Source organism: Streptacidiphilus sp. MAP12-33, assembly GCF_041261265.1.
In the GTDB taxonomy this organism is placed as follows: domain Bacteria; phylum Actinomycetota; class Actinomycetes; order Streptomycetales; family Streptomycetaceae; genus Streptacidiphilus.
This window is the reverse complement of the sequence record NZ_JBGCCA010000030.1, coordinates 1-56772: the sequence shown is the minus strand read 5'-3', so window position 1 is coordinate 56772 and position 56772 is coordinate 1. Positions and strand designations below refer to the sequence as shown.

The 56772-nt window shown below is 71.7% G+C and carries 50 protein-coding genes and 2 pseudogenes (1 of these 52 only partly in view); 36 read left to right on the top strand and 16 right to left on the bottom strand.

Translation table 11 applies throughout. The annotated features are described in order from the left end of the window. Positions 1-960, bottom strand: the 5' portion of a protein-coding gene (locus ABH931_RS26940; RefSeq protein ID WP_370118375.1) for a low temperature requirement protein A. 231 nt of this gene lie to the left of the window's left edge; the window shows 960 of its 1191 coding nt (coding positions 1-960); the start codon lies at positions 958-960; its stop codon lies off the left edge, out of view. 180 nt (positions 961-1140) lie between these two features. On the opposite strand from ABH931_RS26940, the gene nadA reads away from it, so the two are divergent. Further along, positions 1141-2334, top strand: a complete 1194-nt coding sequence (nadA, locus tag ABH931_RS26935; protein ID WP_370118372.1) for a quinolinate synthase NadA — start codon at positions 1141-1143, stop codon at positions 2332-2334. A gap of 57 nt (positions 2335-2391) precedes the next feature. Here the strand turns inward: nadA and ABH931_RS26930 are convergent, their stop codons facing one another. Together ABH931_RS26930 and ABH931_RS26925 are read right to left on the bottom strand one after the other, a co-directional pair. Continuing rightward, positions 2392-2670 (bottom strand): hypothetical protein, encoded by a 279-nt coding sequence (locus tag ABH931_RS26930; RefSeq protein ID WP_370118369.1) that lies wholly within the window; start codon positions 2668-2670, stop codon positions 2392-2394. Positions 2671-2681: 11 nt separating this feature from the next. After that, positions 2682-3485 carry a PspA/IM30 family protein gene (locus tag ABH931_RS26925; protein WP_370118531.1) on the bottom strand — a complete coding sequence of 268 codons (804 nt, stop codon included), beginning with the start codon at positions 3483-3485 and terminating at the stop codon, positions 2682-2684. Between the two features lie 264 nt (positions 3486-3749). Between ABH931_RS26925 and ABH931_RS26920 the strand changes: the two genes are divergently transcribed. From ABH931_RS26920 to ABH931_RS26910, 3 genes are all read left to right on the top strand, one after another. Continuing rightward, on the top strand, positions 3750-4358 hold the full coding sequence (locus ABH931_RS26920; RefSeq protein WP_370118367.1) for a DUF3043 domain-containing protein: 609 nt from the start codon (positions 3750-3752) through the stop codon (positions 4356-4358). 80 nt (positions 4359-4438) lie between these two features. Beyond that, positions 4439-5281: a class I SAM-dependent methyltransferase gene (locus tag ABH931_RS26915; RefSeq protein WP_370118364.1), complete on the top strand. Its 843-nt coding sequence runs from the start codon at positions 4439-4441 to the stop codon at positions 5279-5281. A gap of 20 nt (positions 5282-5301) precedes the next feature. Further along, complete coding sequence (locus ABH931_RS26910) at positions 5302-6309, top strand: aldo/keto reductase family protein (RefSeq protein WP_370118362.1); 1008 nt, start codon at positions 5302-5304, stop codon at positions 6307-6309. Between the two features lie 68 nt (positions 6310-6377). On the opposite strand, the gene ABH931_RS26905 is transcribed toward ABH931_RS26910, so the two are convergent. After that, entirely contained in the window at positions 6378-6578 is a 201-nt protein-coding gene (locus tag ABH931_RS26905; RefSeq protein WP_370118359.1) for a hypothetical protein, read from the bottom strand. 98 nt (positions 6579-6676) lie between these two features. Between ABH931_RS26905 and ABH931_RS26900 the strand changes: the two are divergent. From ABH931_RS26900 to ABH931_RS26870, 7 genes and pseudogenes are all read left to right on the top strand, one after another. Beyond that, positions 6677-7219: pseudogene (locus tag ABH931_RS26900) on the top strand (bifunctional adenosylcobinamide kinase/adenosylcobinamide-phosphate guanylyltransferase); the annotation flags it as partial. Between the two features lie 16 nt (positions 7220-7235). Next, complete coding sequence (cobT, locus tag ABH931_RS26895; protein ID WP_370118356.1) at positions 7236-8435, top strand: nicotinate-nucleotide--dimethylbenzimidazole phosphoribosyltransferase; 1200 nt, start codon at positions 7236-7238, stop codon at positions 8433-8435. Continuing rightward, on the top strand, positions 8436-9263 hold the full coding sequence (locus ABH931_RS26890; RefSeq protein WP_370118353.1) for an adenosylcobinamide-GDP ribazoletransferase: 828 nt from the start codon (positions 8436-8438) through the stop codon (positions 9261-9263). Positions 9264-9451: 188 nt separating this feature from the next. Continuing rightward, a complete protein-coding gene (locus tag ABH931_RS26885) occupies positions 9452-10960 on the top strand; it encodes a leucyl aminopeptidase (RefSeq protein WP_370118350.1) in 1509 nt (502 codons plus the stop codon). Between the two features lie 336 nt (positions 10961-11296). Continuing rightward, complete coding sequence (lpdA, locus tag ABH931_RS26880; RefSeq protein ID WP_370118347.1) at positions 11297-12685, top strand: dihydrolipoyl dehydrogenase; 1389 nt, start codon at positions 11297-11299, stop codon at positions 12683-12685. Positions 12686-12740: 55 nt separating this feature from the next. Continuing rightward, positions 12741-14501 carry a 2-oxoglutarate dehydrogenase, E2 component, dihydrolipoamide succinyltransferase gene (sucB, locus tag ABH931_RS26875; protein WP_370118344.1) on the top strand — a complete coding sequence of 587 codons (1761 nt, stop codon included), beginning with the start codon at positions 12741-12743 and terminating at the stop codon, positions 14499-14501. A 159-nt stretch (positions 14502-14660) separates the two neighbouring features. Continuing rightward, positions 14661-15173 carry a DUF4240 domain-containing protein gene (locus ABH931_RS26870; protein WP_370118528.1) on the top strand — a complete coding sequence of 171 codons (513 nt, stop codon included), beginning with the start codon at positions 14661-14663 and terminating at the stop codon, positions 15171-15173. Here ABH931_RS26870 and ABH931_RS26865 read toward each other — a convergent pair. Continuing rightward, complete coding sequence (locus ABH931_RS26865; protein ID WP_370118341.1) at positions 15161-15775, bottom strand: N-acetyltransferase family protein; 615 nt, start codon at positions 15773-15775, stop codon at positions 15161-15163. The genes ABH931_RS26870 and ABH931_RS26865 overlap by 13 nt on opposite strands. Before the next feature lie 40 nt (positions 15776-15815). Between ABH931_RS26865 and ABH931_RS26860 the strand changes: the two genes are divergently transcribed. Further along, positions 15816-16724, top strand: coding sequence for a TIGR01777 family oxidoreductase (locus tag ABH931_RS26860; protein ID WP_370118338.1), 909 nt, complete (start codon positions 15816-15818; stop codon positions 16722-16724). A 24-nt stretch (positions 16725-16748) separates the two neighbouring features. On the opposite strand, the gene ABH931_RS26855 is transcribed toward ABH931_RS26860, so the two are convergent. From ABH931_RS26855 to ABH931_RS26835, 5 genes are read right to left on the bottom strand one after another with little or no spacing between them, the layout of a single operon-like run. Continuing rightward, positions 16749-18095, bottom strand: coding sequence for a nitrate/nitrite transporter (locus ABH931_RS26855; RefSeq protein WP_370118335.1), 1347 nt, complete (start codon positions 18093-18095; stop codon positions 16749-16751). Then, positions 18092-18499, bottom strand: a complete 408-nt coding sequence (nirD, locus tag ABH931_RS26850) for a nitrite reductase small subunit NirD (RefSeq protein WP_370118332.1) — start codon at positions 18497-18499, stop codon at positions 18092-18094. The genes ABH931_RS26855 and nirD overlap by 4 nt, the downstream gene beginning before the upstream one ends. Beyond that, entirely contained in the window at positions 18496-21093 is a 2598-nt protein-coding gene (nirB, locus tag ABH931_RS26845; protein ID WP_370118329.1) for a nitrite reductase large subunit NirB, read from the bottom strand. The genes nirD and nirB overlap by 4 nt, the downstream gene beginning before the upstream one ends. Further along, complete coding sequence (locus ABH931_RS26840; RefSeq protein WP_370118326.1) at positions 21090-22652, bottom strand: NAD(P)/FAD-dependent oxidoreductase; 1563 nt, start codon at positions 22650-22652, stop codon at positions 21090-21092. Before ABH931_RS26840 ends, nirB begins: the two co-directional genes overlap by 4 nt. Further along, positions 22649-24952 (bottom strand): molybdopterin oxidoreductase family protein, encoded by a 2304-nt coding sequence (locus ABH931_RS26835; protein ID WP_370118323.1) that lies wholly within the window; start codon positions 24950-24952, stop codon positions 22649-22651. The genes ABH931_RS26840 and ABH931_RS26835 overlap by 4 nt, the downstream gene beginning before the upstream one ends. Before the next feature lie 191 nt (positions 24953-25143). Here ABH931_RS26835 and ABH931_RS26830 point away from each other — a divergent pair, with 191 nt between their 5' ends. The 3 genes from ABH931_RS26830 (at position 25144) to ABH931_RS26820 (ending at position 28745) form a co-directional block, all read left to right on the top strand. Beyond that, the gene (locus tag ABH931_RS26830) at positions 25144-26286 is read left to right on the top strand and encodes a uroporphyrinogen-III synthase (protein ID WP_370118321.1); all 1143 of its coding nucleotides are present in this window, start codon (positions 25144-25146) and stop codon (positions 26284-26286) included. A gap of 32 nt (positions 26287-26318) precedes the next feature. Further along, positions 26319-27314 carry a sirohydrochlorin chelatase gene (locus ABH931_RS26825; RefSeq protein ID WP_370118318.1) on the top strand — a complete coding sequence of 332 codons (996 nt, stop codon included), beginning with the start codon at positions 26319-26321 and terminating at the stop codon, positions 27312-27314. 153 nt (positions 27315-27467) lie between these two features. Then, positions 27468-28745 (top strand): NAD(P)/FAD-dependent oxidoreductase, encoded by a 1278-nt coding sequence (locus tag ABH931_RS26820; protein ID WP_370118314.1) that lies wholly within the window; start codon positions 27468-27470, stop codon positions 28743-28745. Positions 28746-28898: 153 nt separating this feature from the next. On the opposite strand, the gene ABH931_RS26815 is transcribed toward ABH931_RS26820, so the two are convergent. Beyond that, entirely contained in the window at positions 28899-30536 is a 1638-nt protein-coding gene (locus ABH931_RS26815; protein WP_370118311.1) for a regulator, read from the bottom strand. 223 nt (positions 30537-30759) lie between these two features. On the opposite strand from ABH931_RS26815, the gene ABH931_RS26810 reads away from it, so the two are divergent. From ABH931_RS26810 to ABH931_RS26795, 4 genes are all read left to right on the top strand, one after another. Further along, positions 30760-30900: a hypothetical protein gene (locus ABH931_RS26810; RefSeq protein ID WP_370118309.1), complete on the top strand. Its 141-nt coding sequence runs from the start codon at positions 30760-30762 to the stop codon at positions 30898-30900. Between the two features lie 52 nt (positions 30901-30952). Next, a complete protein-coding gene (locus ABH931_RS26805; protein WP_370118306.1) occupies positions 30953-31714 on the top strand; it encodes a 3-hydroxybutyrate dehydrogenase in 762 nt (253 codons plus the stop codon). 126 nt (positions 31715-31840) lie between these two features. After that, on the top strand, positions 31841-33235 hold the full coding sequence (locus ABH931_RS26800; RefSeq protein ID WP_370118303.1) for an MFS transporter: 1395 nt from the start codon (positions 31841-31843) through the stop codon (positions 33233-33235). 111 nt (positions 33236-33346) lie between these two features. Continuing rightward, positions 33347-35404 carry a helix-turn-helix domain-containing protein gene (locus ABH931_RS26795; protein ID WP_370118300.1) on the top strand — a complete coding sequence of 686 codons (2058 nt, stop codon included), beginning with the start codon at positions 33347-33349 and terminating at the stop codon, positions 35402-35404. Positions 35405-35529: 125 nt separating this feature from the next. Here the strand turns inward: ABH931_RS26795 and ABH931_RS26790 are convergent, their stop codons facing one another. Together ABH931_RS26790 and ABH931_RS26785 are read right to left on the bottom strand one after the other, a co-directional pair. Beyond that, positions 35530-36111, bottom strand: a complete 582-nt coding sequence (locus ABH931_RS26790) for a TetR family transcriptional regulator (protein ID WP_370118297.1) — start codon at positions 36109-36111, stop codon at positions 35530-35532. 18 nt (positions 36112-36129) lie between these two features. Further along, a complete protein-coding gene (locus tag ABH931_RS26785; protein ID WP_370118294.1) occupies positions 36130-37143 on the bottom strand; it encodes an aldo/keto reductase in 1014 nt (337 codons plus the stop codon). A gap of 137 nt (positions 37144-37280) precedes the next feature. Between ABH931_RS26785 and lipB the strand changes: the two genes are divergently transcribed. The 4 genes from lipB (at position 37281) to ABH931_RS26765 (ending at position 40356) form a co-directional block, all read left to right on the top strand. Continuing rightward, positions 37281-38114, top strand: coding sequence for a lipoyl(octanoyl) transferase LipB (lipB, locus tag ABH931_RS26780; RefSeq protein ID WP_370118291.1), 834 nt, complete (start codon positions 37281-37283; stop codon positions 38112-38114). A gap of 128 nt (positions 38115-38242) precedes the next feature. Further along, a complete protein-coding gene (lipA, locus tag ABH931_RS26775; RefSeq protein ID WP_370118289.1) occupies positions 38243-39196 on the top strand; it encodes a lipoyl synthase in 954 nt (317 codons plus the stop codon). A gap of 161 nt (positions 39197-39357) precedes the next feature. Beyond that, positions 39358-39528, top strand: a complete 171-nt coding sequence (locus ABH931_RS26770) for a hypothetical protein (RefSeq protein ID WP_370118286.1) — start codon at positions 39358-39360, stop codon at positions 39526-39528. A 135-nt stretch (positions 39529-39663) separates the two neighbouring features. After that, complete coding sequence (locus tag ABH931_RS26765; protein WP_370118283.1) at positions 39664-40356, top strand: DUF4191 domain-containing protein; 693 nt, start codon at positions 39664-39666, stop codon at positions 40354-40356. A gap of 238 nt (positions 40357-40594) precedes the next feature. Here the strand turns inward: ABH931_RS26765 and ABH931_RS26760 are convergent, their stop codons facing one another. Continuing rightward, positions 40595-41002, bottom strand: coding sequence for an RDD family protein (locus ABH931_RS26760; RefSeq protein ID WP_370118280.1), 408 nt, complete (start codon positions 41000-41002; stop codon positions 40595-40597). A 379-nt stretch (positions 41003-41381) separates the two neighbouring features. Between ABH931_RS26760 and glnA the strand changes: the two genes are divergently transcribed. Together glnA and ABH931_RS26750 are read left to right on the top strand one after the other, a co-directional pair. Then, a complete protein-coding gene (gene glnA, locus ABH931_RS26755) occupies positions 41382-42797 on the top strand; it encodes a type I glutamate--ammonia ligase (protein WP_370118277.1) in 1416 nt (471 codons plus the stop codon). A gap of 173 nt (positions 42798-42970) precedes the next feature. Next, positions 42971-43852 carry an Fpg/Nei family DNA glycosylase gene (locus tag ABH931_RS26750; protein WP_370118273.1) on the top strand — a complete coding sequence of 294 codons (882 nt, stop codon included), beginning with the start codon at positions 42971-42973 and terminating at the stop codon, positions 43850-43852. A gap of 46 nt (positions 43853-43898) precedes the next feature. Here the strand turns inward: ABH931_RS26750 and ABH931_RS26745 are convergent, their stop codons facing one another. Further along, complete coding sequence (locus tag ABH931_RS26745) at positions 43899-44186, bottom strand: hypothetical protein (RefSeq protein ID WP_370118271.1); 288 nt, start codon at positions 44184-44186, stop codon at positions 43899-43901. 318 nt (positions 44187-44504) lie between these two features. On the opposite strand from ABH931_RS26745, the gene ABH931_RS26740 reads away from it, so the two are divergent. From ABH931_RS26740 to ABH931_RS26725, 4 genes are all read left to right on the top strand, one after another. Further along, on the top strand, positions 44505-44861 hold the full coding sequence (locus ABH931_RS26740) for a hypothetical protein (RefSeq protein WP_370118268.1): 357 nt from the start codon (positions 44505-44507) through the stop codon (positions 44859-44861). 53 nt (positions 44862-44914) lie between these two features. Next, positions 44915-46171 (top strand): WXG100 family type VII secretion target, encoded by a 1257-nt coding sequence (locus tag ABH931_RS26735; RefSeq protein WP_370118265.1) that lies wholly within the window; start codon positions 44915-44917, stop codon positions 46169-46171. Positions 46172-46184: 13 nt separating this feature from the next. Continuing rightward, complete coding sequence (locus tag ABH931_RS26730; RefSeq protein ID WP_370118262.1) at positions 46185-47351, top strand: S8 family serine peptidase; 1167 nt, start codon at positions 46185-46187, stop codon at positions 47349-47351. An 83-nt stretch (positions 47352-47434) separates the two neighbouring features. Then, positions 47435-48556 carry a PP2C family protein-serine/threonine phosphatase gene (locus ABH931_RS26725; protein ID WP_370118259.1) on the top strand — a complete coding sequence of 374 codons (1122 nt, stop codon included), beginning with the start codon at positions 47435-47437 and terminating at the stop codon, positions 48554-48556. Positions 48557-48651: 95 nt separating this feature from the next. Here ABH931_RS26725 and ABH931_RS26720 read toward each other — a convergent pair whose 3' ends face one another. After that, the gene (locus tag ABH931_RS26720; protein ID WP_370118256.1) at positions 48652-49182 is read right to left on the bottom strand and encodes a hypothetical protein; all 531 of its coding nucleotides are present in this window, start codon (positions 49180-49182) and stop codon (positions 48652-48654) included. A gap of 163 nt (positions 49183-49345) precedes the next feature. On the opposite strand from ABH931_RS26720, the gene ABH931_RS26715 reads away from it, so the two are divergent. The 7 genes and pseudogenes from ABH931_RS26715 to ABH931_RS26685 all read left to right on the top strand — a co-directional run bounded on the left by ABH931_RS26715 (position 49346) and on the right by ABH931_RS26685 (position 56597). Further along, complete coding sequence (locus tag ABH931_RS26715) at positions 49346-49681, top strand: hypothetical protein (RefSeq protein ID WP_370118254.1); 336 nt, start codon at positions 49346-49348, stop codon at positions 49679-49681. Between the two features lie 395 nt (positions 49682-50076). Beyond that, positions 50077-50646, top strand: a complete 570-nt coding sequence (locus tag ABH931_RS26710; protein WP_370118251.1) for a TnsA-like heteromeric transposase endonuclease subunit — start codon at positions 50077-50079, stop codon at positions 50644-50646. Then, positions 50619-52673, top strand: coding sequence for a transposase (locus ABH931_RS26705; protein WP_370118248.1), 2055 nt, complete (start codon positions 50619-50621; stop codon positions 52671-52673). Before ABH931_RS26710 ends, ABH931_RS26705 begins: the two co-directional genes overlap by 28 nt. Before the next feature lie 215 nt (positions 52674-52888). Further along, positions 52889-53314, top strand: a pseudogene (locus ABH931_RS26700) (TniB family NTP-binding protein); the annotation flags it as partial. An 82-nt stretch (positions 53315-53396) separates the two neighbouring features. Further along, complete coding sequence (locus ABH931_RS26695; RefSeq protein ID WP_370118545.1) at positions 53397-53921, top strand: hypothetical protein; 525 nt, start codon at positions 53397-53399, stop codon at positions 53919-53921. Continuing rightward, on the top strand, positions 53918-55855 hold the full coding sequence (locus ABH931_RS26690) for a TniQ family protein (RefSeq protein ID WP_370118525.1): 1938 nt from the start codon (positions 53918-53920) through the stop codon (positions 55853-55855). The genes ABH931_RS26695 and ABH931_RS26690 overlap by 4 nt, the downstream gene beginning before the upstream one ends. 91 nt (positions 55856-55946) lie before the next feature. Continuing rightward, positions 55947-56597: an alpha-ketoglutarate-dependent dioxygenase AlkB gene (locus tag ABH931_RS26685; protein WP_370118245.1), complete on the top strand. Its 651-nt coding sequence runs from the start codon at positions 55947-55949 to the stop codon at positions 56595-56597. The last annotated feature ends 175 nt before the right edge of the window (positions 56598-56772 follow it).

Below are 56772 nucleotides of genomic sequence, written 5' to 3'. Positions count from 1 at the left end.
GGTGACCGCGAGCGTGGCCGTGTGCGCGGCGACGTGGGCCTTGCCCACCGCGTGCTCGACCGCCACCTCCAGCCCGGCGCCGATCGCGGCGGCGGAGAGGAAGACCAGGTAGTGGCCGTAGCCCCAGACGAAGGCCACCCGGTTGCCGCTCAGGTGCTCCTCGACCGAGCGGGCGAAGTAGATCCACCACGCGGAGAAGCAGATCAGCAGCCCTCCCGCGGCGATCGGCAGCAGCTGCCCCACCGCCTCGTGCTCGTCCACCGCCGACTGGACCGCGATGGTCGCCGCCGAGACCGACTCCCCCAGCACGATCAGCGTGAAGCAGCCGTACCGCTCCGCGATGTGCCCGGGATGCCAGGCCGTCGCCGCCGGCCGCTCCGCGAAGAGCGGGACCGCCAGCTCCGCGACCATGCCGACCAGGAAGGTCGGGAGCTTGGCCTGCCCCGGGACGTCGAGCATCCAGAGCACCCAGTACACCTGCACCAGCGAGACCCCGGCCGCGTAGCGCAGCGCCACCGTCCGGTGCGCGCCCTCGTTGGAGGCGGCGGCGCGCAGCCACTGCGCCACCAGGGCGACCCGCATCACCACGTAGCCGGTGACCGTGATCCGGTAGTCGCCGTCCGCGAAGGCCCTGGGCACCCCGGCGGCCAGGATCAGCGCCCCCGCGATCTGCACGAAGGTGGCGATCCGGTACGGCACGTCGTCGGTGTCGTAGGCGGAGGCGAACCAGGTGAAGTTCATCCAGGCCCACCAGATCCCGAAGAACACCACGAGGTAGCCGAGGATCCCGTGCCGGATCTCCCCACCGGCCAGCGCGTGCGCCAGCTGGGAGCCCGCCTGGGCCACCGCGACGACGTAACAGAGGTCGAAGAAGAGCTCCAGCGGCGTCGCCGCCCGGTGCCGCTCCCCCCGCCCACGCGGCCGCATGCGCGGGCCGTCCACTACCCTCTCTGTGGCCATGCCTCCAGACGATAGGGCAGGTCCGCGCCCCCGACCGGTAGCGCCGATGTGTCGAGAGCGGGGTAGGTCACATTGCCCCGGCGCCCATGGCCGGTGTGATCGGGGCGGGCTATCATAGATAGCGTCAGGTAGACGATAAGGCGGGGTTCCGTATCTCGCCGAGCAGGAGGGCAACCGCCCGTGACCACCACCACCACGCCCGGGACGGGCGACACCTTCGCCGAGCCGGGTGCCACTCCGCTGGCGCTGCTGCTGCTCGGCCGCGAGGCCGACACCGCGAGCGAGCGCGGCGTCGACTGCCCCGGAGACCTCCCCGTCGCCTCCGACCCGGACCTGGTCGCGCGCGCCGCCGCGGCCAAGTCCAGGCTGGGCGACAAGGTCTTCATCCTGGGCCACCACTACCAGCGTGACGAGGTCATCCAGTTCGCCGACGTCACCGGTGACTCCTTCAAGCTGGCCCGCGACGCGGCCGCCCGCCCCGAGGCCGAGTACATCGTCTTCTGCGGCGTGCACTTCATGGCCGAGTCCGCGGACATCCTCACCACCGAGCGCCAGCAGGTGGTCCTGCCGGACCTGGCCGCCGGCTGCTCGATGGCCGACATGGCCACCGCCGAGCAGGTCGCCGAGTGCTGGGACCAGCTGGTCGACGCGGGCGTCGCCGACACCGTGGTGCCGGTCGCCTACATGAACTCCTCCGCCGACATCAAGGCCTTCACCGGCCGCCACGGCGGTACGATCTGCACCTCCTCCAACGCCAAGCGCGCCCTGGAGTGGGCCTTCGAGCAGGGCGAGAAGGTCCTCTTCCTGCCCGACCAGCACCTCGGCCGGAACACCGCCGTGCGGGACATGGGCCTCTCGCTGGACGACTGCGTCGTCTACAACCCGCACAAGCCGAACGGCGGCCTGACGGCCGAGGAGCTGCGCGCGGCCAAGATGATCCTGTGGCGCGGCCACTGCTCCGTGCACGGGCGCTTCAGCCTGGACTCGGTGAACGAGGTCCGCGAGCGCGTCCCCGGCGTCACCGTGCTGGTGCACCCCGAGTGCAAGCACGAGGTCGTCGAGGCCGCCGACATGGTGGGCTCGACGGAGTACATCATCAAGGCCCTGGACGCGGCCGAGCCCGGCTCCAAGTGGGCCATCGGCACGGAGCTCAACCTGGTCCGCCGGCTCGCGAACGCGCACCCGGACAAGGAGATCGTCTTCCTGGACCGCACGGTGTGCTTCTGCAGCACGATGAACCGCATCGACCTGCCGCACCTGGTCTGGGCCCTGGAGTCGCTGGCGGACGGCCGCGTGCCGAACGTCATCACGGTGGACCCGGAGACGGAGAAGTACGCCAAGCTCGCCCTGGACCAGATGCTCGCCCTGCCGTAACGCGCAACGCAGAGGACCGGTGGCCCCCATGGGCGCCACCGGTCCTCTGCGTTCGTCTCAGCCCGGGATCAGCCCGTCGTGCTGCAACAGCTCGCGGACCTCGTCCACGGTCGCGTCCTCGAACGGCAGCGTCGCGTCGGAGGCACCGAGGTAGTCGTGCGCCACCGGCGTGCCGCCGGCCCGAACCGCGCCGAGCAGCGCGGCCAGGCTGACCTTGAACTCCGCCTCGTCACCGCTGTCCAGCGCGGCCAGGACCGCGTTGTCCAGCTCGTTGAGGTGGTCGACCAGTGTGTCGGGGACCTCGAACTGCCCCTCCGTCAGGATCCTGACGATCACCGCGCTCCCCCTCAGCCCTCGTGCGGGCGCTGGTCCTGCGGCGCCTGGTAGGGGTTCTGCTGCGGAGCCTGCGGGGCTGCCTGGCCGTGGTTGCCCTGCTCGATCGCCGGGGTCGGCGCGCTGCCGCCGCCCAGCTCGGCCTTCATCCGGGCCAGCTCCAGCTCGACGTCGGAACCGGCGGACATGCGGTCCAGCTCCGCCGAGATGTCGTCCTTGCGCATGCCGGACGGGTCGTCCAGCGCGCCGCTGGCCAGCAGCTCGTCGATCGCGCCCGCGCGCGCCTGCAGCTGCGCGGTCTTGTCCTCCGCACGCTGGATGGCGAGGCCGACGTCGCCCATCTCCTCCGAGATGCCGGAGAAGGACTCGGCGATCTGGGTCTGCGCCTGGGCGGCGCTGTACTGGGCCTTGATGGTCTCCTTCTTGGTGCGGAAGGCATCCACCTTGGCCTGCAGGCGCTGGGAGGCGAGCGTGAGCTTCTCCTCCTCGCCCTGCAACTGCTGGTACTGGACCTCCAGGTCCTGCACCTGCGTCTGGACCCCGGCGCGGCGCGTCAGCGCCTCGCGGGCCAGGTCCTCGCGGCCGAGGGACAGCGCCTTGCGGCCCTGCTCCTCCAGCTTCGCGGACTGCTGCTGCAACTGCGTGAGCTGCAGTTCGAGACGCTTGCGGCTGGTCGCCACATCCGCGACGCCGCGTCGCACCTTCTGCAGCAGCTCCAGCTGCTTCTGGTACGAATAATCCAGCGTCTCGCGCGGATCCTCCGCGCGATCCAAGGCCTTGTTGGCCTTGGCGCGGAAGATCATCCCCATCCGCTTCATGATTCCGTCGCTCATGGGCTTCGCGCGCCCCCTTCTGTGACCTGCCGGTTTCGCCGTCTTCTCGCACCCAGCCTACGGGTCGCGCGGCTCTCGCCGCAGCGATCCGCGCTGCAACAAGACTGCTACAGCTGTGGCCGTCCGGGCCTCATCCGTGCGGCGGATCACGAACGCGCCCTTCTACGCCGCTCGGCGGAGTGCAGCCCTGACGAGAGCCAGTACCCGGGGGGCTGGGGAATACACCCCCCGACCACGTACTCTTGCTGTGTGTTCCGACGTAGCTCCCAGGATGCCCCCGCCGACGCCGCCACCCTCACCGAGGACGAGGCAGCGAACAAGGCCGTGCCCGCCGCGGAGGCCCCCAAGGGCCGCCCGACCCCGAAGCGCAGCGAGGCGGTGACCAACCAGCGCGGCCGCGCCTACGTGGCGCCGGACCGCAAGGCTGTCGCCAAGCAGTCCCGCGACGCAGGCAAGGACGACCGCGCCCGCCAGTACGCCGCCATGCGCGGCCAGGGCGACGAGCGCGACCTGCCGCCGCGCGACGCCGGCCCGGTGCGCAAGTTCGTGCGCGACTACGTCGACTCGCGCTGGACCGCGCTCGAGTTCGCCATGCCGGTGGTCATCCTGATCTTCCTGATCGCCACCCTCCTGCGCAGCGCCTCCATCGTGGTCCTGTCCACGCTGGTGCTCTACGCGGTGATCCTGGCGATCGTCGTGGCGACCTTCTTCTTCGCCCGCGGCCTGAAGAAGGAACTGGCCCGCCGGTTCCCGAACCAGAACACCCGCGGGGCGGTCGCCTACGGCCTGCTGCGCTCCTCCAACATCCGCAAGATGCGCCTGCCCAAGCCGGCCGTGAAGCGCGGGCAGAAGCCCTGAGCAACCCGCCGGCCCACCAGGGCTATCCCGGATACTCGTACTCGCCCCTGGGCCCCTGTCCGGGGGCGGACGACTCCACCATGGTGCTGCCCGCCCAGCGGGCCGCCACCGAGCCCGTCCACGTGCCCGCGCCGATCGGCTTCACGCCCGGCGCCGAGGCGTGGCTGGCGGGGCTCGGCGGACTGCGCAACGTGGTGCGCCAGGAACTCGTCGCCCGGCAGCTGGACGAACAGCTCGCCGGATCGCACCTCGCCGACCGTCCCGCGGGCCTGCGCGTCCTCGACGTCGGCTGCGGCCAGGGCACCCAGGCGCTGCGCCTGGCCCGGCGCGGCCACCAGGTCACCGGCATCGACTCCGACCCGGCCACGCTGGCCGTCGCCCGGCAGGCGCTCGCCGGCGAGCACCCCGGGACGCAGGCGCGGGTGCGCCTGCTGCAGGGTTCCGGCGAGGACTGCGGCCGCTGGTTCGGCCCCGCCGCGTTCGACCTGGTGCTCTGCCACGGCGTGCTGATGTACCTGCCCGAGCCCGGCCCGCTGCTGGCGGCCCTGGCCCGGATACTGGCCCCCGGCGGCCTGCTCTCCGTGCTGGTCCGCAACGGCGACGCGCTCGCGCTGCGCCCGGGCCTGGCCGGCGACTGGGCGAGCGCCGTCGCCGCGTTCTCGGGCGAGGCCTACACCAACCGCCTGGGCCTGCCCACCCGGGCCGACCGCCGCGAGGTGCTCACCCGCACCCTCGCCGAGCTCGACGTGCCGCTGCGCTCCTGGTACGGGGTGCGGGTCTTCACCGACCCGGCCGCCGACGACGCCCCCGTCCCCGCCGGGCCGGAGCTGTCGCTGCTGCTGGAGGCCGAGGAGCGGGCCGGCCGCACCGACCCGTACCGGCAGGTCGCGGCGCTGACCCACCTGGTGGGCGCGCGGCCCTGAGGGGTCATAGGCTCACCCCCATGGAGTTCCGTCACCTCGGCCGCAGCGGTCTCGTCATCTCCGAGATCGCCTACGGCAACTGGCTCACCCACGGCTCCCAGGTCGAGGAGGACGCGGCCACCGCCTGCGTCCACGCCGCCCTCGACGCCGGGATCACCACCTTCGACACCGCCGACGTCTACGCCGCCACCCGCGCCGAGTCCGTCCTCGGCCGCGCCCTCAAGGGGCAGCGCCGGGAGGGCCTGGAGATCTTCACCAAGGTCTACTGGCCCACCGGCCCCGGCAAGAACGACACCGGTCTGTCCCGCAAGCACGTCATGGAGTCGATCAACGGCTCGCTGAAGCGCCTGCAGACCGACTACGTCGACCTCTACCAGGCCCACCGCTACGACACCGCCACGCCGCTGGAGGAGACCATGGTCGCCTTCGCGGACATCGTGCACTCCGGAAAGGCCCACTACATCGGCGTCTCCGAGTGGACCGCCGACCAGATCCGGGCCGCGCACGCGCTCGCCCAGGAGCTGCGGATCCCGCTGGTCTCCTCCCAGCCCCAGTACTCCGCCCTCTGGCGGGTCATCGAGGCCGAGGTCGTGCCGACCTGCGAGGAGCTCGGGCTCGGCCAGATCGTCTGGTCCCCCATCGCCCAGGGCGTGCTCACGGGCAAGTACCTGCCCGGCGAGCAGCCTCCGGCCGGCTCGCGCGCCACCGACGACAAGGGCGGCGCCAACATGATCTCCCGCTGGATGCGGGACGACGTGCTGGAGCGCGTCCAGCGGCTGCGGCCGCTGGCCGACCAGGCGGGGCTGACCCTGGCCCAGCTGTCCGTGGCCTGGGTGCTGCAGAACCAGAACGTGTCCGCCGCCATCATCGGCGCCTCCCGGCCCGAGCAGGTCGCCGAGAACGTCAAGGCCGCCGGTGTCCGCCTGGACGCCGAGCTGCTGAAGGCGATGGACGAGATCCTCGCTCCCGTCGCCGAGTTCGACCCGGCCAGGACGGCGCAGAACGCGCCCCAGGGCCGCCTGAACTGACACCGCGCCACGAGCACAGACAGAGCGAAGGGCCCCGGGGCGTTCACCCCGGGGCCCTTCGCCCGAACTCACTGGTGCAGGCTCATCGGCCCGTAGATCTTCTCGCCGTCGTCCAGCAGCACCACCTGGTCGACCCCGTCGGCGAGCAGGTCCTTCCAGGTCTCGCCGATCCACGTCTCCGCGTCGCCCTGGGTCGGGAACTCCTCGGTCCCGTTCGGCGCCGGCACCACCGAGCCGTCGAGCTTCTCGTACCGCCACGTCCACACCACGCCGGGCTCCTCTCCGATCCTGCCGCGCTCTCCGCTAGGACAGTACCCGGCACAATGGCCCGATGCGCCTGCTCGACCGTCTCCACCTCGGCCGCCGCCCCCGCCGCACGCTGCTGCTCGGCGGCGCCCGGTCCGGCAAGTCCTCGCTCGCCGAACGGCTGCTGGCCGCGGACGCGGAGGTGACCTACGTCGCCACCGCGGGCCGCCGCGAGGGTGACGCCGAGTGGGCGGATCGGATCGAGCTGCACCGGGTCCGCCGCCCGGCGAGCTGGCGCACCGTGGAGACCTGCGACCTGGCGCCGCTGCTCGCCGCGCCCGGCGGCCCGCTCCTGATCGACTGTCTGGCGCTGTGGCTGACCGACGCCATGGACCGCGTCGGCGCCTGGGAGGACGCGCGCTGGTACGGCGGCGGCGACGCCGAGCTGCGGGCCCGCACCGCCGAACTGGTCGCGGCACTGGCGGTGAGCCCGCGCCTGGTCGTCGCGGTCAGCAACGAGGTCGGCAGCGGCGTCGTGCCGGCCACCGCCTCCGGACGCCGGTTCCGTGACGAGCTGGGCCGGCTCAACGCGGCCGTCGCCGACGTCTGCGACGACGTGCGGCTGGTGGTCGCGGGCCGCTCGCTGCGATTGTCCGACCGGTGACGGTAACGTTTCGGCCGTGACGACCTTCGACCTCGACGAGATCTCCGCGCGGCTGGCGCGCCCCGACGACGAGTACCGCCTCGCCGCGGAGGAGCGCTTCGCCGCGCTCGACCTGCCCCGTCGCTCGCTGGGCGAACTGCAGGACCTGGCCGGCTGGCTGGCCGCGGTCCAGGGCAAGGTCCCCACCCAGCCGCTCTCGCGGGTCAACGTCGTGGTCTTCGCCGCCGACCACGGCATCGCCTCGCTCGGCGTCTCCACCCTCCCGGCCGGCACCACCGAACGCCGGGTCCGCGACATCCTCGACGGCACCGCGCCCGTCAGCGTGCTGGCCCGTCAGTTCGGCGCGCAGGTGCGCGTGGTGGACCTGGGCGTCGACGCGGCCGAGGACGCCTTCCCGGCCGAGGTGAGCCGCCACCGGGTGCGCCGCGGCTCCGGCCGGATCGACGTGGAGAACGCGCTCACCCGCGAGCAGGCCGAGCAGGCCTTCGCCGCCGGCATGGCGCTCGCGGACGAGGAGGCCGACTCCGGCACCGACCTGGTCGTCCTCGGCGACCTCGGCGTCGGCTCGACCACCGTGGCCGGGGTGCTGATCGGCGTGCTCTGCGGCACCGACGCGGCCGTCGTCACCGGGCGCGGCTCCGGTATCGACGACCGCGTGTGGATGGTCAAGTGCGCCGCCATCCGCGACTCCCTGCGCCGGGCCCGCCCGGTGCTGGCCGACCAGCTCGACCTGCTGGCCGCCGTCGGCGGCGCCGACTTCGCCGCCATGGCCGGCTTCCTGCTCCAGTGCGCGCTGCGCCGGCTGCCGGTGCTGCTGGACGGCGTGGTCTCCGCCGCCTGTGCGCTGGTGGCGCAGCGGATCGCGTTCCGCGCCCCGGAGTGGTGGCGCGCGGGCCAGCTCACCGGCGAGCCGGCGCAGACCAAGGCCTACGAGCGGATGGGCGTCGCGCCCTTGCAGGACCAGCAGGTCGCCGTCGGCGCGGGCGCGGGCGCGCTGATGTCGCTCCCGCTGCTGAAGGCCGCCGCCGCGCTGCTGGCCGAGCTGCCGCTGCCGGCTCCCCCATCGCCACCCGCCGCGCCCACCGTGTCCACCGCGCTCACCGCGCCCGAGGCTGAGGTGTCCGAAGCTGAGGTGTCCGAGCGTGGCGTGTCCGAGGCTGAGGTGTCCGAGCCGGCGCTGTTCGAACCGCAGCCCGACGAGAAGCCCGGGGACTGAGTGCACGCCCCCCGCTTCGTCCAGCGCTGCCTCGAACCACTGCGCTTCGCCTTCGGCACCCTGTCCGTCCTCCCCGTTCGGGTGAACCGGTGGGACCGTCCCACCGCCGGCCGGGCGATAGCCCTGGCCCCCGCCGTCGGCCTGGTGCTCGGCGGCCTGGCCGCGGGCTTCGCGGCCCTGCTGGCCTGGGCGCACTCCGGTTCGCTGCTGGCCGCCGTGGCCGGGGTCACGGCGCTGGCGGCGCTGACCCGCGGCCTGCACCTGGACGGGCTGGCCGACGTCGCCGACGGGCTCGGCAGCAACCGGCCCCCGGCCGCGGCGCTGAAGATCATGAAGGCCTCCGACATCGGCCCGTTCGGCGTGCTGGTGCTGCTGCTCACCCTGTTGGCCCAGGTGGCCGCGGTGGCGCGCTGCTTCGATCTGGGACTGCCCAAGGGCGCCTTCGCGCTCGGCCTCGCGGCCGTGACCTCGCGCGCCGCGCTGCTGCGCGGCTGCGCCGACGGCGTGCCCTCGGCCCGGCCGGAGGGCCTGGGCGCCATGGTCGCCGGGACCGTGCCGCGGCTGCGCGGCGCCGTCACCACCCTGGTGACCGTCGCCCTGCTGGCACTGGCCGGCTGGGCCACCGCCCGCTCCGGCCAGGACCGGCTGCCGCTGGCGCTCGGCACCGTCGTCTCGGCCGCCGCCGGACTGGGACTGGCCGCGCTGCTGCTGACGCACTGCCTGCGTCGTTTCGGTGGAATCACCGGAGATGTCCTGGGCGCGATGGTGGAGGTCTCCGCCACCGGATCGCTGATTCTCTGGACCCTTTTCGCAGCTGCCACCCCGTAGCGGGGTGCTGTCTCGAAATTTCGGCCCCCGCGACGGCGCGGGGGCTCAATATGCGGACTACCATGCCTGGTGCCGGTCTGTTCACCGCCCCGGCACCACCGTGCGTCGGCGCACGCCCACCCGCGAGGAACAGACACGGCACCGCAGACTTTTGCACCGCCGACTTTCGACAGAACAGGACGCATTCCGTGACTGCAGTGTCTTTGAGCACCTCCACGGCCGCCGCGCTGCGCGCGGACGCCGTCGTCGTGGCCGTGGCCAAGGGCCCCAAGGGCCTGGTCCTCGCACCGGGCGCCGAGACGGTCGACGAGGCGTTCGAGGGTCGCCTCGCCGAGGTGCTCACCACCGTCGGTGCGACCGGCACCGCGGGCGAGGCCGTCAAGGTCCCCGCGGCCGCCGGCCTCAAGGCCCCGCTGGTGCTGGCCGTGGGTCTGGGTGAGGCCGCCGAGGACGGCTACCAGGCCGAGGCGCTGCGCTCCGCCGCGGGCGTGGCGGCGCGCACCCTGCACGGCAGCAAGAAGGCCGCGTTCGCGCTGCCCGTCACCGACGCGGCCTCCGTCGAGGCCGTCACCCTGGGTGCGCTGCTCGGCGCCTACACCTTCACCGCCTGCCGCAGCGACAACGGCAAGGCCGACGCCAAGACCCCCCTCGTCGAGGTCTCCCTCACCGGCGTCAAGCGCGGCGACAAGGCCGCCAAGGCCGCCGTCGAGCGCGCCACCGTCGTGGCCGAGGAGATGAACCGGGCCCGCGACCTGGTCAACATGCCGCCGAACGACCTCTTCCCGAAGTCCTTCGCCGAGATCGCCACCGCGATCGGCAAGGAGCAGGGCCTCAAGGTCGAGGTGCTGGACGAGAAGGCCCTCACCAAGGGCGGCTTCGGCGGCATCCTCGGTGTCGGCGTCGGTTCGGACCGCGGCCCGCGCCTGGTCAAGGTCGCCTACACGCACCCCAAGGCCAAGGCCTCGCTCGCCTTCGTCGGCAAGGGCATCACCTACGACTCGGGCGGCATCTCGCTCAAGCCGGCCGGCCACAACGAGACGATGAAGTGCGACATGGCCGGTGCTGGCGCCGTCTTCGCCTCGGTGCTCGCGGTCGCCAAGCTCGGCCTGCCGGTCAATGTCACCGGCTGGCTGGCGCTGGCCGAGAACATGCCGTCCGGCTCGGCTACCCGCCCGGGTGACGTGCTGCGCATGTACGGCGGCAAGACCGTCGAGGTGCTCAACACCGACGCCGAGGGCCGCCTGGTGCTGGCCGACGCCATCGTCCGCGCGGGCGAGGACAAGCCGAGCCACATCGTCGACGTCGCCACCCTGACCGGCGCCATGGTGATGGCGCTGGGCAGCCGCACCTTCGGCGTGATGGCCAACGACGACGCCTTCCGCAGCACCGTCACCGAGCTGGCCGAGGCCGCGGGCGAGCCCGCCTGGGCCATGCCGCTGCCGGCCCACCTGCGCGGCCCGATGGACTCCTCCGTCGCCGACATCTCCAACATGGGCGAGCGCATGGGCGGCGGCCTGGTCGCCGGCCTGTTCCTCAAGGAGTTCGTCGCCGACGGCATTACCTGGGCGCACCTGGACATCGCCGGCCCGGCCTTCCACGAGGGCGCGCCGTTCGGCTACACCCCCAAGGGCGGCACCGCCACGGCCGTGCGCACCCTGGTCGCGCTCGCCGAGCACGCGGCCGACGGCAAGCTCTGACCTACCAGTAGGTAACCCTTGATCGGGCCCCCGCTGCTGTTCGCCCTGGGCGAACGGAGGCGGGGGTCCGTCCGCATTCCACAGGAAACCCTCCTGACCTGGGCCCCTTCCCCGCACCGGAATTTGCCTCTCGACCTGCGGAAACAGACAATTCCTCGCGAGGCACCCACCCCGTTGCCATGGGGGGTGCCCGTCCACACCCTGGCCCGGTCCCTCACCACAGCACGACAAGTGCGAGGATGTATCTCCGGCACGACGGGTCTCCCCACAAGGGAGCACCACACCCGGCCGGCGATCGACCGGGAGCATCCGCACCCTTTGCATGGAGGACGTGACGTGGCGAACGACGCCAGCACCGTTTTCGACGTAGTCATTCTCGGAGGCGGAAGCGGCGGTTACGCCGCGGCGCTGCGGGCGGCCCAGCTCGGCCTCCAGGTCGCGCTGATCGAGAAGAACAAGCTCGGTGGCACCTGCCTGCACCAGGGCTGCATCCCGACCAAGGCGCTGCTGCACGCCGGCGAGGTCGCCGACCAGACCCGCGAGGCCGCGGGCTTCGGCGTGAAGGCCACCTTCGAGGGCATCGACATCAACGCGGTCCACGCGTACAAGGACGGCGTGGTCACCGGCCTGTACAAGGGCCTGCAGGGCCTGGTGGCCAGCCGCAAGATCACCTACGTCGAGGGTGAGGGCCGCCTGTCGTCCCCGACCTCCGTGGACGTGAACGGACAGCGCTACACCGGCCGCCACATCGTGCTGGCCACCGGCTCCGTGCCGAAGTCCCTGCCGGGCCTGACCATCGACGGCGACCGGGTCATCTCCTCCGACCACGCGCTCACCCTCGACCGCGTGCCGAAGTCCGCGATCGTGCTCGGCGGCGGCGTCATCGGCGTCGAGTTCGCGTCGGTCTGGAAGTCCTTCGGCGCCGAGGTCACCATCATCGAGGCGCTGCCGCACCTGGCCCCGCTGGAGGACGAGAACTCCTCCAAGCTGCTGGAGCGGGCCTTCCGCAAGCGCGGCATCAAGTTCGAGCTGGGCGCCCGCTTCGCCGGTGTCGAGTACACCGGGACCGGTGTGCGCGCCTCGCTGGAGAACGGCAAGCAGGTCGAGGCCGAGCTCATGCTCGTCGCCGTCGGCCGCGGCCCGGTCTCCTCCGGTCTCGGCTACGAGGAGGCCGGGGTCGCCATGGACCGCGGCTACGTCCTGGTCGACGAGTACTGCGCGACCAACGTGCCCACCATCTCCGCCGTCGGCGACCTGATCCCGACCCTCCAGCTGGCCCACGTCGGCTTCGCCGAGGGCATCCTGGTCGCCGAGCGCATCGCCGGCCAGAAGGTCGTCCCGATCGACTACGACGGCGTGCCGCGCGTGACCTACTGCAACCCCGAGGTCGCCTCCGTCGGCATCACCGAGGCCAAGGCCAAGGAGCTGTACGGCGACGACAAGGTCGTCACCGCCAAGTTCAACCTCGCCGGCAACGGCAAGAGCAAGATCCTCAAGACCGCCGGCGAGATCAAGCTGGTCCAGGTCAAGGACGGCGCCGTCGTCGGCGTGCACATGGTCGGCGAGCGCATGGGCGAGCAGGTCGGCGAGGCCCAGCTGATCTACAACTGGGAGGCCCTGCCCGCCGAGGTGGCGCAGCTGATCCACGCGCACCCCACCCAGAACGAGGCCCTCGGCGAGGCGCACCTCGCGCTGGCGGGCAAGCCGCTGCACAATCACGACTGACAACCCTCGTCGCACGCCAACCATCCGCAACGCACCACAAGGAGCAACCGAAACCATGGCGGTCTCAGTAACACTGCCCGCACTCGGCGAGAGCGTGACCGAGGGCACCGTCACCCGTTGGCTGAAGGCCGAGGGCGAGCGCGTCGAGGCCGACGAGCCGCTGCTCGAGGTCTCGACCGACAAGGTCGACACCGAGATTCCGGCGCCCGCCTCCGGCATCCTGGCCTCCATCAAGGTCGGCGAGGACGAGACGGTCGAGGTCGGCGCGGAGCTGGCCATCATCGACGACGGCTCCGGCGCCCCGGTCGCCGCTGCGGCTCCGGCCGCTGCCGCCGCCCCGGCCCCCGTGGCCGCGCCGGTCGCTGCCCCGGCCCCGGTCGCCGCCGCTCCGGCCCCCGCCGCCGCTCCGGCCGCCGCCCCCGCGGGTGCCGTCTCCGGCACCGAGGTGACCCTGCCGGCGCTCGGCGAGTCCGTCACCGAGGGCACCGTCACCCGCTGGCTCAAGGCCGTCGGCGACACCATCGAGGCCGACGAGCCGCTGCTCGAGGTCTCCACGGACAAGGTCGACACCGAGATCCCGGCCCCGGTCGGCGGCGTCCTGCTGCAGATCCTGGTCGCCGAGGACGAGACCGCCGAGGTCGGCGCCAAGCTCGCCGTCATCGGCGCTCCGGGTGCCGCCCCGGCCGCCCCCGCCGCTCCGGCTGCCCCGGCCCCCGCGCCGGTCGCCGCCACCCCGGCTCCGGTCGCTGCCCCGGCTCCGGTGGCCGCTCCGGCCCCCGTGGCCGCTCCGGTCGCGCCCGCCCCGGTCGTGGCCCCGGCTCCGGTCGCCGCTCCGGCGCCCGTGACCGCCGCGCCGGTCGCTGCCCCCGTCGCCGACGCGTCCGACGCCTACGTGACCCCGCTGGTCCGTAAGCTCGCCGCCGAGAACGGCATCGACCTGAACCAGGTCAAGGGCACCGGCGTCGGTGGCCGCATCCGCAAGCAGGACGTGCTGGCCGCCGCCGAGGCCGCCCGCGCCGCCGTCGCCACCCCGGCCGCCGCCGCGACCGGTACCGCGCCGAAGACCCCGACCACCATCGCCGCCGCCTCTCCGCTGCGCGGTCAGACGGTGAAGATGACCCGCATGCGCAAGGTCATCGCCGACAACATGGTCAAGGCGCTGCAGACCGCCGCGCAGCTGACCACGGTCGTCGAGGTCGACGTCACCAACATCATGCGTCTGCGGGAGAAGGCCAAGGGCGGCTTCGCCGCGCGCGAGGGCGTCAAGCTCTCGCCGATGCCGTTCTTCGTGAAGGCCGCGGCCGAGGCGCTCAAGGCGCACCCGGTCGTCAACGCGTCCATCAACGACGCCGAGGGCACGATCACGTACCACGCGGTCGAGAACATCGGCATCGCGGTCGACACCGAGCGTGGCCTGATGGTCCCGGTCATCCACGAGGCGGGCGACCTCAACATCGCCGGCATCGCCAAGAAGACCGCCGACCTGGCCGCCCGCACCCGTGACAGCAAGGTCACCCCGGACGAGCTGTCCGGTGGCACCTTCACCGTCACCAACACCGGGTCGCGCGGCGCGCTGTTCGACACCCCGATCTTCACGCCGCCGACGGTCGCCATCCTCGGCATCGGCGCGACGGTCAAGCGCCCGGTCGTCATCGAGTCGGCGGAGCTGGGCACCACCATCGCCGTGCGCGACATGGTCTACCTGGCGCTGTCCTACGACCACCGGATCGTGGACGGCGCGGACGCCGCCCGCTTCCTGGGCACCCTGAAGGCCCGCCTGGAAGAGGGCGCGTTCGAGGGCGACCTCGGCCTGTAGTCCCGCTCCACCCGCATCACCTGCATCACCTGCATCACCCGCCGCGGTTCCCGTGGCACCCGTCATGACCCGAAGGCCCCGTCTCCGCTCGTCGGAGTCGGGGCCTTCGGCCTGTCCCACGTGCGCCGGGCACCCCCGGCGTGGATGCTTAGGGGCGTGATGGACGAGACGGACTTCTGGCTGCTGATCGACGAGACCCGGGACAGTGCCGAGGGGGACCCGGTCGAACAGGCCGACCTGCTCCTTTCGCGCCTGGTCGAGAAGACCCCCGACGAGGTGCTCGACTTCGCTCGGCTCTTCGAGGCGCGGATGGGGCGGGCGTGGCGCAACGACCTGTGGGGAGCAGCGGACCTGCTCCTCGGCGGGGCCGGTGAGGACGCCTTCGAGGCCTTCTGCGCCTGGCTGATCGGCCAGGGCCGCGAGGTCTTCGAGGGCGCCCTGGCCGACCCCGACGAACTGGCCGACCTGGTGCCGGACTTCGACGACGAGGAGGACGGCGACGCCGAGGAGCTGGGCTGGACCGGCGACCGCGCCTACGAACAGCTGACCGGTGCCCGCCTGCCCGACCTCGGCCGCCGGGCCGGCGACCCGCTCGGCGCGGAGTTCGACTTCGACGACCCGCGGGAGATGGAGAAGCGCTACCCGCGCCTGTGGGAGCGCTACGGCGCCTGAGACGCCTGGTGCGGATCCGACCTCGCGTCTTCGGCGTTCAGGTCGATCCCCATCAGCACGTCGTCGACGTACTGCCCCGCCAGCCGGAACTCCTGCGGCTGCACGCCGGTGACCGTGAAGCCCGCCCCCTCGTAGAGCGAACGGGCCACGGTGTTGCCGCCCAGCACCCGCAGCGTCACCCGCCGCGCGCCCTCCGTGCGGGCCTTGGCCAGGGCCGCGTGCAGCAGGGCGCGGCCGAGCCCCAGACCGCGCGCCTCCGGGGCGACCAGCAGTCCCTGGATGGACCGGATGTGCGCGTTGCTCGGCAGCGGGGTGGGCGGCAGCACCCGCACCCAGCCGAGCAACTGCTCCTCCCGCACCGCGACCAGCATGTGCTCGGGCTGGTGCCGCTCGTCGTGGAAGGCGGTGCTGTCCGGCTCCGGCGGGTCGGGCCGCTCCGACACCTCCGTTGCCGGTGACCAGCACCGGTGGTCCAGGACGTAGGCGGCATGGCCGTCGCCGGCCACCGCCGGCCGGATGACGACGCGCACCGGCTCCTCCCCGTACGGAACGTCGGCATGCGAGGTGTCGGCATACGGAGCGTCGCCATGCGGAGTGTCCATGGCCGGAGCCTACGCGGTCCTTAACCGCGCAACTGCTTGAATGGCGCGTATGCGCATCGCGGTCACCGGCTCCACCGGTCTCATCGGCTCCGCACTGGTCCGCTCACTGCTGGACGACGGGCACGAGGTCGTCCGCCTGGTCCGGCGCGAGCCCCAGGAGCGCGCCGACGGCAGCGTGGAGGTGCGCTGGAACCCACCCCTGCGGGCCGTCGACCGCAAGGGCCTGGAGGGCGTCGACGCCGCCGTCAACCTGGCCGGCGCCGGGATCGGCGACCATCGCTGGACCGCCGACTACAAGCGCACCCTCCACGAGAGCCGCATCCTGTCCACGCTCACCCTGGCCGAGGCGCTCGCCGGGCTGGAGCGTCGCCCCAAGGTCCTGGTCTCCGGATCGGCCACCGGCTACTACGGCCAGACGGGTGACGCCGTCATCGACGAGGACGCTCCCGCCGGCGGCGACTTCCTGGCGCGGCTCTGCGTCGAGTGGGAACAGGCCTGCGGCGGCGCCGCCGAGGCGGGCATCCGGGTCGCGAACACGCGCAGCGGCATCGTGGTCGACGCCCACGGCGGCGCCTTCCAGCGACTGCTGCCGCTGTTCAAGCTCGGTGTCGGCGGCCGGCTCGGCAACGGGCAGCAGTACTGGAGCTTCATCTCGCTGCGCGACGAGGTCGCCGCGATCCGCCATCTGATCGACACCGACCGGCTGTCGGGCGCCTTCAACCTCACCGCGCCCGTGCCGGTCACCAACGCCGAGGTCACCACCGCGCTCTCGCGGGCACTGCGACGGCCCGCCGCGCTCCCCGTTCCGGAGTTCGCGCTGCGGGCCGTGCTCGGCGAGATGGCGGTCGAGGTGGTCGGCAGCCACCGGGTGGTGCCGCGGCGGCTGCTCGAGTCCGGCTTCCGCTTCGCCCACGCCACCGTCGACCAGGCGGTCGCCGCGGCGCTCTAGCCGATTCCCCGGGTCCTGCCCTGCTCAGACCAGTCGCGACCAGCGGCTGCCCGGGCGCAGGTAGACCGCCCAGGTCACCAGCGAGCAGACCGCGTAGACCGCCAGGAAGGCCCAATAGGCCGCGTCGCCGTTCTTGGAGCTCAGGAACGACTGCCGGAAGGCCAGGTTGACCAGCACCCCGCCGAAGGCGCCGATCGCTCCCGCCATCCCGATCAGCGCGGAGGCGCCGCGCCGGGCGTCCTCGTCCGTGGCGGCCCTCACCTGGAAGATCGCCGGGATCATCTTGTAGGTCGAGCCGTTGCCGAGGCCGCTCAGCACGAACAGCGCGACGAAGCCGGCCAGGAACAGCGGCAGCGACTTGGCGTGCGAGGCCGCCAGCACCGCTCCCGCGCCACCGGCCATCAGCACGAAGGTCGCCAGGGTGATCCTGGCCCCGCCGAACCGGTCCGCCAGCCTGCCGCCGACCGGCCGCACCAGCGAGCCCAGCAGCGGCCCGAGGAAGGTCAGGTAGGCGGCCTTCACCGGGGTGTCGAACTGCTGGTGGAACTGCACCTGGAGCACCTGCCCGAAGGCGAAGCCGAAGCCGATGAAGCTGCCGAAGGTTCCGATGTACAGCAGCGAGATCACCCAGCTGTGCGGTTCCCTGGCCACCTCGCGCAGTGCGCGGCGGTCGTTGCGGAGGGAGGTGAGGTTGTCCATCCGCAGCGCGGCGCTCAGCGCCGCCAGCACGATCAGCGGCAGGTAGACCAGCGGCACCAGGCGGGGGTGTGCCGCACCGGCTGTCGCCAGCACCGCGAGGCCCACCAGTTGCACCACCGGCACGCCGAGGTTGCCGCCGCCCGCGTTGATCCCGAGCGCCCAGCCCTTGAGCCGCTGCGGGTAGAAGGCGTTGATGTTGGCCATCGAGGAGGCGAAGTTGCCGCCGCCGACGCCCGCGACGCACGCCACCGCGAGCAGGGTCCCGTAGGAGACGCCGGGGTGCAGCACGATCCCGGCCAGGACCGTCGGCACCAGAAGCAGGCTCGCGCTGAAGACCGTCCAGTTGCGTCCGCCGAAGCGCGCGACGGCGAAGGTGTAGGGCAGCCGCAGCCCCGCGCCGAGCGCGGTGGGCAGCGCGGTGAGGGTGAACTTGCCTGCGGCGTCGATGTGGTAGGCCGGGCCGAGGAAGAGCACCAGCACCGACCACAGGCTCCACACGGAGAAGCCGATGTGCTCGGACAGCACGGAGTAGACCAGGTTGCGGCGGGCGACCCTGGCGCCCGCCTCGGACCAGAAGTCCTCGTCTTCCGGACGCCAGTCGGTGATCACGCGCGTTCTGGTGGGGGCCGCGGTGGTGCCCGCGGTGCCCTCGCTGTCGACGACCGTGCTCATCGGACCCCCTCCGGGTTCGGGGCCACGCGTACGGTCCACACCCGCAGCACCGCCGGGCGGCCGTCGGGAGCCGTGTCCTCGTCCAGGCAGCGGCCGTCGCGCAGGTCGAAGACGTGCTTGTACATCGGCGAGGCGACGGTCGGAACGCCGCCCCGACTGCCCACGATGCCGCGCGAGAGCACGTAGGCGCCGCTGAACGGGTCGCGGTTGTCCACCGCGTAGAGGGCGCCGGCCCGGTCCCGGAAGACCGCCACCTGGGCGCCTTCCGCGCTCAGGGCCGCGACGCCACGTCCGGGGGTGAGGTCCTCGTAGGCGCAGACGCGGGTCCACGACCGCCCGTCCAGGATCTCCACCGTGCCGGTCACCACCTGTGCGGCGACCGGCCTCGTCAACACTTCGGTCATGCGCTGTGCACCTCCAGTCGGGGGCCGGCGACCAGCGCCGGGGTGAGGATGCGCCCGTCCTCGTCGGGGCGGGCGGGGCGGATCTGGCCGCGCTCGGGCACGAAGGTCACGGCCGGGTCGGGTGTACCGGGGGCGTTCACGAAGGAGGTGAAACGCCGCAGGCGGTCGGGGTCGGCGAGCACGGCGGCCCACTCGTCCTGGTACGCGCCCACATGACGGGCCATCAGCGCGTCGAGCTCGGCGCAGATGCCCAGCGAGTCCTCCATGACCACCTGCCGGACGTGCTCCAGGCCGCCCTCGATCCGGTCCAGCCAGACCGAGGTGCGCTCCAGGCGGTCGGCGGTGCGGATGTAGAACATCAGGAACCGGTCGATGGTCGTCAGCAGCGTCTCCTTGTCCAGGTCCGCTGCCAGCAGGTCGGCGTGACGCGGGGTCATCCCGCCGTTGCCGCCGATGTAGAGGTTCCAGCCGGCCGAGGTGGCGATCACGCCGAAGTCCTTGCCCTGCGCCTCCGCGCACTCGCGGGCGCAGCCGGAGACGGCCGCCTTGAGCTTGTGCGGCGAGCGCAGGCCGCGATAGCGCAGCTCCAGCTCGATGGCCAGGCCGACGGAGTCCTGCACGCCGTAGCGGCACCAGGTCTCGCCCACACACGACTTCACCGTGCGCAGCGACTTGCCGTAGGCGTGGCCGGACTCGAAGCCCGCGTCCACCAGGCGCCGCCAGATATGCGGCAGCTGGTCGACGCTCGCACCGAACAGGTCGATCCGCTGGCCACCGGTGATCTTGGTGTAGAGGCCGTGGTCGCGGGCGATCTCACCGATGGTGATCAGGCCCTCGGGCGTGATCTCGCCACCAGGGATGCGCGGGACCACCGAGTAGGAGCCGTTGCGCTGCAGGTTGGCGAGGAAATGGTCGTTGGTGTCCTGCAGCGCGCCCTGCTCGCCGTCCAGGATGTGCCCGTTCTCCAGACTCGCCAGGATCGAGGCCACGGCCGGCTTGCAGACGTCGCAGCCGTCGCCACCGCGCCCGTGCCGGTCCAGCAGGTCGGAGAAGGCGGTGATCCCGGCGACCCGCACGATCTCGTACAGCTCGGCGCGGGTGTGCCCGAAGTGCTCGCACAGGCTCTTGTCGACACTGACGCCACCCGCCTCCAGCTCCTCGGTGACGACCTGGCCGAGCAGCTTCACGCAGCTCCCGCAGCCGGTCCCCGCCTTGGTGCACTTCTTGACCTCGGGGACGGTGGTGCAGCCCCGCTCGTGGACGGCCGCGCGGATCTCGCCCTTGCTGACGTTGTGACAGGAGCAGATCACCGCCTCGTCCGGCAGCGCGATCGGTCCCGACGCCGGCGCCAGCCCCGCCGGGAGCACCAGCTGCTCCGGCGCCGTGGTGAGCGGCTTGCCGCCCATGGCCAGCGGGCGCAACAGCCCGTAGGCCTCCGTGTCGCCGACCAGCACGCCACCGAGCAGCTGCCCGTCGGCGCCGATGACCAGCTTCTTGTAGACGCCCGCCCGGCTGTCGCTGTACAGCACGTCGACCGCGCCCTCGGTGGCGCCGTGCGCGTCGCCGAAGCTCGCCACGTCCACACCCAGCAGCTTCAGCTTGGTGGAGGTGTCTGCGCCGGTGAAGTGGTGCTCCTCGCGCAGGTCGGCGTCCGGGTCGATGCCCAGTGCGCGGGCCGCCGTCTCCGCCATCGCGTAGCCGGGCGCGACCAGACCGTAGACCCGCCCGTCGGCGGCCAGCGCGCACTCACCGATCGCGTACACGTGCGGGTCGCGGGTCCGGCAGCGCTCGTCGACGACGATCCCGCCGCGCTCGCCGACCGGCAGGCCGCAGTCGCGCGCCAGCTGGTCCCGCGGCCGCACCCCGGCCGAGAAGACCACCAGGTCGGCCGGGAGCTCCCGCCCGTCGGACAGGCCCATCGCACGGACCTTCCCGTCCGCACCGGTCAGCACGGACTGCGTGCCGGCGCCGGTGTGGACGTTGACGCCCAGGTCCTCGATCTTCCGCTTGAGCAGCTTGCCGCCACCCTCGTCGACCTGGATCGCCATCAGCCGCGGCGCGAACTCGACGACGTGGGTTTCCAGGCCCAGGGCGGTCAGCGCGCCCGCCGCCTCCAGTCCGAGCAGGCCGCCGCCGACGACAACGCCGATCCGGCTGGACGCCGCGTCCGCGCGGATCTTCTCCAGGTCCTCGATGGTCCGGTAGACGTGGCAGCCGGCCGCGTCGTGGCCGGGCACCGGCGGGACGAACGGGTAGGAGCCGGTGGCCAGCACCAGCGCGTCGTAGTGCAGCACCGCGCCCGAGGCACAGGTGACCGTGTGCGCGGCCCGGTCCACGGCCGCGGCCGGGTCGGCCAGGCGCAGGTCGATGCCGTGCTCGGCGAGGAACCCGGCCGGGGTGAGCGACAGCTCCTCGGCGCTGGTGCCGGAGAACCACGAGGTCAGGTGCACCCGGTCGTAGGCGGCGCGGGGCTCCTCGGCGAGCACGGTGATCCGCCACTCGGCGGCGCCAGGCTGCTCGACGAAGGCCTCCAGGAAGCGCTGGCCGACCATGCCGTGGCCGACCAGGACAAGGTCTTTGAGGGGAGTCGTCATCGGTGGGCTCCATGGGTGGTGGTGAGCAGGTGCAGCGGTGGGTCGAGGTGGGCGTCGTCACGCTCCAGCGCGCGGGCGAGGTCGCCGACGGTGGCGAGGTCGCCGAGGAGGATCGCGCCGACCAGGCGGTCGCCGCGCATCACGAGCTTCTTGTAGCTGCCGCGGGTCGCGTCGGTGAGCCGCAGCTCGTCCACGTCCGGGTCCGCGTCCTGCCCGTCCGGGTCGAGGTGGACCTCGCCGAAGGCCGCGTACTCGATCGGTCCGGCGCTGAGCCGGGCCAGCGGGCGCGAGCCCGCGTAGCGGGCGTCCGGGTCCGCGCCGGACAACCGCGCGGCCAGCACGTCCGCCTGCTCCCAGGCGGGCCCGGCAAGCCCGTGAACGGTCCCGGCGTGCTCCGCGCAGTCGCCGATCGCGTACACGTGAGGAACCGGACCACTCCGCACGGCACCGGGGATCCGGGGGGAAGCGGGGTGCTGGACTGCGGTGGCCCGGGCGGAGCCCACGGGCTGGACTCCGGCAGCGGTCGGGGCGGAGGCGACGGCCCGGGCGGAGGCGGCAGCTGGGGCGGCGGCGACAGGCGCTCCCGCGACGGCCCGGGCGGAGCCCGCGGCCAAAGCCACGGCGGCAACCCCGGCGACCTCGGCGACCTCCGCGGAGCCGACGGCCTGGGCTGCCCTGGCGAGGGCGGAGCCCGAAGCCCGGGCGGAGCCCGCGGCCGGGGTCGAGCCGACGGCCGGGGTCGAGCCGACGGCGTAGGCGGCCAGGGTGTCGTCGACGAGGATGCCCTTGCCGACCGCCAGGCCCGCCGCGTGCGCGAGCGCGGTCCGCGGCCGGACGCCGCAGGCCAGTACCAGCAGGTCGGTCGCCAGCCGGTAGCCGTTGGCCAGCTCCACCTCGCCTGCCTCGGTCAACGCCCTGGCCCGGTTGCCCAGGTACGCCTCGACGCCCAGGGTGCGCAGCGCGCCGCGCAGCGCGCTCGCGGCGTCCGCGTCGAGCTGGCGCTCGATCAGGTGCGGTCCCTGGTGCACGATCTCCACCTGCGGGCCGAGCACCGCCAGCGCCCGCGCCGTGCTGACGCCCAGCACCCCACCACCGACGACCACGACCCGCTTGGCGTCCATCGCCTCCTCGGCCAGCCGCCCACAGTCGGCGAGGGTCCGCAGCGCGTGCACGCCGTCGCGCAGCCCCTGGGCCGGCCCGACACCGTCGGTGCGGCGCAGGCCGCGGATCGGCGGCAGCACCGGGTTGGCGCCCGTGGCCAGGACGAGCTCGTCGTAGGCCTCCGTGCTGCCGTCCGCGAGGGTCAGCAACCGCGCGCCCAGGTCGAGTCCGACGACCTCGGTGCCGACCCGCAGCTCGGCGCCACCGGTCGGCAGCGTGATCGCCTCGGCGTCGTAGCGGCCGGTCAGCACGTCGGCGAGCAGAACCCGGTTGTAGGGGGCTCGGGGCTCGGCCCCGTAGAGGGTGACCCGCGCGGTGCCGCCGAGCGCGGCGTACCGTTCGGCGAACCGGGCGGCGGCCATGCCCGCACCGACGACGGCGATGTGACGCTTGCTCATGGGAGCTCCACTCGGACGGCGCAGACCTTGAACTCGGGCATCTTCGAGGTCGGGTCGAGCGCCGGGTTGGTCAGTGTGTTGGCCCGGCCCGGACCCGCCCAGTGGAACGGCATGAAGAGCGTGTCCGGCCGGATCGCGTCGGTGATCCGCGCCGGGGTGACCACCCGGCCGCGCCGGGACACCACCGCCAGCGGCTCCCCGTCCGCGACCCCGAGCCGCGCCGCGAGCCGCGGGTGCAGCTCCACGAACGGCCCGGGCGCCGCCGCGTTCAGCTCCGCGACCCGGCGTGTCTGCGCGCCGCTCTGGTACTGCGCGAGCACCCGGCCGGTGGTCAGGTACAGCGGGTACTCCGCGTCCGGCTCCTCGGCGGCGGGACGGTGGCTGACGGGCGCGAATCGGGCTCGTCCGTCCGGGGTGGCGAAGGCGTCCAGGAAGAGGCGCGGCGTACCGGGGTGCGGCGTGCCGGCGTCAGGGGCGGCATCCTGCGCCGGGGCGGTGAGCGTGGCAGCGCCTGGCGTGGCAGCACCGGGCGAGGCGGCTTCCGCCGCGGCAGCCTCCGGCGCGGCCGCGCCCGGGGCCTCGGCCGGACAGGGCCAGAAGACGCCGTCCTCGGCGGCGATCCGCTCGTAGCTGATGCCCGAGTAGTCCGCCTGCCCGCCCGCCGAGGCCCGGCGCAGCTCGTCGAAGACCAGCTGCGGGTCGGCGTCGAAGCCGCCCTCGCCGCCCCGACCCGGGGCACCCAGCCGCTCGGCCAGCTCCTTCAGCACCCACAGGTCGCTGCGCACTCCGGCGGGCGCCTCGGCCGCCTGACGGCGCAGGATGACCCTGCCCTCGAGATTGGTCATGGTGCCGGTCTCCTCGGCCCACTGGGTGCTCGGCAGCACCACGTCCGCGAGCTGGGCGGTCTCGGACAGCACCAGGTCGGAGACGACGAGCAGTTCCAGCGCCCGCAGTCGTTCGGCGATCCGTCCGGCACCCGGCGCGGAGACGACCGGGTTGGAGCCCATCAGCAGCAGCGCGTGCACGCCGTCGGGCCCATCCGCACCGAGGCTGTCCAGCAGCTCGTAGGCGGAGCGGCCGCTGCGCGGCAGCGTCCCCGGGTCCACGCCCCAGACAGCGGCGACATGGGCGCGGGCCGCCGGGTCCTCGATCGAGCGGTAGCCGGGCAGCTGGTCGGCCTTCTGGCCGTGCTCCCGTCCGCCCTGCCCGTTGCCCTGGCCGGTGAGGCAGCCGTAGCCGGAGTACGGCCGGCCGGCCTTGCCCGAGGCGAGGCACAGGTTGATCCACGCGCCGACCGTGTCGGTGCCCTTGCTCTGCTGCTCCGGGCCGCGCGCCGTCAGCACCATGCCGGTACGGGCGCGGCCAAAGTGGTGCGCGGCCTCCCGCAGGCGGGCCACCGGAACACCGGTGATCTGCTCCACACGCTCGGGCCAGTGCGCCATCGCGGCGGCCCGTGCCGACTCGAAGCCGGTGGTGCGCTCGGCGACGAAGTCGGTGTCGACCATGCCGTCGGCGACCAGCAGGTGCAGCAGGCCCAGCGCCAGCGCCAGGTCCGTGCCCGGCAGCGGCTGCAGGTGCAGGTCGGCCTGCTCGGCGGTGCGGGTGCGGCGCGGGTCGACGACGATCAGCGTGCCGCCGTTCTCCCGCAGTTCGCGGAAGTACCGCAGTGCCGGCGGCATCGTCTCGGCGGGATTGGCACCGACCAGGATCAGGCAGTCGGTCTGCGGGATGTCAGCGAGCGGGAACGGCAGGCCGCGGTCGATCCCGAACGCGATCCGGCTCGCGGCCGCCGCCGAGGACATGCAGAACCTGCCGTTGTAGTCGATCGTGGCGGTGCGCAGCGCGATCCGCGCGAACTTGCCGAGCTGGTAGGCCTTCTCGTTGGTCAGCCCGCCGCCGCCGAAGACCCCGACCGCGTCCGGGCCGTGCGCGGTGCGGACGGCCGCCAGCCCGGACGCGACCCGGTCCAGCGCCTCGGTCCAGCTCGCGGCGCGCAGCTCGCCCCGCCCGCCCCGCCCGCCGTGCCCGCCGCCCCGCCCGTCGCGGACCAGCGGCGTGGTCAGCCGGGCACCCGGCGCCAGCAGCACGGCGGCGTTCTGCCCCTTGCCGCACAGCGCGCCGCGGTTGACGGGGAAGTCCTCCCGCCCGCGCACCTCCACCGGCACCGGCCCGACAGCGGTCGGCACGAGCCGCATCCCGCACTGCAACGAGCAGTACGGGCAGTGCGTCGCGGTCGCCGTCGCGGCTTCCGTCACGGTCGCCGCGGCGGCTTCCGTCGCGGTGCGGGTGGTCGTCGTCATGGATTCGACGATGTCCGGCGGGCGTTACACGCCCTTGTCCCGTGTGTTGCGCCCGAGGTACACCTCCCTCACGCCGCCCTGGGGACGGGGTGGGTCCGCGGACACCTGCCGTAACACGAGCAGGCGTTTCGTTGACGCGCACGTGATCGCCGAGCAACCTCCCGGTAACCGGCGGCGGTGAATCTGCGTCCATGGGCACCGCAGAGACCTCCACCTCCCCCGGGGACGCGCTCCTCCCGTTGACCGGGTTCACCGTCGGCGTCACCGCCGCGCGGCGGCGCGACGAACTCGTGGCGCTGCTCACCCGGCGCGGGGCGAGGGTCGTCGAGGCACCGACGCTGCGCATCCTCCCGCTGGAGGACGACCTCGCTCTGCGGCGCGCCACCGAGCTCTGCCTTCAGGCGCCCCTCGACTACGTGGTCGCGACCACCGGTGTCGGCTGGCGCGGCTGGATGAGCGCCGCGGACGGCTGGGGCCGGGGCGCGGAACTCGCCGAGGCCTGCCGCGGCGCCGTGGTGCTCACGCGCGGCCCCAAGGCCACCGGGGCGGTGCGCGCCAGCGGCCTGGACGAGACCTGGTCGCCCGGCAGCGAGGCCACCGACGAACTGCTCACCTGGCTGCTGGCCCGGCCCCTGGAGGGCCGCCGGGTCGCCGTGCAGGAGCACGGCATCCCGCTCACTGGCTTCGCCGCGGCGCTGCGCGAACGCGGGGCCGAGGTGATCTCGGTACCGGTCTACCGCTGGGCACCGCCGGAGGACCCCGCCCCGGTCCGCCGCCTGGTCGAGCAGACCGCCCGCCGCGAGCTGCACGCGCTGACCTTCACCAGCGCGCCCGCGATCACCGCATTCCTCGCCACCGCGATCGCCGACGGCCTCGACGGCCCGGTGCTGGAGGCGCTGCGCGGCGAGGTGCTCGCCGTCTGCGTCGGCCCGGTCTGCGCCCGTCCGCTCGTCGAGGCGGGCATCCCCGTCGTCTGGCCCGACCGCGGCCGGCTCGGCTCCCTGGTCCGCACCCTGACCGACGTACTCCCCGCACGCAGCCGCCAGACGCTGCGGGTGGCCGGACGGGAACTGGTGCTGCAGGGCAGCGCGCTGGTCGTCGACGGGGAGAGCTACTGGCTCTCCCCCAAGGGCGCGACACTGCTGCGGGCACTCGCGGAGAACCCCGGCTGGGTGCTCAGCCGCGCCGAACTGCTGCGCCGCGCCTGGGCCGACTCCGACGCCGACGAGCACGCCGTCGAAGCCGCCGTCGCACGGCTGCGGCAGTCGCTGGGCCGCCACAGCGACCTGGTCCGCACCGTGCCCAAGCGCGGCTACCGGCTGGCGGCCGGATGACGCCGCCCCGGGCGGCGACCTCCCGTCCCACCTTGCCCCTGCGCCCTGTCCTGCGCCCTGTCCTTCGCCCTGACCTGCGTCCCGCCTCGCCTTCCACCTCGCGCCCCGACCCGCGTCCCACCCTGCTGGCCGTCGCCCACGGAACACGGGAGGCCGACGGCATCGCGACGACCGAGGCGCTGGTGGCGCGGGTCCGGGCGCTCCGGCCGGAGCTGCGGGTGGAGCTCTGCTTCCTCGACCTGGTCTCCCCTTCCCTCCCCGAGGCCCTGGCCCGGTTGCGCGGCGAGGTGGTGCTCGTCCCGCTGCTGCTCGCCGCCGGCTACCACGTCCGTGTCGACATCCCCACCGCCCTGGCCGACGCCCCCCACCTGCGGGCCCACGTCGCCCACGCCCTGGGCCCCGACCCGCTGCTGGCCGAGGCGCTGGCGGACCGCCTGGCCGAGGCCGGTCCTGCGGGTACCGGGCGCGGAGCACACAGCGCGGTCGTGCTGGCCGCCGCGGGCTCGACCGACCCAGCCGCCAACGCCGACACCGTCGCGATGGCCGCACTGCTGCGGGAACGGCTCTCCGGCCCGCCCTCCCGGTTCTCTCCTGACCGGTGCTCTCCCGGGCGGCCCTTCCCCGAGGCCTCCTTTCCCGAGGCCTCTCCCAACGTCTGCCTCCCCAACGGCTTCTCCCCCGCCGCCGTCCCGGACGGCTCCCCGCCCGACGGGCCCTCTCTCGCCCACGTCCCCGTCGTCCCCGCGTACCTCTGCGCCGCCGGGCCGACGCCGGCCGAGGCCGTCGCCGCACTGCGCGCGGAGGGGCACGAACGGATCGCAGTCGCCTCGTACCTCCTCGCGCCGGGCTTCTTCGCGCGACGCGCGACCCAAGCGGGCGCCTGCCTCACCTCCGCCCCGCTCGGCCCACACAACACGCTCGCCCATCTCGTCACGCTCCGCTACGACGAAGCCCTCGCCGACCGGCGCAGAGGCCTGCCCGAGGGGCGTACGGGGGCACGCTCGGGGCGCATGCTCACGCCGGGGTAACCAGGGGCGCGCGAGCACGCCCCTATGGTGACCCTGTGTCACATCAAGGCGTCAGGGCCGAACCTTCGAGCCTAACTTCCTTGTCTTAGGCGGCGCTTGAAGGGGCATCACTGAGAGAAGCCCCGGAAGCCTGGCACCCGGAGGGAGCCGTCCGTGCCCGCAACAGCCATCCCCACCCCCCTGCACCCGCGTCGCCGCGCCACCGATGTCGTCATCGTCGGCGCAGGACTGGCCGGTCTGACCGCAGCTCGCAGACTGACCGCCTGCGGACTGTCCGTCACCGTCCTGGAGGCCGCCGATCACGTCGGCGGCCGCATGGCCGGGGAGGAGTGCGACGGCTTCCGACTCGACCACGGCACCCACCTGCTCAACACGGCCTACCCCGAACTCGCCGCCACCCTCGATCTCGGCGACCTCGAACTGCGGCCCCTCGGCCCCGACGTGCTGGTCCACACCGAAGGCCGCCGCCAGCGCGTCGGCACGCCCTCCCGGCTCCGTGTGGGCCGCCCCTGGGACAAGACCCGCCCCGGCGCCAACCTCGCCCGGCTCGCCGCGACCCCCGTCGACCGGCTGCTCTCCCGGCCCGAGACCACCACCGCCGAGGCGCTGACCCGACGCGGCCTGCCCGCCACCACCGTCGACGGCTACCTGCGCCCGCTGCTGACCGCTCTGCTGGGCGACCCCTTGCTGCGCACCAGCAGCCGCGTCGCCGACCTGGTGCTGCGCAGCTACGCCCGCGGTCGGCTCTGCCTGCCCGCCCAGGGCGTCGGCGCCGTACCGCTTGCGCTGGCCGCCCAACTGCCCGCCGGCACCGTCCGCGTCGACGTCCGCGCCACCGCCATCGCCGCCGACGGAGTCGAGACCGAGCAACACGGCCGCTTCGCCGGGCGCGCCGTCGTCGTCGCCACCGACGCGCGCTCCGCCACCGAACTGCTGCCCGGCCTGCACCAGCCCGAGCACCACCCGGTGACCACGTACTACCACGTCGCCGACACGAGCCCGCTGGCCGAACCGCTCCTGCTGCTCGACGCCACTCCCGGCGCGCTGGTCTCGCACACGCTGGTGCTCAGCGAGGTCGACCGCTCCTACGCCCCGCACGGCGCACTGGTCGCGTCCACCGTGCTCGGCCCCAGGGCCGCCGTACCCGCCGAACCCGCCGTCCGTGAGGCCCTGAACCGCCTCTACGACACCGAGACCGGCGGCTGGCACTTCCTGACCGCCCGCCACTTCGCCGAGGCCCTGCCCGCGATGCCGCCGCCGCACGTTTTCCGTCGCCCCGTCCGGGTACTGCACGGCCTGTACGTCTGCGGCGACCACCGCGACACCAGCTCCGTGCAGGGCGCGCTCGTCTCCGGCCGCCGCGCCGCGGACGCGGTGCTGCGTGACCTCGGCATCATCCGCCCCGCCACGCCCGCCGCCCTGGCGGCGTAACCGACCGCGACCGCAGCGGCCGGCCCACCCCACGCGGGCCGGGCCGCTCGGATCGCACCGCATCGCACTCGCCCAGATCACGCCCGCACACCCGCACGCGCACCCGGGCCGGGCCATGCCCGCTCGGATCGCGCCCGCTCAGATGACGCCCACTCAGATGACGCCCGCCGTCCGGGCCGCCTCCTCGAACGCCCGGACCGACGGGTTGCCCCGGTACGGAGCCAGCCTGCGGGCGAAATCCCGCAGGTACTCCACCGCGCGCAACGAGCGCATCTCGGTCACCCCGCGCAGCGCCTCCGTCGCCGCCGCGCAGGCCTCGTCGAGCTCACCCAGCCCCAGCCGCGAGGTCGCCAGCACCACCCGGCAGAAGACCCGGCTGCGCGCGTAGGTCTGCGGCCGCAGTCGGAGCGAACGTTCCGCGTGCTGCGCCGCGGGCCGCCACTGCTGCAGGTCGCGGTAGCAGTGCGCGAACTCGTCCGCCAGCTGTGCCTCGTCGAAGAACCGTGCCCAGCTGGGCAGTTCATCGCCGCCGTGGGACGCCTGCAGCGCCCGCTCCGCCCGCACCAGCGCCGCGGTGCAGGAGCGGGCGTCGCCGAGCAGCCCGTGTCCGCGCGCCTCCGCGGCGTGCATCAGCGCCTGCGCGGCGATCGGCGCCGTCGACCCAACGCCCTGCTGCGCCACCCTGGCCAGCTGCACCGCCTCCCGGCCGTGCCCCAGGTAGACCGCCTGCCGACTCATCGTGACCAGCACGTAGCCGCCGTACAGCCGGTCGTTCGCGGCCTGGGCGAGCCGCAGCGACTGCACGAAGTACCGTTGCGCCAACCCGTGCGCCCCGATGTCGTACGAGGTCCACCCCGCGAGCCGGGTCAGATCCGCGACCGCGCCGAACAGCGCCCGCCCGATCGCCTCGTTGTAGCGACCGCGCAGCATCGGCTCGGCCTCGCTCTCCAGGTACCGGATCAGCGCCTGGCGGGCGTGGCCGCCACCGTAGGCGTTATCCAGCGCCCGGAACAGGTCCCCGACCGCCCGCATCGCCGCCACGTCACCCCGGCTCACCCGCGGCACCCCACGCAACGCAGCCGCCTGCTCGCTTGCCGTACCCCCGCCGGGCGTCGTACCAGGCCCCGCCCCCGCCGACCCGGCAGCCCCCGCACCGTCACGGCGGTTCTGCGCCGGGATGCCGGTCCGGCCCAGATCCTGCGGCGTCTCCCGGGCCACCCGGTCGTCGGTGCGGCCGATCAGCCAGTCCCGGCTCGGCACCACCAGGCCCGCCGGCGTGAACGCGATCCGGCGCAACTCGCTGTGGGCGCCGGTGTCCTTGCGCCACATGCTGGCCACGATGTCCACGGCCTCAGCCGGGCTCTCCGCGAACTCCAGCCCCGCGTACACCGGGGCGCAGGCGTCCAGGCCCAGGTCCTGCGCCGTCAGGCGACGCCCGAGCCGTCGGGTGAACACCTCCGCGATCAGCGCCGGAGTGGCGCCGCGCGGCTGCTGGCCCCGGAGCCAGCGCGTCACCGAGGTCTTGTCGTACCGCAGGTCCAAGCCGTGCTCGCTGCCGAGTTGGTCCACCCTCCGGGCGAGCCCCGCATGCGAGAAACCGGCCTCCTCGATCAGCGCCGACAGCCGCTGGTTGTACTGGAGACGATCCGCGGCGGCTCCGGCCACACCGGCAGAACCGGCGGGGCCGGCAGGCGGTGACTCCGGTACGCGACGCGGGCGGCCGTCAAGCGGGATACGGTCGAGCGGAACGCGGTCGAGCGACGGACGATCGGTCACAGGCCGTTGGGGCATCTGGCACACACCTTCCGGGGGCACGCACCGCGGAACGCCGCGAGCTCCCTAGGGGAACGGCGTGAATGTAGCGAGCATTTGGCGCTTGCGGCCGGTTCCGGCCGGACAATCGTCCGAACGGGTGAAGCCCGTCCCTCCTGCCGGGGACGATGCGACGCGTGGGACGACGCACGGGGGCGACGACAGGTACGTGGGCAGTGGCGAGGCGATGGCAAGGCGCTGGGTGAAGCGCCAGGCGCACATCACCCCGGCTCTCACCAGCGCCGTCGCCAACGCGACCACCGGCACCCCCACCACCGGCGCCTCGCCGTCCCGAGGCTGGGGCCCGCCCTGGCTGTGGACCCCACAGATCCGCGCCGCTTAGTGGCGACGGCCCACATGGGAGGCCCCGCCGCCGCGGCCTAGCGTCTGCGGCCATGGAGAGCACCCACGCAAGCATGCTGGCCGGGCGGAAGGCCCTGGTCACCGGCGCGGCCAGCGGGATCGGCCGGGCCTGCGCGCAATCCCTCGCCGAGGCCGGCGCCGAGGTCTACGTCGTCGACCGGGCCGCAGAGGCGGCCAAGGAGGTCGCGGAACGGATCGGCGGCACGGCGCTCGTCGTCGACCTCTCGGACGCCGCGGCCGTGGACGCGCTCCCGGACGACGCCGACATCGTCGTCAACAACGCCGGACTGCAGCACGTCGCACCGATCCACGAGTTCCCGCCCGAGCGGTTCACCCTGATCCAGCGGGTCATGGTCGAGGCCCCCTTCCGGATCGTCCGGCGCACCCTGCCCCACATGTACGCGGGCGGCTGGGGACGGATCGTCAACATCTCCTCCGTGCACGGGCTGCGGGCCAGCGCCTACAAGTCCGCCTACGTGACAGCCAAGCACGCGCTCGAGGGACTGAGCAAGGTGATCGCCCTGGAGGGCGCCCCGCACGGCGTCACCAGCAACTGCGTCAACCCCGGCTACGTACGCACCCCGCTCGTCGAGGGGCAGATCGCGGACCAGGCCAAGGCACACGGCATCTCCGAAGCGGAGGTCGTCGACCGGATCATGCTCGACCGCACCGCCATCAAGCGGCTGATCGAACCCGAGGAGGTCGCCGCCGCGGTGCTCTGGCTCTGCGCCCCCGCGGCCGCTGGGATCACCGGCGCCTCCCTCCCCATGGACGGCGGCTGGACCGCCCGCTGACGCGCCACCACCCTGCCCCACCCCACCCACTCACGCCCTGTCCTGCCTCACCCTGTCATGTCTCGCCCTGTCCCCACGCAGCTCCACCCCCGTCCTGTCCTCCCTCACCTGGAAGGCCCCACCGTCGTGGCAACCGAAACAGCCCCCGAGCAGGCCGCACCTGCATCGAGCATTCCCAGAGGCCTGGCCAAGGTCGTCGGCGCCAGTCTCATCGGCACGACCATCGAGTGGTACGACTACTTTCTCTACGGCTCCGCCGCCGCCCTCGTCTTCGGCAAGGTCTTCTTCCCGACCGCGGACCCGCTCACCGGCACGCTCCTCTCCTTCCTCACCTACGCCATCGGCTTCGCCGCGCGGCCCATCGGTGCCCTCGTCTTCGGCCACTACGGCGACCGGATCGGCCGCAAGAAGCTGCTGGTGATCAGCCTGTTGATGATGGGCGTCGCCACCACCCTGATCGGTTGCGTCCCCGGCTACGCCACCCTCGGGATCACCGCGCCGATCCTGCTCACCACGCTGCGCGTGATCCAGGGCTTCGCCCTCGGCGGCGAGTGGGGCGGGGCGGTGCTGCTGGTCTCCGAGCACGGCGACGCCAGGCGCCGCGGCTTCTGGGCCTCCTGGCCGCAGGGCGGCGCGCCGCTCGGCAACCTGTTGGCGGTCGGCATCCTGTCGCTGATGACGACCATCCAGCCCGACGCCGCGTTCCTGGCCTGGGGCTGGCGCGTCCCCTTCCTGCTCTCGGCCCTGCTGGTCGGCATCGGCCTGTGGATCCGGCTCGGCGTCGACGAGTCCCCGCTGTTCAAGGAGGCCCGCCGCCGGGCCGAGGCGCGAGCCGCCGCAGGCGAGAAGGAGCAGCCGCCGCTCCTCGCGGTGCTCCGGCACCACTGGCGTGACGTCCTGGTCGCCATCGGCGCCCGGATGGCGGAGAACATCTGCTACTACGTGATCGTCACCTTCGTGCTCACCTACTGCGTGGAGCATCTGAAGCTCGAGAAGCAGACCGCGCTCAACGCGGTGCTGATCGGCTCGGCCATCCAGTTCTGCCTGATCCCGGCTTTCGGCGCGCTCTCCGACCGGGTCGGCCGCAAGCCGGTCTACCTTGTCGGCGCCGTCGGCACCGGCCTGTGGGCATGGGCCTTCTTCGCCCTGCTGGACACCAGGTCCTTCCCCGCCCTGACGCTCGCGGTGACCGTCGGTCTGGTCTTCCACAGCGCCATGTACGCCCCGCAGGCGGCGTTCTTCTCCGAGCTCTTCGGCACCCGGATGCGGTTCTCCGGCGCCTCCATCGGCGCCCAGTTCGCCTCGGTCGCGGCCGGCGCACCGGCACCGCTGATCGCCGTGGCGCTGCTGAAGAGCTACGGCACCTCGACGCCGATCTCGGTCTATGTGAGCTTGGCGGCCGTGGTGACGGTGGTGGCCCTGCTCTTCGCCCGCGAGACCCGCGGCAGCGAACTCACCGAGGCCGAGGCGACCGACGGGACCGATGTGGCGGTCACAGAGCCGGCGCCTGCGACCCCGTAGGACCCACCAGCGCCCGCTTGCCCACCCCGGCACCCGACCCCTGTCCGACCACCACCCACCGGCCATCGGACCGTGACAGCCCTGCCCACCCCTGCGACGATGGCCCGCACCATGCCCGATGAGATCGAGATCCACCCCGCCGAGCGGCTGCTACGCCTGCTCGCCGCGGGCGCCACCGCCGAGGAGCTGGGCGAGGCGGGGGCCACAGCCCCCGCCTCCGCCGTCCTGGCCCAGCGGGTGCACCGGACCCTGGCCCAGCACCGGCGCCGCGAGGCGCAACTGACGGCGCTCTTCGACACCGCCACCGACCTGGCCGCCTCCCGCGACCTGGACGCGGTGCTCCAGGCGATCGTGCGGCGGGCCCGGCTGCTGCTGAACACGGACCTCGCCTACCTCACCCTCCCCGACGAGGAGGCGGGCGACACGTACATGCGGGTCACCGACGGCTCCGTCTCCCCGCTATTCCAGACCCTGCGGCTGGAGCTGGGTGAAGGGCTGGGAGGCCTGGTCGCGCAGACCTCCCGCCCCTACGCCACTCCCGACTACCGCACCGACGCCCGGTTCCACCACACCCGCAACATCGACGCGGGTGTACTCGACGAAGGCCTGGTCGCCATCCTGGGAGTACCGCTGCTCCTGGGCAAGCAGGTCATCGGCGTGCTGTTCGCCGCTGACCGCAGCCCCCGGCCGTTCTCGCCGGACGAGGTGGCGCTGCTGTGCACCCTGGCCGCACACGCCGCCATCGCCATCGACACCGCCCGTGCCCTGGACGACACCCGGGCCGCCCTGGCTGACCTGGCGGCGGCCAACGAGGTGATCCGGGCGCACTCGACCGCGATGCAGCGCGCCGAGGAGGCCCACGACCGGCTCACCGACCTGGTGCTGCGCGGCGGCGAGGTCCCTGCGGTGGCCGAGGCCGTCTCCGCTCTTCTGGGCGGCGGCATCACCGTGCTGGACCCCCAGGGCCACCGGCTCGCCGGCGCGCCCGATCGCCTCGATGTCCAGCCGGGTGATCTCGACCCCACCGACCCCGCCGTTTCCGGCCCCCTCCGCCCGGAGCTCGACCGCCCGAGGTCCGGCCTCTCCGGGCTCGGCCTCTCTGGGCTCAGCCTCTCTGGGGCGGACCTCACTGGGCTCGATGTCGAGGCTCTGGTCGCCGAATCCCGGTCCAGCGGCCGGGCCGTGGACTCCGGCGGGCGGTGGGTCTGTGCGGTGCTGGCCGGCCAGGAGTTGCTCGGCAGCCTCGTGCTGACCGGGCGTCCGCTCCTGGGGGACCCCGACCGCCGGCTCTTCGAGCGGGCCAGTGTCGTCACGGCGCTGCTGCTCCTGCTGCGCCGCTCCGTCGCGGAGGCGGAGAACCGGGTCCGCGGCGAGTTGCTGACCGACCTGCTGGACAGCCCGCACCGCGACCCGGCCGGGCTGATCCAGCGCGGCCTGCGGCTCGGCGTCGACCTGCGCCGACCGCATGTCCTGCTCGCCGCCCGTGGCACCGGTCCGGCCGGTGCCGCCGCCTCGCGCGGCCGACTGGCGAACGCGGCGACACGGCTGCTCTTCGGCCGCGGGGGGATCAGCGCCGAGCACGGCGACGGGGTCGTGCTCGTGCTGCCGACCGGATCAACCGGCCTGTCCGGCACCACCGGACCGTCCGGCACCACCACCCCGGATACCGGCACCGCCGAGTCGCCCTCGACAGTGGCGGCTGGGGCCGCAAAGCAGCTCTCCCAGCTCACCGGCGCCCCCGTGACGGTGGGCGCTGCCGGCCCGGCAGGCGGTGTGGCCGAACTCGCGGCCGCCCATGCCGAGGCCCTACGGACCCTGCGGGCCCTGTGTGCCCTGGGCCGCGAGGGGGACGGAGCCTGCGCGGCCGATCTGGGCTTCGTCGGCGTCCTGCTCGGCGAGGGCCACGACGTGCGGGGCTTCGTCCGCGAGACGCTCGGCCCCCTGCTCGCCTATGACGCCCGGCGCGGCACCGAGCTGGTCCGCACCCTCGACGCCTATTTCGCCTGCGGCGGGAGCCTCACCCGGGCGAAGGACGAGCTGCACGTCCACGTGAACACCGTCGTCCAACGGTTGGACCGGGTAGAGGCGCTGCTCGGCCAGGACTGGAACCACCCCGAGCGGGCCCTGGAGCTCCAGCTGGCCCTGCGCCTGCACCTCTTGACGGGCTAGGGCCTGCGCGCCGCACGCTGTGCCTGCGCCGCTGCCTGAGCCCTGCCTGGCCCCCACCCGCGCCCCCTGCCTGTGCCCCTTGCCGCAGGGCGCAGTGCCCGGGCGCTGCGCCCGTGACCGGCGCCCTACGCGCCGAGCCCCCGAAGGATGAACCCGACCACGGCCTCGAACTCCTCGTTCACCCCGGGCCGGGACCACTCCTCCGCATACCCGGGATCGTGGTAGTGCGCCGTAGCCTGGAAAACCACGTGGCCGAGCGCCTCCGGATCGCCGGGGCCGAAGGAACCTTGTTCCTGCCCCTCGACGATCATTCCGGCGATCTGCGCCTCCAGGCCGCTCACGTGCTCGGCGATCAACTCGCTGTTCTCGTCCACCAGCACCTGGTAGGTGGCGAACAGCTCCGGATCGGCGAGGGCCTTCTCCTGCTTGGCGCGGAACAGGGCGGCCAGCCAGAGCCGCAACCGCTCCCGGGGCTCCTCCTGGCCGGTGGCGATCCCAGGCAAGGCGGCGTGTGCTCGGTCGAGCCACTGTCGGGTGACCGCGCCCCGCAGGGCGGCCTTGCTGGGAAAGTGGCGGTAGACCGTGCCGTGGCTGACCCCCAGCACACGGGCCACGTCGACGACGGTGGCCTTGGCCGGGCCGTACCTGCGAAGGACCTCCTCCGCTGCGGTGAGGATGTCCTCCGGGGTGAGTGCTGCCTCCGCCATCGCTACCGGTTCTTCCCGTTACTTCTCGCTGTCCAGGTGGGCCATCTGGGCAGCAACATACCGGTCACCGGCGGCGGCACCCTGCGGCACGGCCTCCTCGATCGCGGCCAGATCGGCCGGCTCCAGCACCAGACCGGCGGCGCCGAGTGCCTCGTCCCATCGCTCCCGACGACGTGCGCCGACCAACGGGACGATGTCCTCGCCCTGGGCCAGCACCCAGGCGATCGCCACCTGGGCGACGGAGGCGCCCTTGGCCTCGGCGACGGCCCGCAGGGCCTCGACCAGGCGCAGGTTCGCCTGGAGGTTCTCGCCCTGGAAGCGCGGGCTGATCCCGCGGAAGTCCCCCGCGGCAAGCTGCCGGTCCGCCTGCCAGTGCCCGCTGATCAGCCCGCGGGAGAGCACGCCGTAAGCCGTGATGCCGACCCCCAGCTCCCGGGCCGTGGGCAGGATCTCCTTCTCGATCCCGCGCGAGACGAGCGAGTACTCGATCTGCACGTCCGTGACCGGGTGCACGGCCTGCGCCCGGCGCAGCGACTCGGCACCCACCTCGGACAGGCCGAGGTGGCGGACATAGCCCGCCTTGACCATCTCGGCGATGGCGCCGACGGTCTCCTCGACCGGGACGTTCGGGTCGAGCCGGGCCGGACGGTAGACGTCCACGTAGTCCGTGCCGAGCCGGCGCAGCGTGTAGGCCAGCGCCGTCTTCACGGCGACGGGGCGGGCGTCGTACCCGATCCAGTTGCCCGCGTAGTCGCGCTGGGCGCCGAACTTGACGCTGATCGCGACCTCGCCGCGGGCCCGGCCGCTGCTGCGCAGGGCGTCCCGAATGAGCAGTTCGTTGTGGCCCATGCCGTAGAAGTCGCCGGTGTCGATGAGCGTGACGCCGGCGTCGAGCGCGGCGTGGAGGGTGGCCGTGGATTCGGCCTCGTCGGCCGGGCCGTAGAGGTCGGACATGCCCATCGCACCCAGACCGAGCTGGGAGACGACGAGCGGCGAGCTCGTGCTGCCAAGAGTGCGTTCGTTGAGTGCCATGCCTCGAGTATGCAAGATGGGATGACAGATTTCAATATCTGTCACTCGATCCGGGGAACCGGCAGCCTGGGCCCTTGGGAGCAGCCGGCCCGGCCGTACAGTTGCGAGAAGCAGGACGACAGAGAGCGAGAGATCCAGTGGCCACGGACACGGGCGGCGCGGCGGGCGACCCGACCGGCGACGCCGCGGGAGGCGAACTGCGGTTCGTGCACCTGGGCGTCGGCGAGCGCACCGTTCCCTACCAGGAGGCCCTCGACGAGCAGCTGCGGCTGCACGCGCTGCGGGTGGCGGACGAGATCCCGGACACGGTGCTGCTGCTGGAGCACCCGCCCGTCTACACCGCCGGCCGGCGGACCCGCCCCGAGGACCGCCCGCTCGACGGAACCCCCGTCGTCGAGGTGACCCGCGGCGGCGAGATCACCTGGCACGGCCCCGGCCAGCTGATCGGCTATCCGATCATCAAACTGGCCGAGCCGATGGACGTGGTCGCCTACGTCCGCCGGCTGGAGGAGGCCCTGATCCAGGCCTGCGCCGAGTTCGGCGTGGAGGGCAACCGTGTCGAGGGGCGCAGCGGTGTGTGGAAGCTGGGTGAGGCGATACCCGGCGCACAGGTGGACGAGTCCCAGGTGGTCAACATCGGTGCGCTCACGCTGCGCATGGGCGCGAAGCTCGGCCTCGACCCCCGGATGGCAGGCCCGGAGTACGCCCCCTCCAACGCCGGCCAGCGAGGCGGGGACCGGAAGCTCGCCGCCATCGGCGTGCGCGTCGCCCGGGGGGTGACCATGCACGGCTTCGCACTCAACTGCAATCCGGAACTGACCTGGTTCGACCGGATCGTCCCGTGCGGGATCCGCGACGCCGGCGTCGCCTCGCTCAGCTCCGAGCTCGGTCGCGACGTCACGGTCAGCGAAGCGTTGCCCGTGGTGCAACGCCACTTCACGGAGCTCTTCGCGCGCACCAGCGCCACCTGAGCCCCCCGCACCATCGCAACCGACCGACTGTCGCAACCATCGACTGTCGCAACCATCGAGTCGTCTGACCCACCCGACCGCAGGCGTACCCTAGGGACGCACAGAATTTCGAAGATAGGGAGCCGCACGTGTCCGCTGTCGCACCCGACGGCAGGAAGCTGCTGCGTCTGGAGGTCCGCAACAGCGAGACCCCGATCGAGCGCAAGCCCGAGTGGATCAAGACCAGGGCGAAGATGGGCCCCGAGTACACGGCGCTGCAGTCGCTCGTGAAGAGCGAGGGCCTGCACACCGTCTGCCAGGAAGCCGGCTGCCCGAACATCTTCGAGTGCTGGGAGGACCGCGAGGCCACCTTCCTCATCGGCGGTGACCAGTGCACTCGTCGCTGCGACTTCTGCCAGATCGACACCGGCAAGCCCGCCGAGTTCGACCGGGACGAGCCGCGCCGCGTAGCCGAGTCCGTGGTCACCATGGACCTGAACTACGCCACCATCACCGGCGTCGCCCGCGACGACCTGGAGGACGGCGGAGCGTGGCTCTACGCGGAGACGGTCCGCCAGATCCACGCCATGACCGGCGACCGTGCCGCCGGCCGCACCGGCGTCGAGCTGCTGATCCCGGACTTCAACGCGGTCCCCGAGCAGCTCGCCGAGGTCTTCTCCGCGCGCCCCGAGGTGCTGGCGCACAACCTGGAGACGGTTCCGCGCATCTTCAAGCGCATCCGCCCCGCGTTCCGCTACGAGCGCTCGCTCAAGGTCATCACCGAGGCCCGCGCGGCCGGGCTGGTCACCAAGTCGAACCTGATCCTCGGCATGGGCGAGACCCGCGAGGAGGTCAGCGAGGCCCTGCGCGACCTGCACGAGGCCGGCTGCGAGCTGATCACCATCACCCAGTACCTGCGTCCCTCGCCGCGGCACCACCCCGTGGAGCGCTGGGTCAAGCCGCAGGAGTTCGTGGAGCTCCAGGCCGAGGCCGAGGAGATCGGCTACGCCGGCGTCATGTCCGGCCCGCTGGTCCGCTCCTCCTACCGGGCCGGCCGTCTGTACCGCCAGGCGCTGGAGCGCCGCGGCGTCGCCGCGATCTGACCCCGCCGTCGTACGGGGCGGGAGGGGAACCGCACGAGCCCTGTGAAAGGTGAGCCTGTGATGTCAGTCGCACACCTTTCACGGGGGTTTGACCGAGTAGTCACGAGGCGGTAACACCAAGTGGTGAAGATGGCGTGGTAGTCCGAGGGGAGAAGGTCACCATGCAGCTCGCACAGAACGTCGCCTCCGCCCTGCGCCTGGCCGAGTCCATGCTGTTCGGCGGCGGCCAGCAGACCGCACGGCGCAACGCCTGGGACGCGGTCTGCGAGAACCGCCGCTACGCGCGCGACCGCCAGGAGACCGAGCGGGCACTGCTGCGCGCCGTCCGCTGACGCGCCGCGCCGCCACCGTTCGTCACCGCCCAGCACGACCCGTCACCACCTGGCGCATCACGACTGGGACACAGGCGGACTTCCACACCGACCAGGCTTGGGCAACCGCTGGTCCGGCCCCGTACCATGAACCACATGGCGAGGCAGGAAACCACCAACAGCTCTGGACGGCTCGCGCAGATCCGTCAGGCGTACACCATTACCAAGCGGGTCGACCCGAAGATCGGTCTGATCGTCGCCGGCGTCGGGCTCGGCACCTTTGCGGTGCTTCTCGCCATCGGTTTCGCGATCGGGCACCCGATCTACCTGGGCATCCTGGGCTTCGTGCTCGGCCTGCTCGCGGCGGTCGTGATCTTCGGCCGGCGCGCCGAGAAGGCCGCCTTCGGCCAGCTCGAGGGCCAGCCCGGCGCCGCGGCCGCGGTGCTCAACAACATCAAGCGCGGCTGGAACATCCAGCTCGTCGTCGCGGCGAACCGCAACCAGGACGCCGTCCACCGTGCGGTGGGCCGCCCCGGTGTGGTGCTGATCGGCGAGGGCAACGTCAACCGCCTCCGCCCGATGATCGCGGCCGAGAAGCGCAGGATGAGCCGCATCGTCGGCGACGCGCCGGTCATCGACATCGTCGTCGGCAACGACGAGGGCCAGGTGCCGCTGAACAAGCTCCAGGTCCACATGATGAAGCTACCGAAGGTCATCCCCGGCGCCCAGGCCACCCAGATCGCCGACCGGCTGCGTGCCATGGGCGACCTCATGGCCAACGCGCCGATCCCGAAGGGTCCGCTCCCCAAGGGCTCCCGGATGCCGAAGGGCGCCGGCAAGGCCCGCTGACCCGCCGACCACCACGCGGCGCAACAACCGCACAGACACCCGAGGCCCTTGATGCCCGGCCCGTGAGGGCCGGCCACCAAGGGCCTCGTCATGTCCAACGCTGCGCGGACCACGCCGGCGCGAGCCTCGCCGAATCGGTCGGGCTTCCGGACGGAACCGGTCCTGAATCCGGCCGGCCCCGGAGATTCGGCCGGACGCGAGTCCCGCCGGACCCGAGTCCCGCTGGATCCGGCTTCCGTCAGACCCGGACCTCGACGGTGGCGACGGCCTTGTCGTGCATCCCACGGCCGTCGCGGTCCCAGATCAGCGCCGGAACCACCAGCACCAGCAGGAAGGACCGCAGCGCCACCTGCCCGAAGCCGGCCCGGCCGCCGTTGAGCGAGACCACGCGCAGGCCGAGCAGCTTCTTGCCCGGCGTCGCCCCGGCGGTGGCCAGGGTCAGCACGCTCACCAGGAAGAAGAGCACGCTGATCCAGATGTTCACCTGCTCCAGGTGCCGCCCGGCGATCAGCGCGTAGGCGATCAGGTAGCAGAGCATCCAGTCGATGGCCACGGCGGCCAGACGGCGCCCCGTGCCCGCGATCGAGCCGGGCCCCTCCTCGGGCAGCCCGAGGCGCTTGCCGCGGTAGCCGAAGTCCGCACCCATCTGCTCGGCGCCGGCCCGCGGGCCCTCTATCCAGCTTCCAATGGCCTTACGACTCTCATCCACGCCCACCACAGTAGCCGGGCCCCCGACCGCGACCGGAATCCACCCCTGCGTCGGGCTCGCACACCCGCTCCGAGCGCGCCAGACAGGTCTAAACCACTCACTCAAGGGTGAACACCGCTCACCGGCATGACAGGGCACGAACGCAGTAACGGGGCGGGTCGACCCGCCTGCGCCCGCCTCCGGTTAACATCGGCGAAACATATGGGTCACGGCCGAGAAACGGCCACTTCCTATCGTTTCGAGAACCGGTATCGCCGGACGGGACCGGCGGTCCGCACCCGCAATCCCGGCAGCCCGCCGGGGCCGAGGAGGATGGATGTTCAACAACGCCGACGAGGTGTCGCGCTACATCTCGGACAACGACGTCAAGTTCGTCGATGTCAGGTTCTGCGACCTGCCGGGCGTGATGCAGCACTTCACGGTGCCCGCCTCGGCATTCGACCCGGCCGAGATGCTGATGTTCGACGGCTCGTCGATCCGCGGCTTCCAGGCGATCCACGAGTCCGACATGGGTCTCATTCCGGACCTCAGCACCGCCCGTCTGGACCCGTTCCGCAAGGACGCCACCCTCAACGTCAACTTCTTCATCCACGACCCGATCACGGGCGAGCAGTACAGCCGCGACCCGCGCAACGTCGCCAAGAAGGCCGAGGCCTACCTCGCTTCCTCCGGCATCGCCGACACCGCCTACTTCGGCCCCGAGGCGGAGTTCTACGTCTTCGACGATGTCCGCTTCGAGACGAAGCAGAACAAGTCCTTCTACGAGATCGACTCCGAGGCGGGCGCCTGGAACACCGGTCGCGTCGAGGAGGGCGGCAACCGCGGCTACAAGGTCCGCTACAAGGGCGGCTACTTCCCGGCCCCGCCGGTCGACCACTTCGCTGACCTGCGCGCCGAGATGTCCCTGGAGCTGGCCGCGGCCGGCCTGCAGGTCGAGCGCCAGCACCACGAGGTCGGCACCGCCGGTCAGGCCGAGATCAACTACAAGTTCAACACGCTGCTGGCCGCCGCCGACGACCTGATGCTGTTCAAGTACATCATCAAGAACGTCGCCTGGCGGAACGGCAAGACTGCGACCTTCATGCCCAAGCCGATCTTCGGCGACAACGGCTCCGGTATGCACTGCCACCAGTCCCTGTGGACGGACGGCTCCCCGCTCTTCTACGACGAGCAGGGCTACGCGGGCCTGTCCGACACCGCCCGCTACTACATCGGCGGCCTGCTCAGGCACGCCCCGTCGCTGCTGGCCTTCACCAACCCGACGGTGAACTCCTACCACCGCCTGGTCCCCGGATTCGAGGCCCCGGTCAACCTGGTCTACTCGCAGCGCAACCGCTCCGCGGCGATCCGCATCCCGATCACGGGCGCCAACGCCAAGGCCAAGCGCATCGAGTTCCGCGCGCCGGACCCGTCCTCCAACCCGTACCTCGCCTTCTCGGCCATGCTGCTGGCCGGCCTGGACGGCATCAAGAACAAGATCGAGCCGCTCGAGCCGGTCGACAAGGACCTGTACGAGCTGGCCCCCGAGGAGCACGCCGCGGTCCCGCAGGTGCCCTCGACCCTTCCGGCCGTGCTCGACGCGCTCGAGTCCGACCACGAGTACCTGCTCGCGGGCGGCGTCTTCACCCAGGACCTGATCGAGACCTGGGTCGACTACAAGCGCACCAACGAGGTCGCCCCGATCGCCCTGCGGCCGCACCCGCACGAGTTCGAGCTCTACTTCGACCTGTAAGTCCTCTCGGCTCTCACTCCCGCTGGTGCAGGTCGGTCCACTCCGACCTGCACCAGCGCTGTTTTCGGACCGGGGCGGGCGGCAAGGCCCCGACGCACCGCGCCCCGCCATACCCTGCCGTGCCCTGCCCCGCCTCTGTAGCGGCGATCACCGGCTGCAGGCAGACTTGGGACATGCCCGAGCTGCCCGAGGTCGAGTCGCTCACCCAGTTCCTGGCCGAGCACCTGGTCGGCCGTACCGTCGACCGCGTCTTCCCGGTGTCGGTGGCCGCACTGAAGACCTACGACCCACCGCTCACGGAACTCGAAGGCCGTACCTTCGACGGAACGGCACGCCACGGCAAGTTCCTCGACCTGCGGTCCGGCGAACTGCATCTGGTGATCCACCTGGCCCGCGCCGGGTGGGTACGGTGGAGCGAATCCCTGTCCGCTGACCAGCCGCGCCCCGGCAAGGGGCCGCTGGCGCTCCGGGTCCGGCTCGCACCGGCAGCGGGCGTCGACTCCGGCACTCAGGGGTTCGATGTCACGGAGGCAGGGACGCAGAAGCACCTGGCGATCTACCTCGTCCGTGACCCTCAGGAGATCCCGGGTATCGCGCGGCTCGGCCCCGATCCATTGACGGGGGCTGTGACTCAGGAGTCCTTCGCCGCGCTGCTGGGGGGCGAACGCCGCCAGATCAAGGGCGTCCTGCGCGACCAGAGTGTGCTGGCGGGCATCGGCAACGCCTATTCCGACGAGATCCTGCACGCAGCGCGCCTCTCCCCGTTCAAGCTCGCCGCCAACCTGAGCGAGGAAGAGGTGGCGGGGCTCTATGCGGCCATGCACACCACCTTGGCCGAGGCGGTCGAGCGTGCGCGTGGGTTGCCGCTGCGGGAGCTGAAGGCGGAGAAGAAGAGCGGCCTGCGCGTCCACGGCCGAGCGGGGCAGCCGTGCCCGGTCTGCGGCGACACGATCCGGGAGGTCTCCTTCGCGGACTCCGCCCTGCAGTATTGCCCCACCTGCCAGACCGGCGGCAAGCCCCTGGCCGACCGCCGGCTGTCACGCCTGCTGAAGTAGCCCGAGGAGCGCGGCAAGGAGGCGCCCCGCCCCGGCGTCGGGTACTTCAGGAGGCGGCGTGGGCGCTGACGAACTCGTCGCCCAACACCTCGTGCGCGGCCTTGAGGTGGTCGATGTCGACCTCGCCGTGCTCGGCGGCGTGGCCGTCGAGGGCCTTCAGGATCCGGTCGACGGGCTCGTGGGTCCCGTCGAGCCGCTGCTCGGCGAAGACGGCGATGCCGAGCTTGAGGAACAGCCTGGCCGCGTGCCGGTGCGCGGCATGCTCACTGAGGAGCTCCTCCCCCGCGCCCACGCCGTGCTCGACGACCTCGACGGCCCGCTCGATGAAGCTCATCGCACTCCTTCGGTGACACCCGATTCCCTTACGTCACCGCGCCGGTGACGCTCCGCCGCGTACCCTATGGCAGCCGATGATCTTCGCGCAGCGGCTGGAAGGTCACGTTTTCGCAGCTCGGTGAGGTTGGCTCGAGCTCGCGACCGGTGGCCTACAGAGCACTCCATCGAGTGATGGTGGCACTACCCAACGTGACATAGAGTGTGCATGACCACACGGTGCGTGTACGTCCACGGAGCCTGCGGCCTGCTCGCCGGCTCGCGTGGTCGTGAGCCGATGGTCGATCGGGCGGGTCGGTCGCGAGAGGGGCACGTCGTCATGGGGGCAGGTACAGGCGGCTACCGCGTCGATGTGACAGCCCTGGAGTCCACGGTGCGGCAGCTGCGCGCAGTCGCCGACAGCCTGGACGCGCCGCGCGCCGCCGCGCGCTACGACACGGCCATCCCGGCCGGCAGCCTCGGCAGCGGCTTCGACGGCGCGTCGGCGCTGGCGGGCAAGCACGACGAGATGCGGGACTGGCTGGGGTCGATGATCGCCGAGCTACAGGGGTTCATCGAGCAGTACAGCGGGGAGGCGAAGTCGGCGGCGGAGGCGTACGCGGAGCAGGAACACCGCACCCGGCAGGACTTCTTCTCGGCGACGGCCGGGGCTTCGTGGGGCGGCGGCACGAGATGAGCGCCGGACACGGAGGCGCGTTCGACAGAGCCGGGCTCTCCGAACTGCGGGCGATGATCGCCGAGTCCGACCCAGGCACGCTCGACACCGTGGCGGCGCGTTGGGCCGCCGTCGACGTGGCCTTGCGCCAAGCCCAGGAGGACCTCCTCCACCACACCCGCGCAGCCACTGACCACTGGTCGGGCACGGCTGCGGACGCGTTCACCGCCCGGGCCCAACGCATCCACGCTTCGCTCGGCAACGGCGCGGATTTCGCCTCCCACGCCTCCTCCGGCGTCTCCTACGCCGCAGAAGCCCTGCGCGCCGCGCGCGAGACGATGCCGCCGGAGCCGGCATCCCTCGAGGGCGTCGTCTCTGTGGAACAGGCGGGAGCCGTCGGGACTACGGCGAGCGCGCTGCACGAGGAGCAACGGCAGCAGGCGGTCGCGGTGATGGAACTGCTGGAGGAGCGGTACGGGAAAGCGGCCCGGATGATCGGCACTCCTGGGATTGCGAGGGCTGATCTCGATTGCGGACAATTCTCCGAAACCACCATTCAAGCTTCGCGAGACCTGAGGCTTGCCTGTCGGCCCCCCGCGAACCCGACGGCCCAGTCCGTGCGATCTTCGACGGATCATGCGGGACGTGAAAATCGGGTCGGGCCGAAATCAAGTAGTGAGAGTCCCTCTTTGCCCAAGGCCGGCCAAATGCCATCTCCTCAGACTGGATTGGATTCCCTCGCCTGTCATCCAAGATCCACTTCGAGCGGCACGGTTCCAGAGAATGAGAATGAGCCGGTCACACAGAAACCACTCATCAGGTTCGCATCTAGAAGCGGGCTTCAGTCCGACCTCTCTGACGAGTTTTCAATTGGAAACCGGCGGGCCCGGCTGCTCCCAGGAGACACCGGCACTCTTCTCGGGATAGGGGAGACGAGACATCCGGCGTGGGGTCAAGCGCCCACAGCCGCCTCAGCTCAACGCCAATTGAGCGAAATGTCATCCTCTGACAGACGTAATTCCGTCGCGCAACCGTCCGATTTCAGACGATCTCGAAGAGATGGCCTTCAGCAGAGTGTCGAAAAGGTCGATCGCCACTCGCTCACGCCCGAATTTGGAGAGCGCCGAACCGAACGACCCGCCGCGACCGAGGCTCCAAATCCTTCGGGAGTAACAGACTCAGGCACACAAGGATGGATTCCTGGGCTCGCCACCGAAGGCGGGCGAATGCAGCGCATTCAACGAGGTCGCCATCGAACATCGTACCTGAAGGAGAACCCGGAAGACTGGCTCAGTGCCTGCGTGGCGAATCCACCAGTCGTCGACCGCTAGCCATGGGATCAAAATGCCCCCACCTTCTCTCAGGCTTCGCTATCTGTCCTTCCTCCTAACTGTCATCTTCCCCTGCGTCGCCACATTGTCTGCGCAAGCCGATCAGGCTCGAGACGCCGAATGGCCCTTGAAGGCCTTCCAAGCGGAGGGGCGGGTCTGGCGCCACTCAGACGGAATAAATGTCATCGTGGCAGTTATTGATAGTGGCGTCAGACGTACGCATGAGGACCTGGCCGGGCAAGTCCTCGACGGGGCAGACTTCACGCGTCGCCCCCTGTCCGCCGTAGCGGTTGATCACGATCACCATGGTCATGGCACAGGCATATCAAGCCTCATTGCGGGCCACGGGCATGGCCCCGATAGGTCAGAAGGGATCGAGGGCCTTGCGCCTAAGGCCGAGATCTTGCCGTTGGCCATCAGCACTACCTCCGACGCAATTAGCGAAGCCGCAGAGGCTATTGACTTCGCCATTAGTCGCCATGCCAGCGTCATTAACATGTCATTTGCATCATCAGCTGGAACGCCCGAATTGAAGACAGCCGTAGCCAACGCAATTTCCCATGACGTCGTAGTCGTCGCCAGCTCTGGAAACGATGGAGCGGCGGAGCTTGCATGGCCTGCGGCCTATCCCGGGGTGGTGTCTGTTGGGGCCGTGGATGCTGACGGGAAGGTCTGGGATCAGTCGAACTACGGGCCGGGGCTGACGCTGACGGCGCCCGGGGTGAACATTGTGGCGGCCGGCGCGAACAGTGACAGTGAGTATCGACTGTCCGACGGGACGAGTGACGCTGCTGCGTATGTGTCGGCCGAGGCCGCGCTCGTGCGAGCGGAGTATCCGAGGCTGACTGCTGGGCAGGTGGTGAATCGGATGATCAAGTCTGCCGTGAATCCCACCGGCAAAGTGCACGACGATCACTACGGGTACGGGATCATCCGCCCCGATGCCGCGCTCACGTTTGATATTCCGGCTGGGCCGCCCGGAGGGCCGTTGGGGCAGGTCGGGGCAGTCGGTGCTGGGTCGTCAGCGGTGGCAGCGGGTGGGGGTGGCCGGGTGGTGGCCAGTGGTGGGGTGAGGCGGGGCGATGAGGTTGGGGTGGCGGCGATGAGTGCCGCTGGCGGAGTGGCTGGGGTCGGGGTGGCCGGGTGGATGTGGTGGCGAAGGAGGAAGAAGGTGGGTTGAGCGCGGTTGCGGATCTTGCGGGGGTGGCGTGGCATGGAAACCTGGCGGTCGCGCCGGGCGGTGTGCGGGAGAGGAGCCGAGAGATGGGGGAGCGTGCTCCGTCCGGGCCCGTGAGGGTACGGGCCGGACGGCTGCTGATCCTGCTGCCCATCGGGCTCATCGTGCTCATCGCCGTGACGGACATCCTCGCGCCCGCCGACATCCACCTCGGGCCGCTCCTGGTCGTCGCCCCTGCCATCACCGCGTCCTTCGCCGGCCCGAGAACCACCGCGGCCATCGGCTGCCTGGCCGTCGCGACGCTCGTGAGCATAGGGATAGCCAGAGGCGTCATCACCACCGAGAACCTCGAGGTGCAGATCGCCTCTCTCATCGCCATCGGCGCGTTCATCGTCGTCTTCGTCCGACTGCAGGAACGGCGCAGCCTCGAACTCCAACGCGCCCGGACCGTCTCGGAGGCGACCCAGCGCGTGCTGTTGCGCCCGCTCCCGACCCGGGCGGGCCCGCTGCGGATCGCGTCGGAGTACCACGCCGCCACCGTCGGCGCACGAATCGGCGGGGACCTGTACGCTGCCGCCCGCACACAGCACGGGACCCGGCTGGTGATCGGTGACGTGCGCGGAAAGGGCCTGGAGACCCTCGGAGACGCCGCCCTGCTTCTGGGCGCGTTCCACGCCGCCGCGCACCGTCAGTCGCCGCTGCCGGAGCTGGCCGCGTCTCTGGAGGACAGCGTCAGTTGGGGCCTGGCCGAGGTAGCCGCGAGCGACGAGGCCGCCGGGGTGGACATCGGGGAGCGGTTCGTGACCGCAGCGATCGTGGACATCCTCGACGACGGTCCGCAGCTCCAGCTGATCAACTGCGGGCATCCGCCTCCCCTGTTGCTGCACGAAGGACGGGCGGTTCTGCTCGAGGGAGCGCAGCAGTGTCCGCCGCTGGGCCTGGGGCTCGGGCTCGACGTCACGGACTACGCCGTCGCCGACTTCCTGTTCGCACCCGGGGACCTCCTCCTGCTCTACACCGACGGACTGATCGAGGCCCGAGACGGGGACGGCCGGTTCTATCCCCTGCAGGAACGGGTCGAGGCCTTGGCCGGCGACCACGTGGCACCCGCCGAGCTGCTGCGCCGTCTCACGGACGATCTCCAACAGCATCTCGGGGGGCCCGTGCAGGACGACACCGCGATGATCGCGGTTACCCGGTGTGACTGAGCGCTTCAGTTAGCGAGACTGAGCGTGATGGTTGGCGGGGCGGTGCAGCTGGCCAAGGAGAACCGGTGAGCCATGGCCTCAGCGCTGCAGGCCCTTTAGCCGAATCGGTGGTAGACGACGTCAGCGAGATCCGCGCGGTCGAAGGCAGAGACGTTGGTGAGGTGGCTGTCGAACGGGCCCACCTTCGACACTGAGCGACCACGTCGGAAAACGATCTGAAGACCGTGCTCGGGCTCCCAAGCGCACTCGCACTCCACGGAGACGTACACCTGCCGGTCGCCGTGGGTGTCCTCGCGCTGGACCGTCACCTCGCTTCCGGGCCGGACATACGACCACACGTCGTCCGGGCCAGCGATGGACACGAGGTCCTCATCGCCGCCCACCTCTGCCTTCACATCCAGGTAGTACTGGAAGACCGGCACCGACGCAGACCTTAGAGCCGACTCGTCAAGCCCCAGAAACGCACTGATGGCCATCTCGAAGTCGACCTTCGCATCGTCATCGTCATAGCCGGCGACGACGAACCGGCAGAGGGCTTCTCCGAAGACGGGAACGGGAAGCGACAGACTCACGTAGTCGCCGAAGTCAGCATCGACGGTCACGGGGCCCAGGCCGGGGATCTCCATGCGCGCACTCTACGGCCTCCATCGAGAGCCCCAGACAGCACGGGCACGCCACGACCCCAAGGGGTCAATTCTGCGAGAGCGTCGACAGCATCATCGCCAAGTGAAGCACCGGCCCGACGACGTCGGCGGTGGGATTCGTCCGGCGTGTCCGAGGAGGCGGGGTGTGCGGTTTCGCGATCTTCACGTCACGGCGGCCGTGGGAGTCGGGCAGGATTCGCGCATGGATTTTCGGATCGAGTGGCCTGCGCCGATGGACGAGTACGACTGGGCGGTTCAGGAGGCCAAGGGCTGGCTGGACGTGACCGTCGAGTGGGACGGAGGCAGGCAAGTCGTCGAGGTCTACGACCCCGTTCGACTTGCCCAATCCGTGACCAGTGAATTGGCCCGGCTCGGGCGCTTCACGGCCAGGCGCCTGCTGGTGGTCCCGAGCGTTACGCGCGAGAACATCGAATCTGCCATTTCCGCGATCGTGGACGAGCACTTCTTCGATCACGGGTAGCACTGCACAGTGCTGCCCCGGGCCACTCGAAGGAATCAGGATAGTGCCGTTTCAGGGTGCTTTGATGGTGTTCGAGAGAAGCTGTCCTGGGGGCGCGCAGCTGGTGCTCTTCTGGCGTCATGGTTCCTGGCGCCGTCGATGCGGCCTCGGCTGGGCTGCCGGTGTGGTCACACTGCTGCGAGTTGGATGACTTGCTCCGGCCCTACTCCATCGCCCCGGGCGCCGCTGGCCTGCTGGAGCAGGGCACTGGCTGGTCCCGTCAGTGGACGGCCACGTGGAAAGCGGGGACGGCGGACGTCGTCTGTCCGGTGCGGGAGTTGGCCGGGTTCCCGTCGTTGGCGACTCGACCGGTTCGAGGATTCTCGTGGCGGACGGGTCAGCGGCACCGTCCGGGGTTGAAGTATCTGGTTTCGACCGGGCGGATGCACGGCTTCGAGAGCCTGGAGGAACGGCGTCTGCTGATGGTGCTGGACTTCGTCACCGGTGGCGTGACCGAGGTCCTGGCTCAGCCGTTCCGGTTGGACTTCACCTGGCGGGATGGGACAGGGCGGCACATCCCTGACTTCTTGGCTCTGGTCGCCGGAGGCGTTCTGCTGCTCGACGTGCGTCCCGCTCATCTGATCAAGGAAGACGACGCGGTGAAGTTCGCCGCCACGGCTCAGGCTGCCGCGGCCGTCGGCTGGCGTTACGTGGTGGTCAGCGGATGGCGGCGGCAGGTAGTCACGGTGATCGACGCGCTGTCGGCACGAAGGCGTCCTCTCTCGGACCCGCTGGCCTTGCAGGCGCTCATGTCCGACCTGGTGGCCGAGCGTCCGCGTCTCCTGGTGGAGCTGGTGGACGAGGCTCCGTTTCCGGCAGTCGCCCGCGTTCACCTGCTGCACCTGCTTTGGCACCGCCGGCTGGCGGTGGATCTGACGCAGCCGCTCGGGGACGGCTCGTGGATCTACCCGGTGGGGAGTGGGTGATGGCGGCCGGGCGGCAGCAGCCGCGGCTGGAGGACCTGGACGAGCACGATCTGGAGCGGGCACGGGTGCGGATGGCGCATCTGCTGGAGGCCGAGACCGGCTACCGCAGCGGCAGCCCCCACTGGGCCCGACCGGGAGAGCCGAAGCCTGAGTACGACCCGGCCCGCACCACGCTGACCAGCCGCCGGCAGGCGAAGGTGGCCGAGCTGCGGGCCCTGAACACGCAGGACGCGAAACTGCTCGGGCTGGAGCGAATCAGCGAGCGAACTCTGGAGCGCATGAGTGCCGAGTTCGAGGATCACGGCCTCACAGGGCTTGCGGACGGCCGGTGGGCACCGCCGCTGCGCGGACACCGCTCGATCACGGACGAGGTCGCGGAGGCGATCCGCGCGGTCCACGCCGAGTCACTGCACCGTTCGAGGCTGAGCATGAAGACCAAGGAGCGGATGATCCACCAGTACGTCGGCGAGAAGTGGGGACAGCCGGCCCGGGAAGCGATCCCGCACTACACCACCTTGGCGAAGGTCTGGAAGGAGTGGTTCGGCCCGGGCGGAGCCCGGCAGCGCTATGCGCGCTCGGCCGCCGCGGTGGAGACGGGGAGGTCGAAGGTGGTGCTCTCCCGACCGGGCCAGGTGGTGGCGGTGGACACGACCCCGCTGCCGGTCAAGGTCCTCGACGACGTCTTCGGCGTCCCGATCAGCGTCGATCTGACCTTGGCGTTGGACGCTTACACGCACTCCGTGGTCGCGTTCCGGCTCACCCCGGGGTCCGATTCCTCGGTGGAGGTGGCGATGCTGCTGCGTGACGTGCTCTTGCCGCTGCCGATGCGACCGGGCTGGGGGCCCGAGATGGAGTGGCCCTACCCAGGTGTCCCGGCTTCGCTGGTCGCCCAGTTCGCCGGGCACCCGGTGGCCGGCCGCCCGTTCTTCGCACCGGAGACAGTGACCAGCGACCACGGCAGCGTCTACAAGAACCACCACATGGTTCAGGTCGCGCGGTCGCTCGGCGTCGATCTGCTGCCCGCCCGCATGATGCGTCCGAGCGACAAGGCTGCCTGCGAGCGCGCGTTCGGCGGGATCAACTCGATGCTGCTGCAGATGCTGTTGGGCTATCAGGGTGTCGACGTCGCCGACCGCGGGATCGCCCCGGAGGATGACGCGGTCTGGACCCTGGAGCAGATGGAACACCTGCTCGCCACGTGGATCGTGAAGGTGTGGCAGAACCGCAGGTTGGACCAGTACGCGCCGGCCTGGGATCCGGGCGGCGGGCACAGCCCGAACACGCTGTTCGCCGCCGCGGCTGCCCGAGACGGGATCAGCACGGAGATTCCCCGGCCGAGCCTCTACTACGAGCTGCTGCCGCCGCACTTCGTGCAGATCCAGGGCAACCGCGGAGTCAAGGTCGGCGGATTTTGGTATGACGGGCCGGCACTGGCCCCCTACCGGGGACGTCCCTCAGCCAGGAGCGGGAGACACCGCGGCAAATGGGTCGTGGTCCGCGATCCCCGGGACTGCCGTCAGGTCTACTTCGAGGACCCCGCGGACGGAAGCTGGCATGCCCTGCTCTGGACAGGCATCCCAGGTGGCATCGACGTCCCGGCCTTCTCGGACGCACGGGTGCGCGAGGTGCTGCGCGAGGCCGCCCGAGCCGGGCTGAAACCCCTGGCCGACCGCGAACTGCTGCCCGCCCTGCTCGACCTGGTCGGCGCGCGCACGAAACCCTCCGACTGGCCCACCCAGATGACCCGCGCTCAGAAGATCGAGCGGGCACGCGAACTGGCCAGGGCCCGGTCCGCAGCCGTCGACCGCCCAGTGGGCCTCGCGGAACCACGAACGCTCCCTCCGGCCGCCGACGTCCGGGAACTGGCCCAGCGCCACCAAGAGGCCGTCGATGCCGAACGTCAGCAGCGACGCGAGCAGGCCGTCGCCAAGGCCCCCGCGGCCCCGCCCCTGCTCGGGGAGACCGCAAGAAGGAGGAGCCTGTTCCTCCTGCCCGGCGGCGACCTGGAGCAGGAGGCGACGCAGTGACGGCGGGGGAAGAGTTCCCGTTCCTACTGCCCAGCTCAGTGGCGGACCGGGAGACTGCGGACGGCTGGCGGCTCTGGCGCGAGACCCGGCAGTCCTTCGTCCCGGCGCCCAGGATAGACCTGGCCGCGTTCAGGAAGCTCAGCCCGCGGCAGAGGGACCGCTACGAGCACCACCGGGAGGTGACCCACTGCAACCTTCCATTGCTGGAGACGCCCATGAGTGAGGCGGTCGCGCGGGTGATGCGGTCCCGGCTGCGGCAGGGAGCGCTCAAGCACAAGCCCACGACCCGCCCCGGCCTGATGATCAACGGTGGTGGCTACCAGGGCAAGACCGAGACCGCCTGCGAGGTCGCCGCCGCGTTCGAGGACGCCTGGCTCAAGCTGCACCAGGCCAACCCGCAGGCCATGGACGGCACCCGGGACCTGCACGCCCCGGTCGTCTACGTCCAGACCCCGGTGACCGCGAAGCCGAAGAGCACCTGCAAGGCGGTGCTGGACTTCTTCGGCGCCGACCACAAATACCTCGACCTGCCCGGACTGGTCCGCACCCTCCGGGCCTCGCTGCACGCGCACGGCACGAAGGTGCTGCTTCTGGACGACATCACCCGGCTGAAGATGCACCGCGCGGACGACCAGGACGTGCTCGACCTCATCCGCGCGCTGATGAGCATGCAGGTCACCCTCGTGCTGATCGGAGTCGACATCCCCGCGTCAGGGCTGCTGGGTGAGGCGCGATCCGCGCACCGGCCAGATCCTGATGCAGCCACCAGGCGCCTCGACTCCCTGGGGCGGCGACGGCAACCGGGCTGCCACCCAGACCGCCCGCCGCTTCGACCTGGTCCACCTCGACCCGTTCCGCTACGACACGCCGGAACAGATCAACGCCTGGATCACGCACCTGACCGGCATCGAGAACTCGCTGCGGCTCTTCCACGCCAAGCCTGGGATGCTCACCGACGGGGCGATGCCCGAATACCTGTTCCGGCGAACGGAAGGCGTGGTCGGCCTCCTGGAGCGACTCATCGAGGACGGCTGCGAGCGGGCCATCGACACCGGCGCCGAGTGCCTGACCGACGGCCTGCTGGACGGCATCGACATCGACCTGGGCCAGGCCGCCGGCCGCGACCCGAATGCAGGCGAACTCCCGTCCGTCCCGCCGAAGCCGAAGGCCCGGCCGGCCCGGCGGCCACGCAACACCGTCTTCGACGACCACGGCCCCGCCGACGAGACCAAGGCCCACACGGCATGAGGCGGCAGGCCGCCCATGTCTTCCCTCGCGCTCTCCGGCCCTTGCCCGGCGAGACCCTGGCCGGACTCCTGCTGCGGATGTCCTACCGGCACGAGCAGCCGCCCCAGCACATCGCCCGACTCAGCGGGCTGCTCAACCCTGCCCAGGCGACTCCGACGCTGTCGGCCGCGCTCCTCCTCGGACTCGGACCGGACCGATGCACTGCCCTGGCTCGCAGTTGGCACCTGGAACCGCAGGAAGCGCAGGCGCTCACACTCCGCACGGTCTTCCCGAACTACGCGCCCTTGCACACGCCCTACCACGGCGCCGCGCGCAACATCACGGCGATCATCAACGACGGCTGGGTCCTGGCCCGGACCAGCCGCTACTGCCCCGCATGCCTCGCAGCAGACGGCAGCGCTGTTGAGAACGAGTACGGCGGAGCCTGGCAGAACCATTGGCGTCTGCCCATCGCCTTCGCCTGCCTCCGGCACGACCGCATGCTGGAAACCGTCTGCCCAGCCTGCGGCAACCTCGCCCACTCCCCGGGCCGGAACCCCGATCTGGGCCACTGGCTCCCCGGCCGGCTGGTCCCCAACCCCGGTGTCCATCTCCACCCAGCACAATGCCGGACACACACAGGCGCAATTGACCGTCGACCTCACCCCTGCGGAGCACGACTCGACATGCAAGGCACGACCGGGACGCGGCCGCCTGCAGACATCATCGCGCTCCAAGAGCGCCTACTGGCCCATGCGCGGGGCCACTCAGCCGACCAGCTGCGGTCCGTCGAGAGCCCCGCAACCATGGACGAATACCTCACTGACCTGCGCCTGTTGATGCTCCTGACCGCAGCAACCTGGCCCCGGGTCGCACCCCTGATCCCCGACTTCACGCATTTCGACGCCGTTACCGAGCACTTCGAGCAGCAACTCGCCATCCTGACCCTGCGGGACGATCCGGACAACGCACGCAAGTGGACGAGATTCGGCATCGGCCTGCCCACCGACGTCCCCGCTTGCGCCGCCCTGTTCGTGCTCGCGGACTCGATCACCACCGGCGGCTGGACCGGCACCATCGTCGAACAACTGCTGACCCGAACGCTTCCCCCGACGGCCAGACCCCGCCTTGCCGCGCTTGAACCGTTCTGCTCGCCCGGCATGCGCGACGTCCTCGCCCGACACCCCCAGCTCATCATGCACAGTCGCCCAGGATCGCGTTCCGCCTACCCCCAGAAGCTGACCCACGAGGGCCTCTACGAGCCGCGGCACATCCCGCAGAGGCTCCCTGAAGCCTGGACGGCCCATCTGACAGGCTTGGATCTCGACGGACTGTCCCCGCTCTTGATCCACCGCGACGCGGCCATCCGGCTGGTCCAGATGACCGACGACACCCCCTACACCCGGGCAGGCCGCTACCTCGGTCTGAGCTACCCCAGAGCAGCGAACACCCAAGGGAACATCACCCGCTGGCTCCGCCGCACAGGCCAGGAGGCCGCCTACATCCAGGCTCTTGCCCGGATCGCCAAGCAGGTCGCAGCGCAGAAGGTCGACTACGGCCTCCGGCGGGAGTTCCTCCAGGGCTGGACGATCCCTCCAGCCGAGTGGGACGCGATCGTTTCCAAGGTCCAGCAGCGACAGGCCGAGCCCCAACGGTGCAGCACCCAATGGGACGGCAGCAAGCAACTCGGCGCCTCGCTCTACGCCTGGGCCCGCCTCACGAGCAGCGAATGCCGCCTACATCCCGTCCTGCAGACCCCAGGCACTCCCACCTACAAGATCAGGCCTCTCCAGCACGCCTGGACGCTCTCTCACGCCCACCGCAACAGCCCCAGGGCACCCGCCCTCCTCTGGCGCGAGCTCAAGCGCGCAGTCGACGCCTACACGGACCGAGTCGCCAAACAGATCGACACTGAGCACGCCGCTCGCCAACTCAAGCGCTCACTCGCCAACTGAAGCGCTCAGTCACACCCGGGCCAGTGAGCCGAGAGAGTGAAGGAAAGTCGTGTTTCGCTCAGATGTTCGATTGACGCGGTAGGCTCGATCCATGGCCCTCTCCACTTCGCTCCAGGCCTCCCTCTTCGACGAGGTCGAGGAGACGCGCCTCAGGCCGCTGCACCAGCACGCACCGGAACGGATCAACCTCGGCGCCGGTGCGTGGATCGATCTGCTGCCCGGATGGCTCACCGGAGCCGACGCCCTGTTCGAACGCCTGGCAGCGCAGGTCCCCTGGCACGCCGAACGCCGCAAGATGTACGACCGAGTGGTCGACGTGCCCAGGCTCCTCGCCTTCTACGACGAGGAGGACCACCTGCCCGACCCCCTGCTCGCCGAAGCGAGAGAGACGCTGAGCGTCCACTACGCCGACGAGCTCGGTGAGCAATTCGCCACCCTCGGCCTCTGCTTCTACCGCGACGGCCGCGACAGCGTCGCCTGGCATGGGGACACCATCGGCCGGGGACTCAGCGAGGACACGATGGTCGCGATCCTCTCCGTCGGGGAGCCCCGTGCGCTGCTGCTGCGGCCGCGCCCGGAGGCCGGGATGTCCGGCACGACAGTGCGGCAGCAACTGGGCCACGGTGATCTGATCGTCATGGGCGGGTCGTGCCAGCGGACCTGGGAGCACGCGATCCCGAAGACCGCACGTCCGGTCGGGCCGCGGATCAGCATCCAGTTCCGGCCGCGGGGAGTGCGGTAGGCCTGCGGCAGGCCCGAGGTCGGGTCATGGGCGTGCCGGTGGGCCGCTCCGGGGGTGGGGCGGCTCAGGGTTGGTGGGGTTCAGGGTTGGTGGGGTTGGGTTCAGGGTTGGTGGGGATGGCGGGTGTTGGGTGGCAGGGGTGCGTCCGGTGGCGGGATCGCGTGCGGGCGTCCAT

What these genes read in the sequence shown, in the direction of transcription:
- ABH931_RS26870 (WP_370118528.1), top strand. Translation starts at nt 14,661, where the DNA reads ATGGACGAGACGGACTTCTGGCTGCTGATCGACGAGACCCGGGACAGT.
- nirB (WP_370118329.1), bottom strand. Translation starts at nt 21,093, where the DNA reads ATGACGACTCCCCTCAAAGACCTTGTCCTGGTCGGCCACGGCATGGTC.
- nirD (WP_370118332.1), bottom strand. Translation starts at nt 18,499, where the DNA reads ATGACCGAAGTGTTGACGAGGCCGGTCGCCGCACAGGTGGTGACCGGC.
- ABH931_RS26730 (WP_370118262.1), top strand. Translation starts at nt 46,185, where the DNA reads ATGCCCCCACCTTCTCTCAGGCTTCGCTATCTGTCCTTCCTCCTAACT.
- ABH931_RS26770 (WP_370118286.1), top strand. Translation starts at nt 39,358, where the DNA reads ATGCAGCTCGCACAGAACGTCGCCTCCGCCCTGCGCCTGGCCGAGTCC.
- ABH931_RS26805 (WP_370118306.1), top strand. Translation starts at nt 30,953, where the DNA reads ATGGAGAGCACCCACGCAAGCATGCTGGCCGGGCGGAAGGCCCTGGTC.
- ABH931_RS26735 (WP_370118265.1), top strand. Translation starts at nt 44,915, where the DNA reads ATGATCGCCGAGTCCGACCCAGGCACGCTCGACACCGTGGCGGCGCGT.
- ABH931_RS26720 (WP_370118256.1), bottom strand. Translation starts at nt 49,182, where the DNA reads ATGGAGATCCCCGGCCTGGGCCCCGTGACCGTCGATGCTGACTTCGGC.
- ABH931_RS26915 (WP_370118364.1), top strand. Translation starts at nt 4,439, where the DNA reads ATGGTGCTGCCCGCCCAGCGGGCCGCCACCGAGCCCGTCCACGTGCCC.
- ABH931_RS26925 (WP_370118531.1), bottom strand. Translation starts at nt 3,485, where the DNA reads ATGAAGCGGATGGGGATGATCTTCCGCGCCAAGGCCAACAAGGCCTTG.
- ABH931_RS26830 (WP_370118321.1), top strand. Translation starts at nt 25,144, where the DNA reads ATGGGCACCGCAGAGACCTCCACCTCCCCCGGGGACGCGCTCCTCCCG.
- ABH931_RS26835 (WP_370118323.1), bottom strand. Translation starts at nt 24,952, where the DNA reads ATGACGACGACCACCCGCACCGCGACGGAAGCCGCCGCGGCGACCGTG.
- ABH931_RS26910 (WP_370118362.1), top strand. Translation starts at nt 5,302, where the DNA reads ATGGAGTTCCGTCACCTCGGCCGCAGCGGTCTCGTCATCTCCGAGATC.
- ABH931_RS26760 (WP_370118280.1), bottom strand. Translation starts at nt 41,002, where the DNA reads ATGGGTGCGGACTTCGGCTACCGCGGCAAGCGCCTCGGGCTGCCCGAG.
- ABH931_RS26725 (WP_370118259.1), top strand. Translation starts at nt 47,435, where the DNA reads ATGGGGGAGCGTGCTCCGTCCGGGCCCGTGAGGGTACGGGCCGGACGG.
- ABH931_RS26690 (WP_370118525.1), top strand. Translation starts at nt 53,918, where the DNA reads ATGAGGCGGCAGGCCGCCCATGTCTTCCCTCGCGCTCTCCGGCCCTTG.
- ABH931_RS26745 (WP_370118271.1), bottom strand. Translation starts at nt 44,186, where the DNA reads ATGAGCTTCATCGAGCGGGCCGTCGAGGTCGTCGAGCACGGCGTGGGC.
- ABH931_RS26795 (WP_370118300.1), top strand. Translation starts at nt 33,347, where the DNA reads ATGCCCGATGAGATCGAGATCCACCCCGCCGAGCGGCTGCTACGCCTG.
- ABH931_RS26815 (WP_370118311.1), bottom strand. Translation starts at nt 30,536, where the DNA reads ATGCCCCAACGGCCTGTGACCGATCGTCCGTCGCTCGACCGCGTTCCG.
- ABH931_RS26765 (WP_370118283.1), top strand. Translation starts at nt 39,664, where the DNA reads ATGGCGAGGCAGGAAACCACCAACAGCTCTGGACGGCTCGCGCAGATC.
- ABH931_RS26685 (WP_370118245.1), top strand. Translation starts at nt 55,947, where the DNA reads ATGGCCCTCTCCACTTCGCTCCAGGCCTCCCTCTTCGACGAGGTCGAG.
- ABH931_RS26785 (WP_370118294.1), bottom strand. Translation starts at nt 37,143, where the DNA reads ATGGCACTCAACGAACGCACTCTTGGCAGCACGAGCTCGCCGCTCGTC.
- ABH931_RS26790 (WP_370118297.1), bottom strand. Translation starts at nt 36,111, where the DNA reads ATGGCGGAGGCAGCACTCACCCCGGAGGACATCCTCACCGCAGCGGAG.
- sucB (WP_370118344.1), top strand. Translation starts at nt 12,741, where the DNA reads ATGGCGGTCTCAGTAACACTGCCCGCACTCGGCGAGAGCGTGACCGAG.
- glnA (WP_370118277.1), top strand. Translation starts at nt 41,382, where the DNA reads ATGTTCAACAACGCCGACGAGGTGTCGCGCTACATCTCGGACAACGAC.
- ABH931_RS26750 (WP_370118273.1), top strand. Translation starts at nt 42,971, where the DNA reads ATGCCCGAGCTGCCCGAGGTCGAGTCGCTCACCCAGTTCCTGGCCGAG.
- ABH931_RS26840 (WP_370118326.1), bottom strand. Translation starts at nt 22,652, where the DNA reads ATGAGCAAGCGTCACATCGCCGTCGTCGGTGCGGGCATGGCCGCCGCC.
- ABH931_RS26740 (WP_370118268.1), top strand. Translation starts at nt 44,505, where the DNA reads ATGGGGGCAGGTACAGGCGGCTACCGCGTCGATGTGACAGCCCTGGAG.
- ABH931_RS26855 (WP_370118335.1), bottom strand. Translation starts at nt 18,095, where the DNA reads ATGAGCACGGTCGTCGACAGCGAGGGCACCGCGGGCACCACCGCGGCC.
- ABH931_RS26865 (WP_370118341.1), bottom strand. Translation starts at nt 15,775, where the DNA reads ATGGACACTCCGCATGGCGACGCTCCGTATGCCGACACCTCGCATGCC.
- ABH931_RS26860 (WP_370118338.1), top strand. Translation starts at nt 15,816, where the DNA reads ATGGCGCGTATGCGCATCGCGGTCACCGGCTCCACCGGTCTCATCGGC.